Source organism: Microcoleus sp. B3-D7 (assembly GCF_036705305.1).
Lineage (GTDB): Bacteria > Cyanobacteriota > Cyanobacteriia > Cyanobacteriales > Microcoleaceae > Microcoleus.
Genome location: NZ_JAUBUE010000008.1, coordinates 57,672 through 115,342, shown reverse-complemented (window position 1 = coordinate 115,342; position 57,671 = coordinate 57,672). Strand labels below are relative to the sequence as shown.

At 44.4% G+C, this 57,671-nt stretch carries 44 protein-coding genes (2 of these 44 cut by a window edge); 20 read left to right on the top strand and 24 right to left on the bottom strand.

Features of this window, described 5'->3' with window-relative positions; all coding sequences use genetic code 11:
• Window positions 1-715: the 3' portion of an Npun_R2821/Npun_R2822 family protein gene (locus tag QUB25_RS08725; RefSeq protein ID WP_333182794.1), read on the top strand. 158 nt of this gene lie to the left of the window's left edge; only the last 715 of its 873 coding nucleotides appear in the window; its start codon lies beyond the left edge, outside the window; it ends in the stop codon at window positions 713-715.
• A 226-nt stretch (window positions 716-941) separates the two neighbouring features.
• Entirely contained in the window at window positions 942-1,964 is a 1,023-nt protein-coding gene (locus tag QUB25_RS08720) for an Npun_R2821/Npun_R2822 family protein (RefSeq protein ID WP_333182793.1), read from the top strand.
• Window positions 1,965-1,978: 14 nt separating this feature from the next.
• On the opposite strand, the gene QUB25_RS08715 is transcribed toward QUB25_RS08720, so the two are convergent.
• The 4 genes from QUB25_RS08715 to QUB25_RS08700 all read right to left on the bottom strand — a co-directional run bounded on the left by QUB25_RS08715 (window position 1,979) and on the right by QUB25_RS08700 (window position 6,890).
• Window positions 1,979-2,929, bottom strand: coding sequence for an NAD-dependent epimerase/dehydratase family protein (locus QUB25_RS08715; protein ID WP_333182792.1), 951 nt, complete (start codon window positions 2,927-2,929; stop codon window positions 1,979-1,981).
• Window positions 2,930-3,120: 191 nt separating this feature from the next.
• Window positions 3,121-3,576, bottom strand: a complete 456-nt coding sequence (locus QUB25_RS08710; protein ID WP_445251939.1) for a hypothetical protein — start codon at window positions 3,574-3,576, stop codon at window positions 3,121-3,123.
• A gap of 55 nt (window positions 3,577-3,631) precedes the next feature.
• On the bottom strand, window positions 3,632-5,308 hold the full coding sequence (locus tag QUB25_RS08705) for an AarF/ABC1/UbiB kinase family protein (protein ID WP_333182790.1): 1,677 nt from the start codon (window positions 5,306-5,308) through the stop codon (window positions 3,632-3,634).
• 424 nt (window positions 5,309-5,732) lie between these two features.
• On the bottom strand, window positions 5,733-6,890 hold the full coding sequence (locus QUB25_RS08700; RefSeq protein WP_333182788.1) for a DegT/DnrJ/EryC1/StrS family aminotransferase: 1,158 nt from the start codon (window positions 6,888-6,890) through the stop codon (window positions 5,733-5,735).
• Between the two features lie 127 nt (window positions 6,891-7,017).
• Between QUB25_RS08700 and QUB25_RS08695 the strand changes: the two genes are divergently transcribed.
• Together QUB25_RS08695 and QUB25_RS08690 are read left to right on the top strand one after the other, a co-directional pair.
• Window positions 7,018-7,797: an ABC transporter permease gene (locus tag QUB25_RS08695; protein ID WP_333182786.1), complete on the top strand. Its 780-nt coding sequence runs from the start codon at window positions 7,018-7,020 to the stop codon at window positions 7,795-7,797.
• Window positions 7,798-7,977: 180 nt separating this feature from the next.
• Window positions 7,978-8,616: a Uma2 family endonuclease gene (locus tag QUB25_RS08690; RefSeq protein ID WP_333182785.1), complete on the top strand. Its 639-nt coding sequence runs from the start codon at window positions 7,978-7,980 to the stop codon at window positions 8,614-8,616.
• A gap of 62 nt (window positions 8,617-8,678) precedes the next feature.
• On the opposite strand, the gene QUB25_RS08685 is transcribed toward QUB25_RS08690, so the two are convergent.
• The 5 genes from QUB25_RS08685 to QUB25_RS08665 all read right to left on the bottom strand — a co-directional run bounded on the left by QUB25_RS08685 (window position 8,679) and on the right by QUB25_RS08665 (window position 15,907).
• A complete protein-coding gene (locus QUB25_RS08685) occupies window positions 8,679-10,568 on the bottom strand; it encodes a hypothetical protein (protein WP_333182783.1) in 1,890 nt (629 codons plus the stop codon).
• Window positions 10,569-10,727: 159 nt separating this feature from the next.
• Entirely contained in the window at window positions 10,728-11,402 is a 675-nt protein-coding gene (locus QUB25_RS08680; protein ID WP_333063098.1) for a nitroreductase family protein, read from the bottom strand.
• A 176-nt stretch (window positions 11,403-11,578) separates the two neighbouring features.
• Entirely contained in the window at window positions 11,579-12,562 is a 984-nt protein-coding gene (locus tag QUB25_RS08675) for a GntR family transcriptional regulator (protein ID WP_333144854.1), read from the bottom strand.
• Between the two features lie 209 nt (window positions 12,563-12,771).
• Entirely contained in the window at window positions 12,772-14,334 is a 1,563-nt protein-coding gene (locus QUB25_RS08670) for an adenylate/guanylate cyclase domain-containing protein (protein ID WP_333119829.1), read from the bottom strand.
• Window positions 14,335-14,518: 184 nt separating this feature from the next.
• On the bottom strand, window positions 14,519-15,907 hold the full coding sequence (locus tag QUB25_RS08665) for an aminopeptidase P family protein (RefSeq protein ID WP_333182782.1): 1,389 nt from the start codon (window positions 15,905-15,907) through the stop codon (window positions 14,519-14,521).
• A gap of 394 nt (window positions 15,908-16,301) precedes the next feature.
• On the opposite strand from QUB25_RS08665, the gene QUB25_RS08660 reads away from it, so the two are divergent.
• A complete protein-coding gene (locus tag QUB25_RS08660) occupies window positions 16,302-16,745 on the top strand; it encodes a DUF4332 domain-containing protein (protein ID WP_333182780.1) in 444 nt (147 codons plus the stop codon).
• Window positions 16,746-16,816: 71 nt separating this feature from the next.
• A complete protein-coding gene (locus QUB25_RS08655) occupies window positions 16,817-17,176 on the top strand; it encodes a Spx/MgsR family RNA polymerase-binding regulatory protein (protein ID WP_333182778.1) in 360 nt (119 codons plus the stop codon).
• A 2-nt stretch (window positions 17,177-17,178) separates the two neighbouring features.
• Here the strand turns inward: QUB25_RS08655 and QUB25_RS08650 are convergent, their stop codons facing one another.
• From QUB25_RS08650 to QUB25_RS08635, 4 genes are all read right to left on the bottom strand, one after another.
• Entirely contained in the window at window positions 17,179-17,607 is a 429-nt protein-coding gene (locus QUB25_RS08650; protein WP_333182776.1) for a GNAT family N-acetyltransferase, read from the bottom strand.
• Window positions 17,588-19,207 carry a cyclic peptide export ABC transporter gene (locus tag QUB25_RS08645; RefSeq protein WP_333182775.1) on the bottom strand — a complete coding sequence of 540 codons (1,620 nt, stop codon included), beginning with the start codon at window positions 19,205-19,207 and terminating at the stop codon, window positions 17,588-17,590. Before QUB25_RS08645 ends, QUB25_RS08650 begins: the two co-directional genes overlap by 20 nt.
• Before the next feature lie 140 nt (window positions 19,208-19,347).
• Window positions 19,348-19,953 carry a Uma2 family endonuclease gene (locus tag QUB25_RS08640; protein ID WP_333182774.1) on the bottom strand — a complete coding sequence of 202 codons (606 nt, stop codon included), beginning with the start codon at window positions 19,951-19,953 and terminating at the stop codon, window positions 19,348-19,350.
• 153 nt (window positions 19,954-20,106) lie between these two features.
• Window positions 20,107-21,678 (bottom strand): NAD(P)H-quinone oxidoreductase subunit N, encoded by a 1,572-nt coding sequence (locus tag QUB25_RS08635; protein WP_333182772.1) that lies wholly within the window; start codon window positions 21,676-21,678, stop codon window positions 20,107-20,109.
• 265 nt (window positions 21,679-21,943) lie between these two features.
• Here QUB25_RS08635 and QUB25_RS08630 point away from each other — a divergent pair, with 265 nt between their 5' ends.
• The 5 genes from QUB25_RS08630 to QUB25_RS08610 all read left to right on the top strand — a co-directional run bounded on the left by QUB25_RS08630 (window position 21,944) and on the right by QUB25_RS08610 (window position 26,798).
• Window positions 21,944-22,159, top strand: coding sequence for a hypothetical protein (locus tag QUB25_RS08630; protein ID WP_333182771.1), 216 nt, complete (start codon window positions 21,944-21,946; stop codon window positions 22,157-22,159).
• A 35-nt stretch (window positions 22,160-22,194) separates the two neighbouring features.
• Complete coding sequence (locus tag QUB25_RS08625; RefSeq protein WP_333182769.1) at window positions 22,195-23,187, top strand: ABC transporter substrate-binding protein; 993 nt, start codon at window positions 22,195-22,197, stop codon at window positions 23,185-23,187.
• 65 nt (window positions 23,188-23,252) lie between these two features.
• A complete protein-coding gene (locus tag QUB25_RS08620) occupies window positions 23,253-24,164 on the top strand; it encodes an ABC transporter substrate-binding protein (RefSeq protein ID WP_333182767.1) in 912 nt (303 codons plus the stop codon).
• Between the two features lie 9 nt (window positions 24,165-24,173).
• On the top strand, window positions 24,174-26,270 hold the full coding sequence (locus QUB25_RS08615) for a SpoIIE family protein phosphatase (protein WP_333182765.1): 2,097 nt from the start codon (window positions 24,174-24,176) through the stop codon (window positions 26,268-26,270).
• A 24-nt stretch (window positions 26,271-26,294) separates the two neighbouring features.
• Window positions 26,295-26,798 carry a helix-turn-helix domain-containing protein gene (locus tag QUB25_RS08610; protein WP_333182764.1) on the top strand — a complete coding sequence of 168 codons (504 nt, stop codon included), beginning with the start codon at window positions 26,295-26,297 and terminating at the stop codon, window positions 26,796-26,798.
• Between the two features lie 236 nt (window positions 26,799-27,034).
• Here the strand turns inward: QUB25_RS08610 and QUB25_RS08605 are convergent, their stop codons facing one another.
• The 4 genes from QUB25_RS08605 to QUB25_RS08590 form a co-directional block, all read right to left on the bottom strand.
• A complete protein-coding gene (locus QUB25_RS08605; RefSeq protein ID WP_333182763.1) occupies window positions 27,035-28,033 on the bottom strand; it encodes a poly(ethylene terephthalate) hydrolase family protein in 999 nt (332 codons plus the stop codon).
• 223 nt (window positions 28,034-28,256) lie between these two features.
• Window positions 28,257-29,633 (bottom strand): response regulator, encoded by a 1,377-nt coding sequence (locus QUB25_RS08600; RefSeq protein WP_333182761.1) that lies wholly within the window; start codon window positions 29,631-29,633, stop codon window positions 28,257-28,259.
• Entirely contained in the window at window positions 29,630-36,439 is a 6,810-nt protein-coding gene (locus tag QUB25_RS08595; RefSeq protein WP_333182759.1) for a PAS domain S-box protein, read from the bottom strand. The genes QUB25_RS08600 and QUB25_RS08595 overlap by 4 nt, the downstream gene beginning before the upstream one ends.
• A 170-nt stretch (window positions 36,440-36,609) precedes the next feature.
• The gene (locus tag QUB25_RS08590) at window positions 36,610-37,293 is read right to left on the bottom strand and encodes a VOC family protein (RefSeq protein ID WP_333182757.1); all 684 of its coding nucleotides are present in this window, start codon (window positions 37,291-37,293) and stop codon (window positions 36,610-36,612) included.
• Between the two features lie 477 nt (window positions 37,294-37,770).
• Here QUB25_RS08590 and topA point away from each other — a divergent pair, with 477 nt between their 5' ends.
• The 4 genes from topA to QUB25_RS08570 all read left to right on the top strand — a co-directional run bounded on the left by topA (window position 37,771) and on the right by QUB25_RS08570 (window position 42,597).
• Window positions 37,771-40,497: a type I DNA topoisomerase gene (gene topA, locus QUB25_RS08585; protein ID WP_333182755.1), complete on the top strand. Its 2,727-nt coding sequence runs from the start codon at window positions 37,771-37,773 to the stop codon at window positions 40,495-40,497.
• A 200-nt stretch (window positions 40,498-40,697) separates the two neighbouring features.
• Entirely contained in the window at window positions 40,698-40,943 is a 246-nt protein-coding gene (locus tag QUB25_RS08580) for a hypothetical protein (RefSeq protein WP_333182754.1), read from the top strand.
• Entirely contained in the window at window positions 40,934-41,386 is a 453-nt protein-coding gene (locus tag QUB25_RS08575) for an HNH endonuclease signature motif containing protein (RefSeq protein ID WP_333182752.1), read from the top strand. Before QUB25_RS08580 ends, QUB25_RS08575 begins: the two co-directional genes overlap by 10 nt.
• Before the next feature lie 29 nt (window positions 41,387-41,415).
• The gene (locus QUB25_RS08570; RefSeq protein WP_333182750.1) at window positions 41,416-42,597 is read left to right on the top strand and encodes a restriction endonuclease; all 1,182 of its coding nucleotides are present in this window, start codon (window positions 41,416-41,418) and stop codon (window positions 42,595-42,597) included.
• A 174-nt stretch (window positions 42,598-42,771) separates the two neighbouring features.
• On the opposite strand, the gene QUB25_RS08565 is transcribed toward QUB25_RS08570, so the two are convergent.
• Window positions 42,772-43,176, bottom strand: a complete 405-nt coding sequence (locus tag QUB25_RS08565) for an HNH endonuclease (protein WP_333182748.1) — start codon at window positions 43,174-43,176, stop codon at window positions 42,772-42,774.
• Window positions 43,177-43,528: 352 nt separating this feature from the next.
• On the opposite strand from QUB25_RS08565, the gene QUB25_RS08560 reads away from it, so the two are divergent.
• The gene (locus QUB25_RS08560; RefSeq protein WP_333182747.1) at window positions 43,529-43,825 is read left to right on the top strand and encodes a hypothetical protein; all 297 of its coding nucleotides are present in this window, start codon (window positions 43,529-43,531) and stop codon (window positions 43,823-43,825) included.
• Between the two features lie 43 nt (window positions 43,826-43,868).
• Here the strand turns inward: QUB25_RS08560 and QUB25_RS08555 are convergent, their stop codons facing one another.
• From QUB25_RS08555 to QUB25_RS08545, 3 genes are all read right to left on the bottom strand, one after another.
• On the bottom strand, window positions 43,869-44,024 hold the full coding sequence (locus QUB25_RS08555; RefSeq protein ID WP_333182745.1) for a hypothetical protein: 156 nt from the start codon (window positions 44,022-44,024) through the stop codon (window positions 43,869-43,871).
• A 101-nt stretch (window positions 44,025-44,125) separates the two neighbouring features.
• Window positions 44,126-44,281 (bottom strand): DUF5615 family PIN-like protein, encoded by a 156-nt coding sequence (locus QUB25_RS08550; protein ID WP_333085203.1) that lies wholly within the window; start codon window positions 44,279-44,281, stop codon window positions 44,126-44,128.
• Window positions 44,282-44,285: 4 nt separating this feature from the next.
• On the bottom strand, window positions 44,286-44,507 hold the full coding sequence (locus QUB25_RS08545) for a DUF433 domain-containing protein (RefSeq protein WP_333085212.1): 222 nt from the start codon (window positions 44,505-44,507) through the stop codon (window positions 44,286-44,288).
• 764 nt (window positions 44,508-45,271) lie between these two features.
• On the opposite strand from QUB25_RS08545, the gene QUB25_RS08540 reads away from it, so the two are divergent.
• Window positions 45,272-47,746 (top strand): phosphoketolase family protein, encoded by a 2,475-nt coding sequence (locus QUB25_RS08540; RefSeq protein ID WP_333182743.1) that lies wholly within the window; start codon window positions 45,272-45,274, stop codon window positions 47,744-47,746.
• Here QUB25_RS08540 and QUB25_RS08535 read toward each other — a convergent pair.
• Window positions 47,743-47,880: a hypothetical protein gene (locus QUB25_RS08535; RefSeq protein WP_333182741.1), complete on the bottom strand. Its 138-nt coding sequence runs from the start codon at window positions 47,878-47,880 to the stop codon at window positions 47,743-47,745. The genes QUB25_RS08540 and QUB25_RS08535 overlap by 4 nt on opposite strands.
• Window positions 47,881-47,899: 19 nt before the next feature.
• Between QUB25_RS08535 and QUB25_RS08530 the strand changes: the two genes are divergently transcribed.
• The gene (locus tag QUB25_RS08530; protein WP_333182740.1) at window positions 47,900-48,538 is read left to right on the top strand and encodes a histidine phosphatase family protein; all 639 of its coding nucleotides are present in this window, start codon (window positions 47,900-47,902) and stop codon (window positions 48,536-48,538) included.
• A 41-nt stretch (window positions 48,539-48,579) separates the two neighbouring features.
• Here QUB25_RS08530 and psaK read toward each other — a convergent pair whose 3' ends face one another.
• On the bottom strand, window positions 48,580-48,840 hold the full coding sequence (gene psaK, locus QUB25_RS08525; protein WP_333050587.1) for a photosystem I reaction center subunit PsaK: 261 nt from the start codon (window positions 48,838-48,840) through the stop codon (window positions 48,580-48,582).
• Between the two features lie 230 nt (window positions 48,841-49,070).
• Between psaK and QUB25_RS08520 the strand changes: the two genes are divergently transcribed.
• Window positions 49,071-50,282: an acetate kinase gene (locus QUB25_RS08520; protein WP_333182738.1), complete on the top strand. Its 1,212-nt coding sequence runs from the start codon at window positions 49,071-49,073 to the stop codon at window positions 50,280-50,282.
• Between the two features lie 320 nt (window positions 50,283-50,602).
• On the opposite strand, the gene QUB25_RS08515 is transcribed toward QUB25_RS08520, so the two are convergent.
• Complete coding sequence (locus QUB25_RS08515) at window positions 50,603-56,116, bottom strand: AAA family ATPase (RefSeq protein ID WP_333182736.1); 5,514 nt, start codon at window positions 56,114-56,116, stop codon at window positions 50,603-50,605.
• 918 nt (window positions 56,117-57,034) lie between these two features.
• Between QUB25_RS08515 and bchB the strand changes: the two genes are divergently transcribed.
• Window positions 57,035-57,671, top strand: partial view of a ferredoxin:protochlorophyllide reductase (ATP-dependent) subunit B gene (gene bchB, locus QUB25_RS08510; protein WP_242723164.1) — the beginning only. 890 nt of this gene lie beyond the right edge of the window; 637 of the gene's 1,527 nt are visible here — the first part of the coding sequence; it begins with the start codon at window positions 57,035-57,037; its stop codon lies beyond the right edge, outside the window.

Sequence of the window (57,671 nt, the reverse complement as noted above, 5' to 3'; positions counted from 1 at the left end):
CGACGTGCGATTGTTCCCAAATCTGGAGTTTGTGGAACAGTTTACCAGAGAAATTGGCCAAATGTTCGATCGCAACTTTTTAGCCCTCCCCAACAAAATGCGAAAACTCGCCGCCTGGTTTGGCCCCCTAGACGAATTTCTGTACATCGATACCGATATCATCGTCTTTGAAGACATCGCAGACAACTTAAACAAACTATCAGAAGTAGACTTTTTTTGCTGCGATTACCACTACCTCAGCGAAAAACTGCGAAATGTATTTTCACCTACTGTAAAAGAACAAAATATCTTTACAGACTCACAGCTTCAAGATGTATTTAACAGCGGTTTTTGGGCTTCCAGAAAAGGAACTATTACAGAATCGCAAATGTATGAAATTTTGCGAGAATGTTCGCAGCATCGAGAATATTTTGACTTTACTCAAAATGTCACAGACCAACCTATACTAAATTATATCATTCTTAAACTGATTCCCAAGCGCTGCAATCTTGTTAAAAATTCAGCAACCGAACCGGGAAGCTGGGCGGGTTCCAAGCATTTTCAGGAAATAAATTATGTTCTTTATGACAAAGGCAAAAGGTTAAAATATATTCACTGGGCTGGAATCCCGATTAAATCGGGCAGCCCTTATTGGAAACTTTGGAAACATTATCGTTATCTCAATGAGGAACAACCAAATTTAGTGCAAAAGATATTTCGGGTTTTCAGTAGGTGAGGATAAAATTATATGTTGTATCATTATCAAAAAGCTTTGAAGAACAGGCAAGATGCCTGTTCCACAATTCATAAATTTTGTTGTATTTTTGACACCAAACAAGCTTTGAAGAACAGGCAAGATGCCTGTTCCACAATCAATAAATTTTATTTCTTGTGGTGTGGGCATCTTGCCCGCACCTAAAAAGCAATATATATGCGCTGGGTTACTTATTAACTAAAAAACTATGGCTGATGGCATTTATATTCTGGCAAATGATGTTGTTTTCGACCAATTCGTGGCTTTATTAAACAGTCTCAAAGTCAATGGGGCGAAAAATATTCCTGTTTGCATTATTCCCTACGATGATAACTTGAAAAAAGTGCGATCGCACATTTCCCGCCTACACAATGTCACCCTGTTTGAAAATACCGATTCTATCCAGTTCTGGGAAGATTTTGCGACTCAAGTTTGGAAAACTCATGCAAAAGCTCAAAAAGTTTGGCAATCTCAAGGTTTGAAACCTGTTCAATGTTTGGAAATGCACCGAAAGTTATGTTGTTTCGACGGTCCTTTTGATAAATTTATCTATTTTGACGCAGACACTCTGTTAATGGGTTCTCTAGATTATATTTATCAAAAGCTTGATGATTTTGATTGGGTAGCAAACGATTTTCAATACAAATCCGACCTCAATTATATATGTGATTTATCGTCTCCAAAATTACCTCAAATTTTAAATGTTGACGAACTGCAATCTCATACTTTTTGTGCGGGTTGGTATGCGTCAAAAGCTGGGGTTTTTAATCGAAACAATTGCTCTCAATTATTAGAAAAATTAACATCAGGAGAAGCGGAAATTATGTCTTTACGGGGCGCTGACCAATCTTTACTTAACTATTTAGTCGCCCGCAGCAATATCTCTTTTTACAACTTTGCATATGCTGAACCCGAACAGGTAACGGGAAATCATTGGTCTTCTCAATTTGAGGTGATAGATTATGTTCTATATGACAAAGGGCGACGGCTGACTTATTTGCACTACATGAGTATTTCGGCTGCAAAGTTTACTCGCTTGTGTGCTGGCGAAGATGTTGAGATTCCCTACCGAGACGTATTTCTCCACTATCGCTATTTGAATTCGCCGGAAACACAGCCAAAACTCGCGCCTCCAAATTTGTTGGTTCGCTTGGGGAGAAAGCTCAAAACTTGGGGAAGTCAAAAAGTTAACAACTTTCAATTTAAGCTGCGGAATTTCTGGGATAGATAGCATCTAACTGTACTCTAACTGTACAAAGACTGAATCCACTCCCATTCGCGCCTTAAACCTTCTTCTAAAGCAACCTGCGGCTGATAACCTAAGATTTTCTTGGCTTTAGACACATCAGCGCTAGTGTGTCGGGCGTCTCCCCTCGCAGCTTCAGTAAAATCTATCCGAATAGGTCGATCGACAATTCTCTCTATTGTATCAATAACTTCTCTCAAAACTACCCGACTTCCCCCACCAATATTAAAAACTTCTCCCGCAGCTTCTGGAACCTCAGCCGCTGCTAAGTTCGCCGCAACGCAATCGCTGATAAACGTAAAATCCCGCGTTTGCAATCCGTCGCCAAAAATAGAAATCGCCTCATCAAACAAAACCGACTTAAAAAACTTGTGAAAAGCCATATCGGGGCGCTGTCTCGGCCCGTAAACAGTAAAATAGCGCAGCGAAGTAGTCGGAAGACCAAAATTTTTGTAATAAAGCCCGCACAAACGTTCACCGGCTAATTTCGTAATTCCGTAGGGAGAAACCGGGTGCGGACAAGCATTTTCATTCGTGGGAAAAGATTCAGCATTGCCGTAAATAGAAGAAGAAGAAGCATAGACAAACTTTTGCAATTTTGGCGCATCTTTTGCAGCTTCTAACAATACTTGGGTGCTGTTAATATTGCGTTCGGTATAACTGCGAAAACCGTCGCCCCAGCTAGCACGAACTCCGGCTTGCGCCGCCTGATGAAATATTACCTTAACATCGGATAAAAGACCTCGCCAATTTAGAGACAAAATATCGCCTTCCACCAATTCAAAACCCGGATACTTTTCAAATCGTGCAATATTCTTGCGTTTGAGATCCGGATCGTAATAATCGTTGAACTCATCAACACCGATAACCGTTTCGCCTCGATTTAAAAGAGTTTCTACTAAGTTAGAGCCAATAAATCCCGCCGCACCCGTAACCATTACAATACTCATTCGATTTTAGATTTTAGATTTTAGATTTTAGATTTAAAAAATTTTACACAAATTATTGCCTAAGTTGTCCTATTCTTCTTTCTCTTTCTCTTCCTCTGCGTTCTCTGCGTTTCAAAAAACATCAAATAGGATAATCTTAGAGAACTATCAACCCCCTTCCTTCAGATAAAAAGAGGTTGATAGTTAACCTTTCATTGTTCAAAAGAATCTAAATCCAGCGCTTGGGAACCTCCGCGTTCTAACTCGATCAAAAGCTTACCCAACTGAGTCCAAACTAGCCAACCTGTGAGTACCGTCAGTGGCAAAGCTAGCGCATAAGAAAGTAGTTTTGGGAAGCCAAAAATCTCCATTCCAGAAGCTAAAAATACGCAAATACCGCCAGCCATTCCCAGAAAAGGTATGACCAATTGCAGCCTTGGCAGGTTAGCCAAGGTGCGAGTAGAACGATTTTTAGACCACTGTTGTACGGATTGTTTGAGAGTTGCTTCAAATGCTACACCGGAGGCCATCCCTGCTAGCAGTCCAGCCGACATTAAAAAATAGGGAGGTTCTGGAAAATAATACACGAATAATTCCTTAATTTGGGTAATTTGGGTAATTTGGAATTGGGAGTAGGTAATTGAGAATTGGGAATTGGGAATCGGCAAAAGTAGAATTATTTTTCTTCCTTCTTCCTTCTTCCCTCTACCTTCTTCCTTCTAATTAAAACCGAGTTAGCGCCGCTGCTCCTGCTGTGGAAAACTCCGTCAAAGCGCCTAGAGCAACGTTGAACAGGCGACCTGGCTGCAAGTCTTCCTTGACTAAGTTCCACAGGCTGCGAACTTCTTCGGTGTGGATTCGATCGTCCTCAATCAAAGCTAACATTAGCTGGCGTCTCAAAAACGACCCTTCCTCTGACAGCAAGAATTGCAAGCCTAGTTGTGCTGTTGGTAGCAAGTCGAAACTACGATCGGATCGGGCGATCGCGATCATGTCCTCCAACCTGTTCCACTGGAATTTGCCATCTTTGAATAATACCTCAATCAGTCGCCGCCGCAGTGCCGGAGATTCTCCGTTCAACAAACGCCGCGCTACATAAGGATACGCCACCTCGACTATCTTGAAATTGGGATTCAGCGTCAAGGCCAAACCTTCTTCTGTCACCAGAGAGCGAATAATTAAGGCAAATTTCGCCGGCACCCGGAAAGGATAATCGTACATCAACTCCGAAAACTGGTCTGTAATCGTCTTGAAGTTAAAATCTGACACCTTTTCGCCGACGATATCACCCAGTACAGATTCCAACGCCGGAACGATCGGCATAATATCTGTATCTGGTGTCAAAAAGCCCAGTTTGACAAAATCCTTAGCTAACTCTAAGTAATCTTTGTTGATCAAATGAACGACAGAATCAACCAAAGTTTCTTTAGTTGTTTCTTCCATCTGATCCATCATCCCAAAATCAATGTAAGCCATACGGCCGTCCGCTAAGGCAAACAGATTTCCCGGATGGGGGTCAGCGTGAAAAAATCCGTGTTCCAGCAACTGCCGCAAACCGCTGCGGACTCCGACTTCAATTAAACTATCGGTATCCAAACCTGCGGCTTTAACACTTGCCATATCTGTCAGCTTGATGCCGTCAATCCATTCGAGAGTGAGAACGCAATTTGAAGTATAGCGCCAGTAAATGCTCGGAACTTTTACTGTCGGGTCGTCGGCAAAATTTGTAGCAAATTTCTCGGCGTTGCGGCCTTCATTGATATAGTCAATTTCCTCGAACAATTTGATACCGAATTCATCGACTATTAAACAAAGGTCGTGACCGAGATTCAGCGGCAACAAGGGGCCCAACCATCCAGCGGCCCAGCGCATTAAATAAAGATCCAGGCTCAAGACTGGCAGCAAATTCGGTCGCTGAACCTTCACTGCTACTGCTTCCCCGGTGAGGAGGCGAGCTCGGTAGACTTGACCGAGACTTGCCGCGGCGACAGGTTCGGGAGAGATTTCGCTATAGGTTTCGCTAATTTTGCGATCGAGTTCTGCTTCAATAATCTCGAAAGCGCGCACTGAGTCAAACGGCGGCAATTGATCCTGAAGTTTGATCAATTCTTCGAGAAAGTCTTTGCGGATCAAATCCGGTCTGGTAGAAAGGGCTTGGCCGACTTTAATGAAAGTGGGGCCCAAGCGAGTGAGTATTTGTCGCAGGTGGGCGGCCCGTTCCGGCTGGTGTGCTGCGACTTCGTGCTGCCAACTGTCCCACAGCATCCCCAGAACGAAGCCCGCAAAAGACCAAATAACGGTAATTGCGCGCCAAATTGCTTTCCAAGGACGGTTGCGGTAATACTGAGCGATCGCTTGTGGATCGTAGCGTCTAGCCTGAGTGAATTGATACTGAGGCACTCGTTTATTTTCCTCTTATCTTATGAAAATTACAGGTTAAATTGAGAATTGGGCATCGGCCATCGGGCATCGGGCATTAGGGATCAGGCATCGGGCATCGGGGATTGGAAGTCGAAAGTTCAAATATTATTTATTCTTTCTTCTTCGTTCTTCCTTCTTCGTTCTTCCCTCTTTCCTCTTCCTTCTTCCTTCTTCATCATTGACCGATCGCATTGCAAGGTTTAGGCGAGCGGAAAATGCACCCGTGCGAGGCGGATTGCTAGCCTAAATTTGTTTCTTTTCATTAAATATAGTACATAAAAGTACAAGTGATCGGTCAAAATACTTAACGGCTCTCCCTGACCGCTGCACATTCTCACAACACTGCAACCCTGCAATTCTTTTCTCCTGCTGCGTTTCGCTCGCTTATGCCATCGCGCCAAAGCTACCGGATGCGATCGGCCTTTGCCAAGCAATCTTTCAGCCCATAAATCGTCCGCTCTTGTTGATCCCTCGACAGTTCCGGAAACATCGGCAAAGACAAGACTTCGCGACAAACTTGCTCAGCCTTTGGCAACTGACCTGCTTGATAACCCAAAGATTTGTAAACAGGTTGCAGGTGCAAAGGTAACGGATAGTAAACCATCGAACCGATGCCAGCTTCCTGCAACTGAGCCCGCATCCAATCTCGAAAATCGCCAGAGAGATTTTGCGCCTCTTCTGGACTTGTCAGCCGGATCGTGTATTGATTCCAAACTCCTTTTGCTTCCGGCAACTCTTTGGGGACGGCAACTCCGGGCACGCGGGAGAGAAATTCGCTGTAAAGTGCCGCTTTCTCCTGCCGCTGCGCGTTCCAACTGTCGAGATACCGCAATTTAATGCTGAGAATCACCGCTTGCAGGGCATCTAAACGGCTGTTGTACCCGATTTCTTCGTAGAAATATCTAGAAGACTGTCCGTGTTCTTTGAGCACTCGCATCGAAGCTGCGAGGGCTGGATCGTTTGTCGTCACCGCGCCACCGTCACCGCAAGCGCCTAAATTTTTGGTCGGATAAAAACTGAAGCAGCCGACATGGCCGATGCTGCCGACTTTTTGAGACTGCCACTGGGCCCCGACAGACTGGGCGCAATCTTCTATTACGGCTAAGTTGTGTCGAGTCGCAATTTCCATCAACCGAGTCATGTCTACGGGTTGGCCGAAGATGTGCACTGGCATAATAGCCTTGGTTTTGTCGGTAATTGCCGCCTCCAGGAGTTCGACATCCAGATTAAAAGTATCGCTGTCAATATCGACAAATACTGGAGTCGCGCCGACGGCGCTGATTGTCTCAGCCGAAGCAAAAAAGGTAAAAGGAGTGGTAATCACTTCATCGCCGGGGCCAATTTTGAGAGCACGCAAAGCCAAAATCAGCGCATCCGTGCCAGAGTTACAGCCAACGCACTCGGAAACGCCGATGTAGTCGGCGAACTCTCGTTCAAAACTCTTCACGGCCGGGCCGCCTACGTAGCCGCCAGAGGCAAGCACTTTTTGCACCGCCGCGGTTATCTCGTCGCCAATCTGCGCGTATTGGCGGGTTAAGTCGAGGGGGGGAACATTATTCACTCTTCACACCATAAATTTCAAGCATTATCAAAGCAAATTCTTGCAGCAAAACTGTTTCTCAGAAACCTTTATTGCAATATCTTATATTTGGACAGGCAAACAATCACATTATCGAAAGGGTGGGCCGGTGTTAATTCTGCTAGATTTTACAGATTTGGTTTGGGCTTTGGGGATGGTGGCGATCGCGATCGGGCTTTCGGCGTGGCAGGGATTGGGATTGGAGGGGGCGATCGCGATCGCGGCAGGGCGCACCCTGATCCAGCTAATCTTAGTCGGATACGTGCTGGCAGTCGTATTTGACCCCGAGGGGAAAAATCCTTGGCTGGTTTTAGCAGTTTTAGCAATCATGCTGACAACAGCTAGCATGGTTGCCAGCAACCGCATCAGCAAAAAAATCAAGAACTTACTGCCCTTAGTTTGGGGTTCAATTTTTATCAGTACGGCCTTGACTCTCGCCTATACAAACTTGCTAATTTTACAACCTGACCCTTGGTACGAACCGCAATACCTGATTCCTTTAGCGGGTATGATTTTGGGCAATGCCATGAACTCCGGGGCGATCGCCGGCGAAAGACTTGTCAGTACAGTTAATAGCAGCCAGTTAGAAATAGAAACGCATTTAAGTTTAGGTTCGACGCCGCAGCAAGCAGTAAAACAGTACCGCAAAGATGCCATCAAAGCTGGATTAATTCCGCTCTTAAATACAATGACAGTGGTAGGAATAGTAACTTTACCCGGAATGATGACAGGTCAAATGCTGAGCGGTGTCAGTCCTTTAGATGCAGCATCTTACCAGATTTTGATTATGTTTGTGTTAGCGCTGGCAACTGTAATCGCAACTCTGCTGTTGACTTCGGGATTGTCCCGGAAGTTTTTTAATCAAGATGCACAATTGATAAAATCGTAATTGGGCATTGGGCATTGGGCATTGGGCATAGACAATTGGTAATATGATGTAGGTAGGAACTTACGTTTGGCACTATTTTTATGAACAGGCAAGATGCCTGTTCCACAAAGACTGAATTTTATTGTGGGGAGTAGGGTTGGGCGTCTCGCCCGCCCCGGCCATAACTAAGAAGAAATAGCCATGATTGAAACTCCAACTCAACCAGTAACCTTTGAAGAATTTGCGGAATGGAAACCCGAAAACCGACGTTACGAACTGCACAACGGAGGGATTGTTGAAATAGCTCAGCCACCGGGAAAACATGAAGAAGTTATCGGTTTCTTAGTCTCGAAATTAACTCTTGAATTTGTCAGGCTAAACCTCCCGTACTTCATCCCAAAACAAGCATTAGTTAAGGCGCCGGAAAACGACTCTGCTTATTCTCCAGATATTTTGATATTAAACCGCCCAAATTTAGCATCAGAACCTCTGTGGCCAAAGTTCTCAACTGTGACTCAAGGCGCATCAATTCCGCTTGTTGTTGAAGTCGTTAGCACGAATTGGCAAAATGACTACATCAAAAAAGTAGGCGAATACGAACTAATCGGGATTCCTGAATACTGGATTGTGGATTATCTAGGTTTGGGGGGTCGCAGGTTTATTGGCAATCCCAAACAACCAACGATATCGGTTTATCAGTTGGTTGACGGCGAGTATGAGGTGAGTTTGGTTCGGGGAAATGATAGGATTGAGTCGCCAACTTTTCCAGAGTTGAATTTGACGGCGCAACAAGTTTTTCAAGCGGGATTGACTGCGGATGAAATCGCTGGCGATGCGTGAGTGTAAATATTGCGATCATCGTTGAGACAGATTTTTTGCCCTCACGCACCCTACAAATACAACTACTTCGGTTCGTGACTCCCAATCCGCTGGCCTTCGCCATCGTACACCTGCATAGGGATTTTGGCGTTTTCGGCGATCGCCTCCAAAGCTTTTTGCAACGTTTGAACGTGCTTTTCTACAGCTTGGCGAGACTTCACAGCATTGTTGTTGTTTGCTTGAATGAAAGTTTGTTGCAGTTTCTGCACGTAATTAGGAGTCATCTGTACCGCAATCAAATCTTTGCTAACAGTATAGTCGCAAATCTTGGGGTTGCCTTTACAAGTTCTATCTAAATCAGTGCGGGCTTTTTGTAGGTTTCTTTCTTCCTGTAACCTTACTTCTGCTTGCTGCAATGAAGTTTTGTAGGAAGCGATCAGCGGTTGGGCTTTCTGAGAATAGGCAGTTGCCGCCGGCACTTGCTCCGCGTAACTCAAAGCTCTTCGCCAGGATTCTGATGCTTTAAACCAGGCGTTTTTGCCCTCAAAAATTTGAGCTTCCGCTGCTAAAGTCACAGCTTGAGTATAGGCATTTTCCGAAATTCCTTCGACATTTTTGCGCTCGCGAGCTTCTGAAAGTTTGGTTTCGTATTTAGGAACTAACAGTTTAGCTTGTTGGTAAGATGTCGTGCTCGTGGGAATTTCTGATAGGATGTCGAGGGATTCTTCCCAACCTGATTGCACTTGATCCCACGTCTCGGCTGTCTGAGCTACTGCTTCGCGAGCTTCTGCTATTTGGGCTCTACTTTTGGCCGCGAGCAGCGTTTTTTCGGCTTTTTTCTCTGTGCTTAACTGGCGATTTCCAGTTGCTAAATTCTTCCCGTATTCTTTTGTCTTTCTCTGAGCAAACGGATAAACTGGGCTGTCTGTGGGGATTTCTCCGAGTTCGGCGATCGCACTTTGCCACAGAGCTTGCGCTTCCTGTCCGTTTTCGGCAGAATAAGGCGGATTTTGGGTTTTCTGGGCTGCTGACTGTGCGAGGCGCGCTGCATCGATCGCAGAGTTTAAATTCTGATTTTGCGAACGGTAGTTTTCCAGGGCGCTTTGAGCTTCACCGCGATGAATTGACCAAGAGGGAATCGGTTCCAAAAGGGCGATCGCCTGTTTTAACTGTCGCTGCGCTTCTTGGGGGCTGTTGGCAACTTTTGACGTTTTCAGCGTCTTCGTCGAATTATCGCTCAACTGTTTGGCATTAGCTAATGCTGTACATTCTCCGATAACACAGGGGCGGCTCAGCATATAATAACCGCCTGCCAAAATTAGCGCCGCCATGCTGACCATTCCTGCTGCAGCCAGCATCGCAAACGGTGAATGCTTGGGTTTTTGGGCAACTGCTACCGCTTCCATATCCAGCGGATTGAAGGGATTGTCTGCAATATCTGCCGGGATTGCAGCTACCTTAAAGGCGATCGGATCGGAATTGCTGGAACTCTCAGACAAATTGGGGAAATATTCTTCAGCCCACGCATCTTTCCCATCCGTTTCTAACGGTATCTCCTCCTCTACATCCGCCGTCTGAGCAACATTTTCTGTTAAGACTATCCCTGTTTCTTCTGCGGGGGTATTCTCGGTTTTTTTGAACAACTGCACTGTTTTAGGTCTTGACAAAACAGGGTTGTGCATGGTAAAAGAATGGAAAGCATAAGGCTGTTTTTGCCCGGTAATTTTTAGGCAAAGTCCAATCTGTTGAATAGATTCTGGTTCTATTTCGAGAATTGCTGCTTCTAGCACCGCAAAAGTCGGTTTGGCTTTGAGAACTAAACTGCGCGGGTGTTCTCCCACAACCGTTAAAGATTCATCTCGAAAATCACAACTAATATAAAGCGGTAAGTTTTTAAATCCGGCTGCTTGCAAGTGTTGCTGCAATTTTACTTCGAGAATTTGTGCGTTGCTTTGTCGCGTTGCTGCTGTCATATTTTTTCCTCTCTCTGATATCACCACTTTCGATTTTAGATTTGGGATTTTTGATTTTAGATTGCCTAACTGTCGGGATTTTTGATTTGTTTGAACTACGGCACCGATTCATTCCAAATCTTAACTCTTAAAATTCAAGTTGCAACAAAATCTTAACTCTCAAATCTCAGCTTGCAAAGCCTGTCCATAACTTTCGCTGTAATAAACTTGAGTCACGTCAAAACGTCCGCCATATTGTTTGAAAGGTTCTGCTGCATAACCAAGCGGCAGCAAACAGCAAACATCTACTTCTTCGGGAATTTGAAAAACTTCTTTCACCTTAGCGCTGACAAAACCTTCCATCGGACAACTGTCTACCCCAAAACTTTTAGCTGCAATCATTAAGTGGGCTACTGCGAGCATTGTATGTCTGTTTGTCCAAGCTTCTAGGGAGTCGAAGCAGGGACGGTTCTCGAACAATTGCGGGATTGCTTGTCGCATATAACCGGCTAAATTGTCATTCATTGCCCCTGTGGCTTTGCCCAATTCGATGACAGCTTCGGTGTTTTCGGGGCTGGCGGCGCGTCGATCGCCACAACAGATTAATACTACTGGGGCTTCTACCACTTGGCGCTGATCAAAGGCGCAAGCTTTTAATTTTTCTTTGCTGGCTGAGTCTTGAAGTACGATAAACCGCCAAGGCTGCAAGTTGTAACCAGAGGGCGATCGCACTCCCAACCGCAAAATCTCTGCCAATATTGCTGGGGGAATCGGATCGGGTTTGAAGCTGCGCGCGGCCCGGCGGCTTTCGATCGCCGTTTTAACATTAATTGAAGGTTGGATTTCAATTGTCATGGATAATTCTAATGGGTAATTGGTAATCGGTAATTGGGCATTGGGCATTGGGCATTGGGCATTGGGATTGGGGCATTGGGCATTGGGATTGGTAACTTAAAAAAGTTGAATTGTTTTTCTTCCTTCTTCCTTCTTCCTTCTTCCCTCTGCCTTCTGCCTTCTGCCTTCTTCCTTCGTCATCCCAAGCCCAACTCGCGCTTGAGCAAATTAATCGACTTAGAGCCGATGTAATTTTCGGAGCATATCAGTTGCGGGGGACGAATAATATCTTCTCTAGCCGCATTGATGGCAGCTTTAACTGTAGCAAAACTCGGTTGGTCGCAAAAAATTGTTCTGGCCGATCGCACGATCGAGTTAATCTTGTACTCGTCTGACACCAAGGCCGTCATCACCAGCAAATCCTCTCCCCGGATGCTGTGGATGATGACTTCGGTTGATCGCAGCATTCCCGGACTCAGGCTAACGAGACCCAAATAACTGTCTTTCGGCAAACCCCCGACTAGCTGGATTTCCTGGCTGTAGTCGTAAATGTCTACGGGAATAACTCGCACCGAACGCGGTGCCGAAATCGATTCTGCTTCTCCGATAAAATACCGGCTCGTGATCACAGTTCCCGAAGAGATTTGATCCAAAAAAGTACCTAGCTGTTCCATCGGCACTAACTGTATGGGAATGCGAAGAGCTTGTTCGAGTTCTTTCGCCATCAGTTCACCCACGCCGATGTCTTCTGTGGGGGCTGTGACGACCACTCGGGCGCTGCACCTGAGCCGCCAGTCAATTTCGGCCAAAAATAATTCCCTCGCTTGGTTGAGCGTACAGCCCTGTCCCAGCAGTTGATCGATACTGCCTTGCACTATTTTGTTGGCAAGGGGATATTCTTCGAGGATCGGAGATTTGAGTTTGTTGCCGCCTTCGTTGCCTAGGGCGCGGACGTAAATGCCCGATCCTGCTTGGGCTTCTACGAGTCCGGTATTTTCGAGCTGGCGGTATACTTTGCTGATGGTGTTGCGGTGCAAACCCGTCTGCATGGCTAGCTGTCTGGTGCTGGGCAAGCGGTGTCCGGGCGGAAATTGTCGCGAGGCGATCGCAAACCTGATTTGATTGAATAGTTGGGTGGATGCTGGAATATCGCTATCTGTTTGAATATGAAATTGAACCATTATTAAAGGCTCCGACGACTTCAACTTAGTATTTTTATAACGTCGAGTACCGCGCCTAGGATTGCTCCGATATCTCTGTCTATAGCATAATCTTATTTGGTTGATCTGCAGCAGCCGTTCTGCCACAGGGCGATCGCGCCTTCGAGGCGATTAATCGCAGCCTCCGGAGTTTCCCTCAACAATCAGGTACTTTCAAGTCTTAGTTTTATTTACTCTGAGATTTTGAGCTCGCTTGCTATTTTTCTACCCGTCAGCAAATAAGTCTGCATTTCCCCTTTACCTTTAATCTCGATCTCGCCACGATCTTCAAATTCATATTTATCGTGGAGCAACTCATAAGTATAGTGGCTGACTTGAATGCGACCTGTTATGCCGTGAGATTCCATGCGGCTGGCTGTATTCACGGCATTTCCCCACAAATCGTAAATGAATTTTTTAGTCCCGATTACCCCCGCTACCACCGGGCCGCTATTAATCCCGATGCGAAGGTCAAATTTCGCATCTAGCTTCACATTTAATTCCTTAATTGCTGCTAGCATATCCAGCGCCATTTCGGCGATCGCCTCTGCGTGGTCTGGACGTTCAATGGGAATACCGGCTGCTACCATGTAAGCATCCCCGATCGTCTTGATTTTTTCTAAGCCGTGCTTCTCACTCAGTTGGTCAAAAGCTGAGAAAATTTCATTCAGTAAGTATACTAATTTAGTGGCGGACATGGTAGTAGAAATTTGGGTAAAATTCACCAAGTCAGCAAAAAGAATTGTTGCTTTTTCAAACTTGTCAGCAATCACCCCCGGTTTATGCTTCAACCTGTGGGCGATAGGTTCTGGCAAAATATTTAGCAGTAAACTTTCAGTTTTTTTCTGTTCTTTCCTGAGTGCAGATTCCATCTGCCTGCGCTTGGTTATGTCGTGAAAAAACACAGAAATGCCGTCGTGAGAAGGAAAAACCCGGACTTCCAACCACACTTTTAAGGGGCGATAATATTTTTCAAAAGCCACTCCAATTTGTTTAGCTACAGCTTCATGATACTCTTTATAAAAATCCGAATTTGCGAACTCGGGAAACTCTTCCCAAAAATTTTTACCATAAAGTTCTTCCTGCGAGCGCTTCAAAAATTGTGATCCTTTGTAATTGACGTAAGTAAATCGCCACTGGGTGTCGAAAGCAAAAAAAGCATCGCTCATTCCTTCTAAAAAATTGACAATTTGTTCGTCTGTAGAACGGAGTTTTTCTTCTACTTGTTTGTTCCTGATCTGTGCGCGCTTTAATTTAGTCAGATTGATTCGCAACTCCATGTGGTTGATAATTTGCCGTCCTAAAGTCCGCAGCGCTTCTAGCTGTTGTGGGCTGAGATTACGAGGGATTGTATCTATCGCGCACAAAGTGCCGATCGGATAACCGTCAGGAGTTACTAGCGGTGCGCCAGCATAAAACCGAATATTTGGATTGGAAGTTACTAGCGGATTGGCGGCAAAGCGATCGTCATCTAAAGCATTGGGTACAACTAGCAATTGGTTGGGATTTAAAATAGCGTGGGCACAAAAAGCTGACTCTCTCGGAGTTTCGGGTGCTTCCAGACCGACTTTTGATTTAAACCACTGTCTGTTAGAATCTATTAAGCTTACTAAAGCAATAGGAGTGCCACAAATATAAGATGCTAAAGCTGTTAGATCATCAAAAGCTGCTTCTGCCTCTGTATCTAGAATGTCGTAGCGATGAAGTGCTTCTAGCCTCTGTTCTTCGTTGCTCGGCAAAGGTGCAGCTTGCATCGGCGGCCGCGAGGATATAGGTTTACGAACACTGCGTGGAAGTATTAGTGCTGGGAGTTTTCTGACTTGCGAGAACACTTTTTTAACTAATATCAAAAGACTTTTTTGCCAACCTTTTTTCATCTTTATTTATTTTTTTTCACCCCTGATGGAACTGCGTATGTGCGATCGAGCTAGGCTCTACTTACGTATTTACCGCAACTAACTCCTCAATCTCCGGAGCTTTTGTGGGCAATTTCCCTGTCAATACTTCTCTACCCTCATCAATGACAAGTATATCATCTTCTATGCGTATCCCCCGCACATCGGCAAATTTTTCCAACTCCTCCCACTTAACAAAATCTTCATATTTGGCGCGGTTTTCTGGGTTATTTAAGATGGCCGGCACTTGATAAAATCCCGGTTCGATCGATACCAGCATTCCGGGACGCAAAACTCGATTCAAGCGCAAAAATCCCAACCCAAACCGACTGCTTCTCGTTCTTCCTTCTTGATAGCCAGCTAAATCTCCTAAATCTTCCATATCGTGAACATCCAAACCGATTAAATGTCCGATTCCGTGGACAAAAAATAGCGCGTGAGCATCCATTTCTACCAAATCTTCAACATTGCCCCGCAAAATACCTAAATCAACCAATCCTTCCGCCATAATTCGAGCAGCTAATAGATGAATGTCTTGATATTCCACGCCCGGACTAATGTAATCAATACAAGCATCGTGCGCTGCTAAAACTACATCATAAATCGCTCTTTGAGTCGGAGAAAACTTGCCAGAAACTGGCCAAGTGCGCGTCACATCAGCCGCCCATCCCGTTGATGTTTCCGCACCGACATCTGCTAACAACAAATCTCCGGTTTGTAGGGAATTGTGATAATGTTCGCTGTGCAGCACTTCTCCATGCACCGTCACGATACTAGGATAGGCATAGGTCATATTTTTGGAGATGATGACACTTTCCATTGCAGCGCGCACCCCTGCTTCAATTTGAGCATTTCGAGTTGCCGCCATTCCCGCTTTGTGAGCTTCTACAGTAACAGTCGCAGCTTGACGCAATTCAGCCAAACTGGCTGCATCGTGGCTCAGGCGCAGAGATACGATCGCCTGAGTTAATTCTAGGTCGATTCCGGTTGGCGAGTTGGGCGGTGCCAGAGGGCGATCGAGAATTTGAGACTGTTGCAACTGAGTCCAAGAATCCTGAACGGCGATCGTTGCTGCATTGATCGATCGGGCTTTCAATTCGGCCATTGGGAAAGCACCATCAGCCCCAATTAGTTCGGCAATTTCTGCTCTTTTCGGCATTTCTCCGTGCCAAAGAGTGCTGCTAGCAGGTGCGTCATCTAAGAACAATTCTAATTTCCCCGATTCTAAGCGAATGGCAGCATTTTCTAAGGGCAAACCAGCAAAATATAGAAAGTGACTGCTGGCACGAAAGGAATAAGTAAGTGCCGGATAATTGCGAGGAACGCTGCGCCCCGACCATAAAATTACCGGAAAACTAATTAAACGAGCCAGTTTTTGCCGCCGTTGGTGTAGAGTAGTAGTTAACAAATCATCACCTTGTGTAATTTTCATGGGTAAAAACCTATAATTTTGAGTTGGGTTTGCAGTCAGCCACAAGTTTTTGCATTCTCAGCATTAAAGCACTAAAATTCTGACTGCCAATGGCAGCCATTTTGGCTAAAATTATCATCAGGAACTTCTTTTGTGCTAGCATTTATAGGCTGTATTTTTTATAGTCTTTGTCGTCATCGCGGGGATGATTGGGTTAAGCCGTAAGCCTGATCCACAGGCAAAAAAAACAGGCTGAAAGTGCTACTTTGCAGGCAATTAGCAGAAAGGTCACAACACCCGCAATCAGTCAAATTCCTTAGTCTGGTTTTTGTTGATTGGGTGACATGAGCGATCGCCTATATTGACGGTTTGATCTTTTAGACTTTAAAGTATAAGTAAAATTAACTGAAAAAACATGAAAGTTTCTCATAAAGCTCCTCAAACTTCTGTGGAAGTACGCGATTGGCCGATCGCACACTTACCGGGATTGAGCAAGGAAAACCAATCTCAACTAGAAGAGTGCAGCATCACCACAACCGGGCAACTAATTCGCATGACGAAAACGCCAGCGGCGAAAGTATTGCTAGCCAATCAATTACAGATTAACATTCAATATGTTAATAAATGGGTAGCGATGGCAAATTTGGCTCGAATTCCAAGTGTAGGGTGTCAGTATTGCGGGCTGTTACTTCACGCCGGCGTTGCTTCTCCGGCTCAATTGGCTCAAATGCCCGTGGAGAGATTGCACCAACAAGTTTTAAGGCTGCACGTAGCAACAATGCAGCGCAATGACTTGACTCCTTCAGTCGATCGCGTGCAAAAATGGGTTCAACAAGCTAGATTAGTCAGTAGTCATTAGTCAGTTGTCAGTTGTTAGTTGTTATTAGCAAACAGTAAACAGTAAACAGTCAACAGTCAACCATCATTATTATGTCAATTCAAGTTTACGGAATCCCGAACTGCGGAACCTGCAAAAAAGCTTTCCAGTGGCTCAAAGATAGCGATGTTAATTACGAGTTCATTAACACCAAAGAACAGCCGCCGACTCGCGAAAAAATTCAAAGCTGGGTAGCTGCTTTGGGTTTTCAACCCATGCGAAATACTTCCGGTCAATCTTACCGCGCTTTGGACGATGACAAGAAAAATTGGACTAGCGAAGAGTGGGTAGATGCTTTTGCTAAGGATGCGATGCTGCTCAAGCGTCCTCTTTTCGTTAAAGATGGAACCGCTGTTTTAGTAGGTTTCAAAGAAGACGTAATTCGAGAAAAATTGGGGCTTTTAAAGGGCTGAGTTTAGCCTGTTGTGCGCCGCAAAAACTTTAGTTCGCCCACATCATCCGAGAAACCCCAACGCTCGTAAAACGGCATCATGTTCGGCAAACAATTAAGATAAAAATGCTCGACAGCTTGCAGTTTGGGATGAGTTAAAACTGCATCCATCAACTTCGCACCCATTCCCATCTTTCTGTGGCTCGGCTTGATAATCACATCAAAAATCATGGCTCTGTATACGAAATCGGTAATGACGCGGGTAATGCCAATTAGTCGATCGCTCTCATCGACAAAACAAATGATAACATCAGTTGCCGCCAGCATTTTCACAACATCTTCCCGCGTCCGCTTGTCGCTCCAAAACTCGTTTTTGTACAAATCCATCAAGTCGGAAACCTGGCTTTCGGTCAAAGTTTCGACAATTCGGTACTTATCCATTTGATCTGTCATACTCTACTTTACCGTAATCTAGTTTAATTGCGCGATCTGCTAAATCAAAATAGCGGTCATCGTGACTAATCACAAACACCGTTTTCCCCCGCCGCTTCAACTCCGGTAGCAACTGCTTGTAAAAAATATCGCGGAAAAACGGGTCTTGATCCGAAGCCCATTCATCAAACAAATAAATCGGTCTATCTTCCAAATACGCAGTCAGCAAAGCCAGCCGCTTTCGCTGTCCCTGAGACAAAGCCGTAGTTGACAAAACTCCGTCTTTCACCTGAACTTTATTTTCCAAATGAAACTCTCGCAAATATTCAGCCGCCTGCTTGTCCAAATCGTGATTAGTCATCCCCAAAAGCCTTTCAAACAGATAGAAATCCGAGAAAATCGCAGAAAAATTCTGCCTGTACCACTCTCGATTTTCCTCAGTAATTGGCTGGCCATCTAAGATAATTTTTCCCGATTCAGGAATGTACAAACCAGTGATTAGCTTAGCGAGAGTTGACTTACCGCTGCCGTTACCGCCAATTATAAACACTAATTGACCCGGATGAAACTTCAAATTAAGCTCGCCCAAAATAAAATTGCTGTCTTCTTTTTCTCCCGGATAGCTGTGAATTACTCGATTTAACTCCAGCGTCTCCCACTCAGCAGTTGGAAACGGTTTAATCGTTGAATTTATCTCAGCTTGACTCGCCAAAGCCAATCCCATTCTCTCTATCTTCTCCACCGAAGTATTAGCACGAAAAATTGCCGGCAACCTTTGCAAAATATTCTGAAATGGAGACATCAAATAGGTACTTGTCAGAATATAAGCTGACAAAACAGGTGTAGAAACTGGCACAAATTTCGGCAAAGCAAACAGCAGCAAACCCATCAGCATAAAAAACAGCAACTGACCGACTCCAATCGCAACTGCGCCAGTATTCAAAGCAGTCACGTTATAATGGCGGGAAGCATCAGCACTCACCTGCAATTGTTCCGTAAAAAACTCTTGGCGGCGCAAGGAATGCAGTTTAAGTTCCTTAATTCCATCAGTAATACTGCGAAAATGCTTAAATAATATATCTTGTTCTTCTCTGGCTAAGTCGAAGAATTTCCTCATTTTGCTGAGCAACAACTGCACCGTGCCAATCATCAGCACCAAAAAACCAAATACAACAACAAAAACCGTCCCCGAAATCGTGCTTAAGTAAGTTAAGCAGCCGACAACAACGGCGATATCAACACAAAGAAAAGGAATCAAAAATATAGTATTAGAAAGCGTTCCCACATCATCAGTCAGAGTTGCAAGCAAGCGGTTAGCGCCCAACTCTTCCAAATTCCGCAAAGGAGTAGACAAAATCCCGCGACTCAAACTCAGACGTAAATTATAAACCGCTTCTTGAGAGAGATAAATTAACAAAAATTGGGATACAAAGCCACTCAAAAGAGCCAAGATTGCTAATCCCGCAAAATACCAGACTAAATTACCATTGGAATTGTCGCTGATTGCCCGATTAATTAGGGAAATTAACATAGCGCTGCAACCGCCGCTGATTAAGCCTGTGAGTATGGCGATGGAAACATTTAACCAAGAAGCCTTTAACAGTAACCAAATTACATTCATCTAATTTTACTCTTAATTGAAATTTTGAAACTCTGGTGCCAACCAACCAAATCTCCGACTTCTTGGTAACAATCTCGATTACTACTGAATAAATTTGATTCAGCAGTCGAGTCTCTTAATATCCGCATCCCCCAATAGCATTAATTTTCTTCTTGTACTTCCGTTTCCTGGGTTTCAAATACAACCAGCTCATAAATATCGAGCATCGACATTTGCACTTCCACTGAAGCGAAGGAAACTATTGCTGATTCCCCCTCATATTCCCGAAACAACCATTCATTTGATTCGGTTTTAATATATTGTGCTACTAAAAACTCAGATTGATTGACTAACACATATTCACGGAATTCAGGGATCGATCGATAAAACCGAAACTTATCCTCCCGATCGAAATCCTTGGTAGACTTAGAAAGCACTTCCACAATCAGCGAAGGATTGAGTATTTCATCTTTCCGTCCCTCTGTGCAAACTAATTCTCCTTCAACTACCATCACATCTGGATAAGTCCCGCGTCGATACCGAGGAATCCACAACCGCAAATCGCTCATAAATGGTCGGGCATTCTTTCCCCGCAAAGCAGATTTTAAGAACGCATAAATATTACCGATTATCTGGCTGTGATTGATACTACCACCCGTCATTTTTACAATTTCTCCATCCCGGTATTCATTTCTAAACTCAGCAGTTTCCTCTAACTCCCGGTACTCATCTGGAGTATAAAACTTTTCCTTACTTTGTACTAACATTATTGCCTCTGTACTAACTTTTATCTGCGTTTATCTGCGTTAATCTGCCTACATCTGCGGTTAAAAATCATAATTAAAAGTATATCACAACAAAAAAGAAACGCCCAACTTCAAAGAGTCAGGCGTTTTCCACTATTTCAAAGCCAGCCAAAATTAATCCCGGCGAGACACCAAATTCGATTCATTTTTCGCACCCGCAACAGGTTGCACATGACTCAAAGCCGACTGCAAGATGGGAGTTTTGGTAATAGCATCATTAGCCAAATTAAACAAAGGGTTCGACAAAATTCCCGCCAATGTTGTCGCAACCAAGGTGAGTACAACGCTGACTTGCAAAGGCCGCATTCCCTGAAGGTTCCAACGAACTTCGGGATAATTTTTTACCGCGTCTGACATTTCTTGAGGTTCTTTTACTACCATCATCTTGACAACGCGGATGTAGTAGTAAATCGAAACTACGCTGGTAATTAATCCCAGAATAACTAAGCCGTAAAGTCCTGCTTGCCAGCCGGCCCAGAACAGATAGATTTTGCCGAAAAATCCAGCCAGGGGCGGAATTCCACCAAGAGAAAGCAGGCAAATACTTAAGGCTAAAGTTAACAGCGGGTCTTTTTGGTACAAACCCGAGTATTCGCTAATTTGGTCGGTTCCAGTCCGCAGCGAGAACAGGATGATGCAGGCGAAAGCACCCAAGTTCATAAACAGGTAAACCAACAGATAAAATATCATGCTGGAGTAACCGGCTTCTGTTCCTGCAATTAAACCCAGCATTACAAAACCGGCTTGGGCGATCGACGAATAAGCCAAAAGCCGCTTCATGCTAGTCTGGGCGAGGGCAACCACATTTCCCAACACCATGCTGAGAATGGCTAAGGCCGTGAATACGAAGTGCCACTGTTCGGTAAGAGCGGGGAAAGCACTTGTTAACAAGCGGATTGCTAGGGCAAAACCGGCTGCTTTGGAACCGACAGAAAGGAAGGCAACAACCGGTGTAGGAGAACCTTCGTAAACGTCAGGAGTCCATTGGTGGAAGGGAACCGCAGAGATTTTGAAGGCGATTCCGGCGATCGCAAAAACCAAAGCAATTACCAAACCGAGAGATTGACCTTCATCCACAGTAGAAAGGTTAGCCGCGATCGTACTCAGCTTAGTTTCGCCGCCAGACAACCCGTACAACAGCGAAAGCCCGTAGAGAAACACCGCCGAAGAAGACGACCCAATTAACAAATATTTCAAAGCAGCTTCATTGGAACGCGGGTCGCGTTTTGTGTAACCCGTCAGCAAATAAGACGAGATACTCAGAGTTTCCAACGAAATAAAAATCATCACCAATTCATCAGCGCCGCTGAGGAACATTCCCCCCAAAGTAGCGGTCAGCAAAATGCCGATAAATTCCGCTAAAGCAGTACCCGTTTGCAGTACATAGCGGACGGATATCAAAATAGTGACAGCCGTACTCAAAGCGATAATTCCGCGAAACACTAAACTCAAGGCATCGCTGTTAAAACCGCCCAGAAACGAGATGGTATCCGTGTTATCCCACTGCAAACACAAGGCAGCGACGGCGGCCAACAAACCCGCAACGGCAACGTAGGGAGTCCAACCCGAGGAACTGCGGCCTACGATTAAATCGCCGACGAGAACCACCAAGAGGGTGATGATGACAATTCCCTCTGGCAAGATAGTTCCAGCATTTAGCTGGGCAGCAAGAGTAGCAAAATCCATATTTTCAGGCAGGTTGGGTAGTACAAGCCGCAAAGGCTGTAAAGGGCTGTGAACTTGTAAAAATTCTTTACCAAACACAGATTGTAGCGGATTACAGCTTCGCGATCCCAGTTGGGCGGGTGTTTGTTGCCGGAGAGTTGATACTCAGTAGCGGTTTTGCATACATTTGCGGGCATTGTAGAGATTGCCGACTGATGTCACCTGCGACGAGAGTCGCGATGGACCATAACTGCCACAATGTAGAAAGTTAAACCAGTAATTCGGCATGACTGACTCGCTAAGTGCCTACAAACAACAGATTCTCAATGACTTCAACAACCGCCCCGACTACGAGAAGGAATTTCACAAACAGGCTGCAACTCGGTTAGTAGAATTGGCAAAAGTGCGATCGGGCCAGCAAGTTCTACATATCGCCACCGGAACAGGTTTAGCGGCGATTGCGGACGATGCACTTAGGTCGATCGGACTCAAGAAAATATAAATCGCCTTTTCTACACCAGGAATGCTTTAGATAGTATGTCTAAACTACTCAATTTCATCTGTATCTTTATTATTACCGGCTGCCTACTGTTTGCTTGTCATTTTCCGGAACCTCTAAAAGTAAAACCTCCTCCCCTAAAAGTATCTTGTGTTCCTTTTGTTGGCTATACACCTCTAATCATTGCTCAAGACAAAGGATTCTTCAAAGCGCAAGGGGTAGACGTGGAACTCAGCTATGTAGACTACTCACAATTGCAAGACGCGGATTTCAGTGCAGGGAAGTATGATGGGATCGGATTGACCTTGGGCGATTTGGTGAGCTTGAGTGCCACAAATCCTGATATGCAAGCTGTGATGGTGTTGGATGAATCGACAGGTGCAGACGTGGTAGTCGCCCAATCCGACATTAAAACAATCCCTAATTTGAAAGGAAAAAAGCTCGGTGCAAATCTAGGCAGCTTTAGCGAGGTTTTCGTTACTGAGATGTTGAAAGCCTCTAAACTGACGAGCGATGATGTTAGCCTGGTTAAAGTCGAGCCTTTAGAAGTTCCCAATCGCTTACAAAACAATGCTATCCAAGCCGGGCACACTTGGGAACCGCATCTTTCTGAAGCATTAAAATTAGGGGCGCATATCCTGTTTACAAGCAAACAAACCCCAGGCTTAATTTTGGATTTGGTCGCGTTTCGGGGTGAGGCGATACGCGATCGCCCCGAAGATATTCGCGCCTTTGTGCGAGGCTGGCTTCAAGGCTTGTCCTATTGGGAAGCAAATATTCCCGAAGGAAACGCGATCGTCAGCAAAGCGTTGAATATGCCAATCAAGACAAGCTCTTTCGAGGGAATAGACCTCACTGACCTTGCAGAAAATCAAAAGTTCTTTCAATCAGACAGCCCTAATTATATCTACAAAACTGCCCAGAAATATGCGGACTTTTTTATTCGCGCTGGCAATGTGACGCGCCTTCCCAATCTAGAAACCTTGTTCAATTCTTCTTTTTTAACCCCCCCTCCTAGTCTGAAACCATGAAGCGCTCCTTTTTCAACAGCATCTTTATTATTATTACCTGCGGGCTGCTGTTTGCTTGTCATTCTGTGGAATCTCTAAAAGTAAAACGTCCTCCCCTGAAAGTAAGTTTGATCTCTTTTGTTGGCCATAGACCGGGCCTCATTGCTCAAGAGAAAGGATTCTTCAAAGCGCAAGGGGTAGACGTGGAACTCAGCTATGTAGACTACTTACAATTGCAACAAGCGGATTTCAGTGCAGGGAAGTATGATGGAATTGGATTGACCTTGGGCGATTTTATGATCTTGAGTGCCACATATCCTGATATGCAAGCTGTGATGGTTGTGGATGAATCCACAGGTGCAGATGTGGTAGTCGCCCAATCCGACATTAAAACAGTCCCTAACTTGAAAGGAAAAAAGCTTGGTGCAAATCTAGGTGGCTTTAGCGAAGTCTTCGTTAGTGAGATGTTGAAAATCTATAAGCTGACGAGCGATGATGTTAGCTTGGTTAAAGTTGATGGTTTAGAAGTTCCCAATCGCTTACAAAACAATGCTATCCAAGCAGGGCACACTTGGGAACCGCATCTTTCTGAATCATTAAAATTAGGGGCGCATATCCTGTTTACAAGCAAGCAAACCCCAGGCTTAATTTTGGATTTGGTCGCGTTTCGGGGTGAGGCGATACGCGATCGCCCCGAAGATATTCGCGCCTTTGTGCGAGGCTGGCTTCAAGGCTTGTCCTATTGGGAAGCAAATATTCCCGAAGGAAACGAGCTCGTTAGCAAAGCGTTGAATATTCCCATCAAGACAATTTCTTTCGAGGGAATAGACCTCAGTGACCTTGCAGAAAATCAAAAGTTCTTTCAATCAGACAGCCCTAATTATATCTACAAAACCGCCAATAAATATGCGGACTTTTTTATTCGCGCTGGCAATGTGACGCGCCTTCCTAATCTAGAAACCTTGTTCAATTCTTCTTTCTTAACCCCCCCCTCCTAGCCTGAAACCATGAAGCGCTCGTTTTTCAACAGCATTCGTACAAAGTTAATCGTGTCGTTTCTCCTCGTTGCTCTAATTCCGTTGCTGTTGTTAGCATTTATCAACAAGCAGACAACTCAAAAGGCATTGACCGACAACGCACGACAAGCCCTATCTGCGGCGGCTAACGAAACCGCTAACAGAATAGACGGGTTTATCGATGCAAATCTCAATGCCGTGCGCGTAGAAGCGATTTTACCAGGTTTGTCTGCCTATCTGGGCCTACCTCCAGAACGGCGAAATGGTAGTCCCCAAGAGATGTTAGCGACTGAAACCTTAACCCGGCTCAGTCGCAAAGATATGCTTAATATTATCTCCTATGCTTTGCTCAACTTAGAGGGACGGAATGTACTCGATACGAATACACCGGATGTTGGACGAGATGAATCCGGTCAAGATTACTTCCAAGAACCGCTCAAAACTCAACTATCTTTTGTTTCTAGTATTAGGCAATCGCCGACAATTCCCAACCTCGTGACGCTCTTCTTTAGCAGTCCTGTTCGCGATGCGAAGGGAAATATATTGGGTGTATTGCGGGTGACATACAATGCCACATCTGTCCAGCAGTTGGTGACTCGGGAAACTGAACACGCAGGGGCGAAATCGTTAGCAGTTCTTTTAGATGAACACTATATCCATCTGGCACATAGCACTACACCTGAACTCCTTTTCAAATCGATTGTGCCTTTGCCGCCCAATGTTGTAGCGAAACTGCAACGCGAAGGGCGTTTGCCTAAGACTCTAACGAAAGAACTTGCAATCAATTTGCCTGACCTCAAGCAAGCATTAGACACTAAACAGCCTTATCTAACCACACGATTGGCAGCTACGGGTAATAATGAGTTGAGCCTCTTAGCGATCGCCCGGCTGAAATATAAACCTTGGTCAGTTCTTTTCGCACAGCCCATTGCCGTTGCCCTAGCACCTGTAGAAAAACAAATACGTGATGCACTTCTTTTATTAGCAATCATCACCACAATTGTAACTATCATCGCTTTGGCGATCGCACAACTATTAACAAAGCCTGTGATTTACCTCACCCAAGCGGTTGCCCAGTTTACGGCGGGTAACTTAGATATGCGTGTGAAGATGCGATCGCGAGACGAAATCGGTCTGCTGGCACGATCCTTCAACAGCATGGCGAGGCAAATCCAAGAATCCTTTGAAACCCTCGAAGACAAAGTTAAAGAACGGACAGCAGAACTCGCTAATGCTAATCAGGAAATCATTAGCCTCAACGAAAAACTCAAAGTAGACAACCTCCGCTTAGGTGCAGAATTAAATGTGGCGCGTCAGATCCAGCAAATGATTTTGCCTAACCCTGATGAACTGGAAATTGACGGACTAGATATCGCCGGATACATGGAACCCGCTGATGAAGTAGGAGGTGACTACTACGACGTGCTACAGATCGATGGTGTTGTCACACTGGCGATCGGTGATGTCACCGGACACGGCCTCGAAAGCGGCATTCTGATGCTGATGGCGCAAACCTCAGTTCGCACCCTGCAAGAGATTCGTGAACTAGACCCCGTTCGATTCCTGGATGTACTCAACCGTACCCTCTACAAAAACGTACAGCGCATGAATTCTGAGAAAAGTCTGACGCTGGCGATTTTGAGCTACTCCGAAGGACTCATTAGCATCAGCGGTCAGCATGAAGAAACGCTAGTGGTGCGAAACAATGGAGAGGTTGAGCGCATCGACACGATGGATTTAGGTTTCCCGATCGCTTTAGATGATGATATCGCAGACTTCATCAGTCACGTCCTGATTGAGCTAAAACCTGGAGATGGCGTGGTGCTTTATACTGATGGCATTCCAGAAGCCTATAACATCGGCAAAAAGCAGTATGGACTGAAGCAATTGTGTCAAGTAATTAGTCAAAATTGGCACAAGTCTGCAGCAGGAGTTAAGGATGCGGTGATTCTAGATGTGCGGCAACATATCGGTAAGCAGAAAGTGTTTGATGATATTACGTTGCTCGTCTTTAAGCGGCAGGCTGACGTTACTGAAAAGGGAAATTTAGTTAATAAAATCATTTCCCCAGAAGAAATGCTACAATGAAGAACAAAGTTTGAGTAATACTTTATGAAAGTAAACTACCAAGAAAGAATTGATTTAACAGCAGACGAGTTAAAAATAATTCTGTCAGAGCAGCGAACTCTACCTAATAAACAAAAAATTCAGGCACTTTATTGGTTAAAAACTGGAGCTAGTCAAAGCCTTACAGATGTAGCTGAACGTTTAGGTGTACATAGAATTACTGTACATAGATGGTTAAAACAATATATTGCTGGCGGTCTGTCAGAAATGTTAGAAATACGGCAAGCAACTGGTAGACCAAGAGTAATTCCTTCAGCGGTAATAGCCGGAATCTCAGAAAAATTAAGTGAAGAGTCCTGTGATTTTAAGACTTATAAAGAAATTGGTCAATGGGTAGAAGAGAACTATCAAGTCTCAGTCAAATATCAAACATTACACAAGCAAGTACACTATCGCATGAAAGCCAACTTAAAGGAACCAAAGCCTGTGAGTAACGAAAAAGCTCAGGAGGCAGCCATTGAGTTTAAAAAAATCAAAAAACTTGATTAAACAGGATTGAAAGGAACAAGATAACAGCTTATGAACTAATTTTATAGGTCAAGTCAAAGGGGATTTCAAAGTTTATTATATAGCTATAGCAATCCTAAATCATTGGTAAATTTCTTACTCCCTCCCCTTGATAAGGGGAGAGTTGGGGTGGGGAAAAAAATTACGACTGATTTAGTATTGCTATATTAGCTTTAATCTATCTGACGTTTTTAGAGGTGGAACTACTTAGAAGATGGTTAGGGAACTGCGACGGTGGTAACACGGACATTTGGATCGAGGGCGTCACCTTGAGAGTAAATATAATCAAATGCCGATCGATCTTTAAGCATATTTGCCCGCAAAAATAGCGCGCTCCAACGGGCGATCGTTTCAATACCCACGGCTCGCTCTAAGGTAGCAGAATTGCGATCGGGATTCGCACCAGCGGGGTTATTAACATCGGTAATGGCGAAGTGATTTGCACCCATAACAGTAATCAAAGCTTTGGGTGGTGTTTGAATTTGGTCAAAGGTGCTTTGAGATCGATCGGGCAGGGCGACACCATCGATATCGCCTTGAATCAACGCCACTGCAATGCCATCATTAGCGATGGGTACAAATTCATTAGCAATGGGATTCCGCAAGTTAGCTCCAAAAAATGCACCCGCTAATAGTTCTTTCGGGCGCGTAAATGGCTCTTGACACAAATACAATTCTGGGAGGCATTTATTAGCAATCACCGATAACCCCACTGCACCCCCAAAAGAATGACCCAATAAACCAAGGCGCTGCGTATCGATAACAGACGCAATCGGAGATGTGGGCTTTGTTTTTTCGATCGCCATTTGCGACAAAACCGCCGCAATTTGCGAAGTTTCCGACGCCAAATTAGGGGGTAAAGTGGGGTTGAAGGGCGAAGGGCGCAAATGGTTCGGAACGACTACCACAAAGCCGTACCGCGCCACGTGGCTAGCGTAATCTGAATAAAATGATTTATCTACCAGCGCACCTTGCAATAAAAGTACAATGGGGAAAGAGTAATTACCCGAATTAAGATCCGATGGTTTAGGATAATAAATGTCAGCTAAATCGTTATTAGCAGATATCATCGTACTGTAAAAGCTGGTTTCTTTAAATCGCGGTGCATAATCGATTGTTGTGGCAAAGACTTTGCTAGCAAGGACAACAAACGCAGCAATTGTACAAACAATTGCTAGGGTTTTTGCTGAAAAAAAATGAGGGTGGAAATTCATCATTATTTTGGGTTTGAGAGTGCGTGCATAACCTAGTGAAAAAAAACCAAGTCGGCTATCGTTAGTAATTTAAGGAGCCTTGCCGAAAAAGGTTTCGGCCTCTGTGACTAAAAGTATCAACTTCTGATTAATAGAAAATTGTGTAAAAATTGCCAATAAACTGACTCATAAATAAACACGCTTCCTGATTTTACACCATTTTTGAATACTTGGATTTTAGTGTGGCTTATAACCCGACCCAATCTTCTTTATAAAAACCTTTTTTAGATTGGTGAATCGGAATTTCGATGGCTAATGTCGCCCCGTGATCCGGTATCGAAAAACAACGGAGCTGCCCGCCGTGGTCGTCCACTACAATAGTATAGCTAATCGATAACCCCAAACCCTTTCCTGTACCCACTTTCTTCGTTGTAAAAAATGGCTCAAATATGCGTTGTTGAATATCTTCGGTTATGCCCCGCCCATTATCAGTAATATAAATACCCACTTGAAAGTCGGAGAGTAACTTCGTGCAAATAGTAATAGTAGGAATTGGGCTGCTATCATCTACATCATTTGCCCAACCTATTGGGGATTGCAACGCTTCAATCGCATTAGTCAGAACATTCATAAAAACCTGATTCATTTGCCCCGCGTAGCATTCTATCTTTGGCAAAGCCTCATACTCTTTTACCACTTTAATTATCGTTTGAGCTGCTTCATCTTTCAGCCTATGCTGCAAAATCATCAGCGTACTCTCAAGTCCTTCATGGATATCCACCGCTTTTAACTCAGCTTCATCGAGTCGGGAAAAATTCCGCAGCGATTGCACTATTTCTTCGATTCGGTCAGCTCCTATGCTCATAGAAGCAATTAACTTGGGCAAGTCCTTCCTGAGAAAAGTGAGATCCATCGCCTCTAGTTGTTCCTGGATAGCTGCTGTGGGATTGGGGAAATCTTCTGCGTAGAGTTGCACCAGCCTCAGCAAATCTTCAGTGTACTCCCTTACGGGCGAGAGGTTCCCTTTAATGAAGCTAATCGGGTTGTTAATTTCGTGAGCTACCCCTGCTACGACATTCCCTAAACTTGACATTTTCTCGCTTTGGATTAGTTGAGCTTGTGCATTTTGTAACTGTTGTAGAGCCAGCTCTAGTTGTTGGGATTTCTGCCGCTCTTTAGCCTCGGAATCCTGCAATCGCGCATTTTGCTCGTGCATTTTTTTTTGCAACCGCTGAATAGTTAGTTGATTTTCGACACGAGCTAAAACTTCTTCTAAATCAAATGGCTTGGTGATGTAGTCTACTCCTCCAACAGCAAATGCTGTGACTTTATCCAATACTTGATTTAAGGCGCTCAAGAAAATCACTGGAATACCCGAAGTTCTGCCATCCGCTTTTAAATGTTGGCACACTTCGTAGCCGTTCATCTGGGGCATCGTGATGTCCAGCAAAATCAAATCTGGCGGGGTTGAACGCGCTGCTTTTAATGCCATTTCCCCGTTTATTACTCCCCGAACTTTATATCCTTTGTCGCTCAGCATAATGGATAAAAGACGCAGGTTGTCTGGGGTATCGTCAACCACTAAAATATTGTCAACATAAGATTCTAACTTCTGGGTGTTCATGGGATAAATTTTTCTGTTAAGTCAGTAATTTTATCATATCTAAAATTATGAATCCAATCGGTGATAATCTCCGCAGAAGAAGTATTGGATTCAGGGATTGTGGCGACTAAACTTAAAATCAGGTCAGCATCTGCATCGATAGCTCCATGATGTAACTGTATCACCCACTCCGTAGGCATTGTCGCCAAAGTTGTCCTTAAAATTTCAGTTTTTTCCCCTTCTTTTACACTCAAGTCTTGACCCTCAAGCTGAGATAATGTAAAGTTCGGTAAATCTTCATAAATATACTGTACCCCTAAATGTTCAGCCATTTTGGCAAAAATAACTTCTTCTTGGAAAGGCTTGCTCACAAAATCGTCACAGCCTGATGATAAAACAATGGCTCGTTCTTCCTCAAAAGCGCTAGCGGTCAACGCAACAATCGGGGTAGCCTCATCTTTAATCTTGGCTTTAATTTGTCTGGTGGCCTCATATCCGTCTATCACAGGCATTTGCATATCCATCCAAATTAGGTGAGGTTTCCAAGTTTCCCAAATTCTAATAGCTTCTTGACCATTTACTGCTTCGCGCACCTCCAAGCCAAGCGGTTGGAGAAGATGAACCAATAGCAAACGGCTCTCCCATTTATCATCAACCACCAAGATGCGATATGAGGCTTGGTTGGGTTCTAAACCAATTACCCGCTTTCTTGATTGTCGAGGTTGAACTTTAGCCATCTCAGGGGAGCTAATTTGGATATCAAAACTAAAAATTGTTCCTCGATTCAAGGTACTGCTGACGGTAATGTCTCCTCCCATCAGTTGTACGAATTGTCGGCTGATGGGTAAACCCAACCCAGTTCCTTCTTGAGATTTCCGACCAGCGTCCGTTTGTACAAAAGGCTCAAATAAAGAATCTACATCAGTAGGAGCAATACCGTGACCCGTGTCTTCCACTTCAAACGTAATAATCCGTGGTTCGTTGTCTTTTGGGGACTTTTGTTTCTCACTAATTGCTGCAACCCGAAGTGTGACACTTCCCTTCGTAGTAAACTTGATCGCATTTCCTAGCAGATTAATTAAGACTTGACGCAATTTGCTTTCGTCAGTTTTTACATACTGAGGAATATTAGAATTGATGTGCCAACTGAGCTGTAAATCTTTAGAATCAGCTTTGAGTTTGAGCATTTCTTCGAGAGAATGGAGCAAATGATACAGGTCAAAGCTAGTAGGATTTAATGTAATCCGACCTGCCTCGATTTTAGACATTTCCAGAACGTCATTAATCAGCGTCAGCAAATGCTCGCCAGAACGACTAATGATGGCGATCTGTTCCTGCTGTATGTGAGAAAGGGATGGGTCGCGTCCCAGCACTTGGGTAAAGCCGAGAATTGCATTGAGGGGAGTTCGCAATTCGTGACTCATTTTTGATAAAAATTCGCTTTTAGCCTTGTTAGCCGCATCTGCAACTTCTTTGGCTTGTTGTAAGGCTGCCTCTGCTTTTTTGTCCTCCGTAATATCGCTGGCTGTGCCAGTTATTCCTAGAATGTTTCCCTCGGAATCCCGCACTACAAGTGAATTAAACCGGAGATTGATAGGTCTGCTGTCTTTAGCTAATTGTATGGTTTCATACTGAAATACGGACTCTCCATTCAGCATACGTTGGAATATCTCGTTATCTTTGGGAAGTTGTTCAGGTATCTGAAACTCACTGAATTTTCGCCCTATCATTTCTTCAGGGCTGTAGCCAAAAATCTGTTGGACGGCAGCGTTGACGAAGGTATAACGCCCTTCAACATCAACTGACCAAATCATATCTTGCGATGTTTCAACTAAGTCACGGTATTTAGCCTCGCTTTCTTTTAGCGCTTCTTCTACCCTTTGACGATCGGTAATGTCGTTAATGACTAAGAGAATACACGCTTCTCCACCCAGCTCAATAATATCTGCTGATACCAGCATCTTCCTCACCTCGCCTGATGAAGTACAAAAATCAAATTCCTGATTCCGAAGCACTCCTGATTCTTGCAAGAGCTGCTTGTATCTGTCACATTCTTCTAAATTAACCCAAAAATTCAACTCAATTGCTGTCAAACCAATTACCTGTTCGCGAGAGTAACTAAAAGTGCTGAGGAAACTGTCGTTCACTTCGATGTAGCGTCCATCTGCAAATCTGGCGATCGCGATCGGGTTAGGACTGGAACGAAAGGCTTTAGAAAACTTTTCTTCAGACTTGCCCAAGGCTCTTTCTGTCTGCCTTCTGACAGCCATTTCCTGTTGCAATTCTTGCGTTCTTTCTATAACCTTACATTCCAGCGTTCGCGAGTATTCGCCTAATTGCTCGTAAAGTTGAGCATTCTCAATAGAAATAGCAATTTGGGCAGATAACAGTTTTAACAATTCTAGGCGATCGGTAGTAAAAGCCCCCTCAATCAGGTTATTTTCCAAATAAAGAAGGCCCGTCAGCTTACCTTGGTGCAGCAGAGGAGTACAAAGAATAGATTTCGGTTGAGTGGCTGCAATATAAGGATCGCGAGTAAATTGTCCTTCGAGAGCGGCATTATTTAACACCACATTTTCCTGAGTACGAATCACATAATTGGCGATCGCACTTGCCAGCAAAGGGGTTCCCCCAGAAGCTGTTGTTGGATTGAGAGGAAGCGATTGCAGCACGCTAACTTCATCCTCGTTCACCGAACCTTCCGCCTCTAGCGCCCAGTGTCCCGCTTTTTCTAAAATCAAAAAACCTTTTTGCGCCCCCGCATTCTCGATCGCAATTTTCATCAATCTTTCCAGCAACCTACTCAAAACTATTTCACCCGAAATCGCTTGAGAAGCTTTCATCACCGTAGCTAAATCTAGCGTCTCACCCAAATTGTTGCTAGTAGTCGCAGTCGTTGTGCGGTTAACTTTTGTTTGAGTAGTTGTCTTCCCTGAAGTTCTCGCGATTAATTGGGGATACTTTTCCTCTAACTTCTCAACTTTACGTTTAGCACCCCAATATTGGTAGCCATAGTGGGCTTTAGTCAAGTAGATTTGGGCAAATTCTTCTTTATTTTTCCCCAACCAGAACTTAGCAGCCAGTTCCGCCGCCAGCGCTTCATTCTGAATAAAATCACCCTCTCTAGCCTGAGAATAAGCGCGATCGTACAAATCCATCGCTTCTAAATCTCGACCTGAAATTCTCGCCATTTCTGCCGCCACCAGCCAGAATTTATGTGCGAAACTTTCCCAGCAGTTATCCGCCCAAATTTTGATTTGTTTCTGATTAGCTTCTAATTGCTCCCAATAATCTTTTCGCTCCGATTCAGAAACCTCTGAATACAGAGCCGTTAAAATCAGACAACGGTAAAAATGATGGTGAGCACTAGAAATATGACCCATCAAATAATCGAGCAGTTCAGCAGCGCGATCCGATGCTTCTAGCGCCTCACTATACAGTCCGTAAAGATATAAATTCTGCGCTTTTAAAACATAAAACTCGCACAGCGCTGCCATACTTTTACGGCTGTGGAAATTTTCTAAATGCTGTTCTTCGCTAACATCATCCTCTTCGCCCATCAAATTTAAAATTGCTGACTTATTAGCAAGAATTATATCAATCGCCCATAAATTTTTAGTTTGCTCGCAAAAATGGAGCGACTTGGCAATATCTTCCAAGAGATTATTCAAATTCATGCCCTGGAAGAAATAGGTAATAGTTTGAAACATCCGGTTATAACCCGTCCATTGCAAATTGCCCGATTGCAAGCCAACTTTATAACCTTCATTATTAATTTCCGCCGTAGTTTTGAGCGGTCTCACCCAGCAGTTTAAGTAATTGGCAAATATCACACTATCTTGGCAGTTTTGAGACAAGTTATTTGAATTTTCGCTCAGAGTAAGAGCGAGTCTGCCAAACTCATAAGCCGATTGGTAATCGCCTAAAATTGAATTCAGGATAATTCCATAACATGAATAGCAATAAGACCCTCCCGCAACAAAACCGTACTTGAGAGAAAGGTTAATCGCTTTGATCACAGTCAACTTCCACAGTTCTTGAGATGAAAAGAACGTTAGCGGCCCCATGTTGCCCAATAATTGCATGGCCATTAGTTGAGCCGGGTCTTTCATCTTTTCTGCATTAATTAAGGAAGCAATTTCTTGGTTTGCCAAGTTAGCTTGAGCTGCCGCCATTTCCGCATTAACCGCCTCGCTTAAATTATCTTCAGCCAAGTCTATGCCTAGCAAGTGAAGGGCTTTTAATCCAGATTGAACTGCTGCTTCATATTTACTCAGCAAAGTGTACTGCACGATCAAAATGTTGTAAATTTCTGCCTTTTCTATATCAGATTTTGCCCGGGCAAATGCCAGTTCTATTAATGTTTCTGATTCTTCAAAATTTCCGTTTAAATATTCGGCTTCTGCCAGCTCTTTATGAAAGGTAAAAGCTAGTTCGTAGGAGTCTTGCCAAATATCGCCCGGTAAAATTTCTCGACCCAATTTTAAGTAATCTCTGGCAGCAGCATAAGCCGTTGCATCTTTGGCTTTGCGAGCGGCTGTTAAATTTAAAATAGCTAGTTCAGTTTTCTCGCGATCGTTAATGATTAAATTGCGACCCAAATTTAAATGATCGGCAATTTCAAAAATTCTTTCTGCTCGTCGCTCCGGAGAAATATTGGCCAGTAACAGGCGACCAATTTGTAGGTGAATTGCTGTTTGCAGTTTTGAGTCAATCAAAGCGTAACCTGACTGCTGCACGCGGTCGTGCAAAAATTTATAAGTAGTAATTACCAAGTCTGAGTTAATTATTTCTGATTCGGTAGCACCTAACTCAGAAGTAGTTAAGATTAATCCCTCTTGGATGGCTGGCAATAGTTCTTGAAACGTGGCTAGCCACGATTTCTCATTAATAATTGAAAGAGTGTTTAAGTCAAAACTATTACCCACGCAAGCAGCCAAGCGCAAAACTTTCTGAGTTGATTCTGGCAACTTTTTCAATTTACCAAGCATCAATTCAATGACGTTATCAGTAATACCTACTGATTCAATTTCTGAAATATCCCAATCCCAGTTTCTTTCTTGAAAATTGAATCGCAGCAGATTTTCTTGATAGAGTGTTTTGAGAAACTGATTGACAAAAAAAGGATTACCTTGAGTTTTACTGAGGACTAACTCGGCTAGGGGGAGCGCTGATTTTTGGTCTTTACGCACGGTGTCAGTAATTAAGTTACTTATTTGGTGAAGGTGTAAGGGAGCTAAAGTAATTCGCTCGATTCTTGCACCTTGATTTTGCAGCTCATCCAAAGTCATCATTAAAGGATGTGATGGGTTAATTTCGTTGTCTCGATAAGCACCAATTAGAAACAGATAGTTCGTTTGTTCATCTGGTATCATTACTTGTAGCAATTTCAATGTAGCGGCATCAGCCCATTGTAAATCGTCGAGAAAGATGACTAAGGGATAGTCAACTGAACAAAACACGCGGATGAATTTTTGAAATACTAAATTAAAGCGGTTTTGTGCTTCTGTAGCGCCTAATTCTTGTACGGTATGCTGTTTACCAATGATTAATTCTACTTCAGGAATGACATCTACAATGATTTGACTATTAGCGCCAACTGCAGCTAATATTTTTTGTTTCCAGGTATTGAGTTGATTTTCGCTTTCTGTTAAGAGTTGCTTGACTAATGATTGAAAGGCTTTGACAACGGCCGCGTAAGGGATATTTCGTTGAAATTGGTCGAATTTTCCGGCAATAAAATAACCTCTGGCTTTAGTAATTGGTTTATAAACTTCTTGTACTAAGGCGGATTTTCCAATGCCAGAGTAACCGGATACTAGCATCATTTCGGTGCTGCCTCTGCTGACTCGCTCAAAGGCTGCTAATAAGGTTTCAACTTCTGTTTCTCTGCCGTAGAGTTTTTCGGGGATGAGGAAATGGTCTGTAATATCCCGCGTCCCCAATGCAAATGTCTCAATGTTACCCGTGTTTTGTAATTGAGCCAGACAAATTTCTAAATCGTGTTTCAGTCCTAATGCACTCTGATAGCGATTTTCCGCATTCTTTGCCATCAGTTTACTAACAATTTGGGATAAAACTATGGGAATTTCTGGCTTGATTTGATGTACCGGAATCGGCTGTTTGGCGAGATGACAATGCACTAACTCCATTGGGTCCTCTGACTCGAAGGGTAACTGTGTTGTCAACAATTCATAGAAGGTCACACCCAGGGAATAAAAGTCACTCCGATAGTCAATGCCTCGATTCATTCTTCCTGTCTGTTCTGGGGAGAGATAAGCTAAGGTTCCTTCGATAATGTTTGGATTCTGGATTTCTTGGGTTTGTTTCGGCAGCAGGGAAGAGATACTAAAGTCAATGAGCTTAATTTGTTTGCTATCGGGGTTGATTAGGATATTGGCCGGTGTGATATCTTTATGAATAACTTTATTTTCGTACAAAGAGTGAAGAATATCTGCTAGTTCCCTGGCTAGGTCGAGAAAGTTTTCTAAAGATCTAGATTGAGCTGGTTGGTTTTTATCAGTTGGGGTCGGGATATAAGTAGACAGAGAGACTCCTCCAAAGTCCTCCATTATCAAAGCATAGGCGCTTTTGTAAGGTACTAAATCGAGGGGTTTAACAATACTGGGGAGGTTGAGATTTTGGGCAATGGTGTACTGGTTGCGGAATTGCACCAGTTCGCTGAAGCTAGGGTATTCGTTTCGCAGCAGTTTGATGACGACTGGAGTACGATCGCTCTCCCGAACACCGCGATAGACTAAAGTGCGAGATCCTGCATAGACTTGTTCTGTTATGCGATACCCTGGCAGGTCAGTAATTGTCTCCATTTTCCAGTTCTCAATAAATTGCGGGTTACTATATCTCTAGTTTACTCAGCCAACTTGAAAAATTCTCAATGGTCTCTAATGTTCCTGCAATTGTCAGTGGGCGTTCTGTACGAACGATCGCAGTTCGTTGGATACTGAAGCCATATTATTAATTGTTTTACAGGTTTTGATTACCAACTGATAATAAGCGGCAATCCAGGTCGGAAATCTACCTGTTGTCCCTGCACTTCTCCATCAAAACCAAGCTCGACAAAATACTCGGTTCCTATTCGCAACTTTAATTGATTTGTCTCAAGCACTGCTTGAAGTTCAGGTGACGGATTATTAGCAGCAGGACTGACTAATTCTACGCGAGTAATTTCCCGGAAACCAACACCATGATCCAAAGGCTGTGACTTATCAGCAGAGTATTGATCTGGACGTTTACCAAAGGAAATTTGGAAAAGCATCGGCTCAGTCAACACATCACTATTTGTTCCTACTGCGATACTCATCGTTTCAGATAAATAAGGTGGACGATATGCCCAACTTGAAAATGCAACTGTGTCCTCAGAACCTTTGGCTGGACGCAAACAGATGCCAAATGGACACGCACCATTATTCCGATTTGTCGATCGCTCCCAAAGACGAGTCTGATGAATTGGCTCAGACTTCGCCTCTTCTGGATCGTGAACCCATAACAATTCCAACATTGCATTATGGAAAAAGAAACAGCGATTGGCTGTACCTTGTCCGTGATGAATGCGAGATCCACCCTCAACTAAACCGAAGGATGATAAACGATTAGCTTCCGAAGCACCAATATCAGTAAGGATGAAAAGATGGTCGAATTCAAATGTCATAGAATTATTCATCGAATTGCTCGATCGCTCAAGTAATTTTAATCCCCTGTGATTGCTTTTTTTGCGCTCGCCACGCTGATGCTGCACAGCGTACTGTACCAAAGCCCCAAACCTCTAGTCAGTAAATCTTTCCCAATCTAAAATCTAAAATCTAAAATCTAAAATCTAAAATCTATCGCCCCAACCTTCAAGTTACAACCAGATTGAGGAACCATCCGCCCGCATCCAGCAGTCTCAACATCCAGTTACCGACAATTCTGCTAAAGTCAGGTCATCATCCGGTGCATCTTGTAGAGACGTGATTCGCAGCCTCTGCCCCCAAAGCAGTAAAATCCCATCACATTGTCACCTGCCACCCGATCGGCAGTAAGTTAAAAATTAAGGTAGTTTGAAAATAATCGCCCAAAGTTGAAAGAAGCCTTGACATCTGACCTAAACTCTCTAACTTAGACCCTCTAGCTGCGCTGCCATCCATATTTAAAAGATGCCATGTCAACCTTAGTCATCGTCGAATCTCCGACCAAAGCCCGCACCATCCGCAACTTCCTGCCCTCCACCTACCGTGTAGAGGCATCGATGGGCCATGTCCGCGACCTACCATCCTCCGCCGAAGAAATACCAGAAGCCGTTAAAGGAGAAAAATGGGCGCAATTGGGCGTAAACGTGGAGGCAGACTTTGAACCCCTCTACGTCATCCCGAAAGATAAAAAGAAAATTGTTAAAGAACTCAAAGACGCCCTCAAAGACGCCACAGAACTGATTCTAGCCACTGACGAAGACCGAGAAGGCGAAAGCATTTCCTGGCATTTGCTGCAAATCCTCAAACCCAAAGTGCCCATCAAGCGGATGGTGTTTCACGAAATCACCCGCGAAGCAATCCGCGACGCCTTAACCCACTGCCGCGATATCGACAATCGAGTAGTACAAGCCCAAGAAACTCGCCGAATTCTCGATAGACTCGTCGGTTACACACTCTCTCCGCTACTGTGGAAAAAAATCGCTTGGGGTTTGTCCGCTGGTAGAGTGCAGTCAGTCGCAGTCAGGCTTTTGGTGCGCCGGGAACGCGAACGCCGCGCTTTCCGCCAAGGTAGTTACTGGGATTTAAAAGCCCTTTTGGAAAAGGGCAAGATTTCCTTTGATGCCAAACTCGTGACTGTCGGCAATGTGAAAGTTGCAAACGGTAGCGATTTTGATGAAAATACCGGGCAAATTATCGCAGGCCGGCGCGTACTTTTGCTCAACGAAGAACAGGCGCGGGCTTTACTTTCACGCATTCAAAACAAACCCTGGACGGTCGGCAATATCGAAGAACGGCCAGTCACCCGCAAACCGTCGCCACCGTTTACGACCTCGACTTTGCAGCAGGAAGCTAACCGTAAGCTGCGGCTGGGTGCGCGGGAAACCATGCGAATTGCCCAAGGTCTCTACGAACGCGGTTTTATCACCTATATGCGGACGGATTCGGTGCATTTGTCCGAACAGGCGATCGAAGCGGCGCGCAGTTGCGTGCAAGAACTTTACGGCAGCGAATACCTCAGCCCCCAACCGCGCAAATATACGACGAAAAGCAAAGGCGCCCAGGAAGCCCACGAAGCTATCCGTCCCGCTGGCAGCACTTTTCGGACTCCGCAGCAAACCGGATTGGATGGGATTGATTTCCGCCTGTACGATTTGATTTGGAAGCGGACTGTCGCTTCTCAAATGGCCGATTCCCGCCAAACTCACGTCACTGTATTAACTCAGGTAGAAGATGCCGGTTTCCGTTCCAGCGGCAAACGCATTGATTTTCCAGGCTTTTTGCGGGCTTACGTCGAAGGTTCCGACGATCCGAATGCGGCGTTGGAAGACCAAGAGGTGATTTTGCCGGCGCTGAAGGTGGGGGATAAACCTAATTGTAAGGATTTAGAGGCGATCGGGCACGAAACTCAACCTCCCGCCCGCTATACGGAAGCTTCTCTGGTCAAAATGCTCGAAAGCGAAGGCGTGGGCCGTCCGAGTACCTATGCGAGTATTATCGGTACAATTGTCGATCGCGGATATGCCAAATTAATAGCTAATGCCCTAATTCCGACATTCACCGCTTTCGCCGTCACGACTTTATTGGAAACACATTTTCCCGATTTAGTAGACACCGGTTTTACTTCCCGAATGGAACAAACCCTCGATGAAATTGCCACCGGCGAGGCGAAATGGCTGCCGTATTTGCAAAAGTTTTATACAGGGGAAACCGGGCTCGCAACCCAAGTTAAAGAACAGGAAAGTCAGATTGATGCGAAAGTTGCCCGAACTGTGGTGTTGGAGAATCTCACCGCCAAAGTTTGCATCGGGAAATTCGGCGCATACCTGGAATCTGAAAGCGAAGAAGGCTTGGTAAAAGCATCGATTCCCCAAGATTTGACGCCGGCAGATTTAGATCCGGAACAAGTGGAGTTTCTGTTAAAGCAAAAAACCGAAGGCCCGGAAAAATTGGGTCTTCACCCGGAAACTGGGGAACCGATTTATGTGCTGATTGGCAGTTATGGGCCATACGTTCAGTTAGGAGAAGTTTCGGAAACGAACAAGAAACCGAAGCGGGCTTCTTTACCGAAGGGGACGGATAAGGATAGCGTGACGCTGGATATGGCGGTGAGTTTGTTGACTTTACCTCGGTTGTTGGGCACTCACCCGGAGACGGGGGCGAAGGTGCAAGCTAATTTGGGGATGTACGGGCCTTATGTGGTGCATGACCAGGGTAAGGTGGGGAAAGATTATCGATCGATCAAACCGCCGGATGATGTTTTGACGATAACGCTCGATCGGGCTTTAGAGTTATTATCGCAGCCGAAAGCCGCCCGCGGCCGCAGCAAATCAGCTACACCTTTGAAGGAATTGGGCGCGCATCCAGAGTCGGGAGAACCCATCAATGTTTACGACGGCCGCTACGGCCCCTACGTGAAACACGGCGATATCAATGCTTCTTTGTCCAAGGATGAATCAGTGGAGAATTTCACCTTGCAAAGAGCACTGGAATTGTTAGCAACGAAGGAAGCAGCGGGAGGCGGTAAATCTAGCAGCAAGTCGAAGAAGTCAACCAAGACTGCGGCGGCGAAGTCTGAGACTGCAACTGAGAAGACTGCGGCGAAGAAAACCACTGCTAAGAAGACGACGACTGCGGCGAAGAAAACGACTACTAAGAAGGCGGCGACTGCGACAACAGCCAAGAAAACAACTAAGTAAAATTAGTTGAGTTTACGCACTGTACGGTCAGAAACCGGGTTTTTTGCGAAAATAATTTGTTTTTGCAGACAGATTCGGTAAAAAACTCGGTTTCTTCGATCGCGCGGTGCCTAAGTAGGTCGGCTCTTTCTAAACTAATCCTTTCGTTCTCATGATATAATCAAGACTATCCATGTAGTAATTGGAGTAATTGAATAACCATGATAGCTGAACTTATGGTACAACCTTCCTACTGGATCGATCGGGAAATTTCGATTCAGAAAGTCAGAGATCTTTACTTATTCAAATTTACGGAAAATCTGCAAGCCAGATTAGAAGAATTAGCCGAGAGAAAAAAGGCTAATCTTTTAACTTCAGAAGAGGTTGTAGAATTAGCAAGCTTACTAGAACTAGATCGGATTTTTACCTTAATTAATGCTAAAGTTATAGCAGCCTCATGTCCGTAAACCGCGCTACTAGAAATTCAGTAAGAAATAGAGCTAATTTTCTTTGTGAATATTGCCATTCAGCGGAAGAAAGTAGCTCTACTCTATTTACAATAGATCATATTTTACCTCGCTCAATAGGTGGTAGCGATGAACTTGAAAACTTAGCTTTAGCTTGTCATCGCTGTAATAATAATCGCTATAATTTTGTCACTGGTACTGACCCAGAAACAGAACAAGAAGTAACTTTGTTTAACCCCCGTCAACAGCGATGGTCTGAGCATTTTAACTGGTCTGCGGATGGTTTAGAAATAATGGGTATTACTCCCACAGGTAGGGGAACCTGCCATCGATTAGACCTTAACGATCTATATCATAATGAAGGAGCGATTATCAGAGCTCGTCGTTTATGGATTAGTGCAGGGTGGCACCCTCCTTCTGGCGATCCTCGCCAAAATTCATAATATGGATAAGAACAGTTGATTTTAATCATATGCAAGACGTTCGCCTTGAGAAAAATATTGAATATCTCAAATCAGTTATCCGTTCGTGGGCGCAACAAAAAGAATTATGGCACGATTGCACATTTAAGTCATGGAATGAACATTTTGATGATGAACCACCAGAAAATCCATGCGTTTTAGTTCTCTGTGCTTCTGGGCAACTTGGCGAAATTCTATATGACTATGGTAATGAACTATACGATGAATTTGACGAACTAACTCAGAATACTGGGTTCTACGTCAATAATTATGGAGGTGGAGTATTTACATTTGAGGTTATTGATGAAGAGTTAGAAGAAGCATATCGTAACTACTTTGAATGGCGATGGATTTGCGATTTAGTACAACCAGATTTTTCGGATCTGTATGAAGAGGTTTATGAACGGTTTCATAAATCTCCTGATGATTTATACCACCTCGATCCCAGAAAGTTTGAGGTTTTACTTGATGGAATATTTCGTAATAACGGGTATCACACTAAACTTGGTTCTGGTCGATCTGACGGTGGTGTAGATCTTCGCCTGTATTCTAACGATGTGATTGGTGAAGTTGTGACTCTAGTGCAAGCTAAGAGATACGCCACATCCAATCCAATCGACCTTCAAGCAGTACAAGCTTTAAGTGCTGTTGTTGAAGACGAACGAGCAAATCAAGGACTCTTTGTAACAACTTCACGATACTTGCCTTGTGCTCAACGCTTCGCCGCTAGACAAAAGACACGGATAAAATTAGCAACTTCAGACGAGGTGAGTCGCTGGTCTTTTTACGCCGCCGAGCGTATTATTCGTGATAAATCTAGTCTAGTAAAACCTGACCACTTGAAATATTTACTCAATTTAAATGGTTTAACAGATACGCTGGAAGGTAAGATTTTTCATGCTACTAAATACTATGGGATGATTTGGAACTGTTTTGCGATAGTTCTTCGAGATTCAAAAGGAGCTGCTTTACTCATGGAACTCCCAAGGACTACGGTCAGTATAGTTGGTGATTCTTTTCGAGGATACGAGATCCCAGATACAGGGATTGCTGCTCTTTCCTATTTAAATGCAGAAAAGGTGTTCAGAGCAAAAAAGAAGTACAAAGATGATGGTGAAGTTTATCTTTGGGGAAATCTAAATCGTTATTCTCTTTGGGATGGTATACCTCAGTATTACGATTGGTGTGATTAATAATCATCATTAGACATCTCCAATAATTATTGTGGAACAGGCATCTTGCCTGTTCAAAATAGGAAATTCTTGCTATGACTCTTACTCTTTTCTTTCTTAACTGGTAGCATTAAGGCCCCCTTCAGATTTAATTGCGAGCGGCCACAGCGTTTTTTATATTGACAATAATATCTGTTATGAAATACTTGAATCTGTGGGCGGATGCCATCCAGCACTAACCCACTGACGCCTGGCAGTAACAGCAATAGGATTGTTTAGTTGTAGTGCTGTTACTGTTGCGCGACCGCAGTCTGTAAGTCCAATAATTTCTGTAGCGTCTTCACTCCAAGCAAAATTTTGTGACCATTGTTGAGTGCGCGGATTAAACAAGTTAACGTGCTTTTGCTTTACCGGATCTAATGCGTCAGTTTGGGTTCCTTTGTAATTATTGCACAGACTACAAGCCAGCCAGAGACTTTCTTCCTCGTTAGTCCCCGCAATCGCTTTAGGAATAATATGGTCAATTTCCAGTATTCCCAAAACATACATTTGTAAACTGCGACCAAGTAGAAAACCAAGTGAAATTAGTTTAGTTTTCACTCATCCCAAAAACCCGGTTTCTTAAAGAAACCGGGTTTCTTTATTTGTAAAACACTAGACAAGAGGGCAAAAATAGGTTTGTACTTCCGTCCTTAAAATTCTCTTCTCTTCTCTTCCTTTGTCTCATCAGCGTCTGCGGGGTTCGATCGCCCATATTTTTTTTGAGACGTATCAACTCAAACTCTTGTCAAGCCTAGCTTTTGGGCTTGCTTGTCACCTGTGGGCCAAATCATCCTATTTACTTATTGACAATTGCTCTTCTCTGTTCAATTGTCAGGGAACGTATATATAAGGTTACAAATTGTATCATAAGCAACAGAAAGTACCCAATGTTTTATGTAGGGCTCTACAATTGAAAAAAGAAACAAGATTAAGAGGCGCGATTCCGATGGATATGAATATGGATATGAATGGAAACCTAGACTGGGAAGAAGCATTTGAGTACAGAGCGGGCTTAACAGTAGAATTGAAGTCCCAGCCTGGGGTTTTGCATACGATCGCTTACTATGAAGTGATGATGGTACCGCCCATCTGGTTAGAAAATGACCCCCGTCCTCGCTATCCTCACGAAGTGCGAGTCGTTGCCCACCAGCCAACTGTGTCCAATGTTTGCCGGATTTCAGAGAGTCCTGTTTTAGTCGCCTCCTAAGTTTTTTCAGCGGGAAATATTGGCGATGGCATCTAGCTAGCAATCAAACCGATGCAGTGATTTTCGGATTGAGATTGCTTGAGTTTACTTTGTGGCGATCGCTTAAGATATAGATGGTCGCGAGAGTGCGATCGACTCGAATCACTTGACCTGTTAATGTTGCAAGTGAGGAAATAGCCTGATTAAGATTAGCAGTCATTCTGTGAAATCATCCTCTCCCCTACAGACAATAATTGCAGCATGGTCAGACTGTAAGCTGTGCAGTCTGATAAAATAACGGCGATTTAGAGTTAAAACAGCTCAATTTTCACTGACTGTAAAAGCTAACACTTCTGCGTCCGGATTTTTTAGGTTATCCTTTCCGGCTGCTTGCACTGTCAGAATATTTTCCCCCATCCGGCGCAGCAATTCTACAATTTCTCTGGGAAATTGTTCGTCACCATAAAGACGCGCCATTATTTCAATCCTCGTCATTCTTGCGGATAGCTATGTCACTTTCATCTGGAAAAGCTGCCGCATAAGCCGACGCATTTGCTAAATCAGTAGCAGTTAGTGTGGAATAGTTATCTAAGAGTCGAGACTCGTTCATACCCAAACGATGAAAGCTCACCAGTTCCCAAATAGGAATGCAAGTATTTCTCATACAAGCATCACCCCCACAGACACCGAGAGTTGGGCTAATTCCTTGCCAGGTGTTAGCTAAATTTTGCGTTAATAATTAGATAATATGTATTTGCTATTATACGCAATTCCTTTATCTCTGCTCTCTTCCTCTGCGCCCTCTGCGCCTCTGCAGTTCATAAAAAAAAGCTTTTTTACAAATGAAATAGCATTGCTATATCTGTTTAAATTCAGGCTAAATCTCTCTCATTATAAAAATTAATCGCCCTTTTACCCTGAGCTTAAACTAACCTAAAAAAATTAACCCAAAACGAGTCATACCATTTTTAATTTTAGATTAAAGAATGGGGAATGACTGAGGACATAAAGTTTTGGATATTGCCTACAGTTGAATTTTTTATGATAACTGGTCTCAGCCATCAGCAGACCCAAAGTGAAATTATATTCACCTATAAATTATTATGACTTCTACCTTGAGAAGTATCTTTTTGGGGACTTGAACAACACATCCTACTACTCGCAACATATTCTACGGCTCAGTGCGGAGTGCACAGCCTACAAAAACTCTTGTGTAAATCCTATTATGTATTGCTTAATCCCTTGATCCCCGCAAGTAGCGGCTTTTTTTTCCTCAGAATCGTGCGATGTTTAGCCAGAAATTAACATTGATTTAAACTTTAATGGAGGCATAAACGAGCTAGAATTCAATAGTTTGCGTGGAAGACATGGAGTTTAAATACAAAATGTCACAAATAACAAATTAATACCGATCGCACTTCTCGATCGCACTTTACAAAACAAGCACAACTTAGGAGTCAATCGCTGATGATGCTAGGAACAACCGAGATCCCGCAATTAAAGCCGCTTTCCGACTCAGAACTACACAAAATGAACGCCTACTGGCGGGCGGCAAACTACCTATCCGTCGGACAAATCTATCTCCTCGACAACCCCCTACTCAAAGAACCCCTCAAAATCGAACACGTCAAACCGAGACTCCTCGGACATTGGGGCACCACTCCAGGCCTCAACTTCATCTACGTTCACCTCAACCGCATCATCAAAGCCCAAGACCTCAACACCATCTACATCGCAGGCCCCGGACACGGCGGGCCGGGCTTGGTCGCCAACACCTATCTTGAAGGCACTTACAGCGAATATTACTCGAACATTTCCGAAGATGAAGAGGGTATAAAACGGCTGTTCAAACAGTTCTCCTTTCCCGGCGGTATCCCCAGCCACGTCGCCCCGGAAACCCCCGGTTCGATTCATGAAGGCGGCGAACTCGGCTACGCCCTCGTCCACGCTTACGGGGCGGCCTTCGATAACCCCGATTTGATTGTGGCGGCCGTTGTCGGCGACGGGGAAGCCGAAAGCGGTCCGCTAGCTGCTAGCTGGCACTCTAACAAGTTTCTCAACCCGGTTCGGGACGGGGCCGTGTTGCCGATTTTGCACTTGAACGGCTACAAAATTGCCAATCCCACGCTGTTGGCCCGCATTCCGCAAGAGGAATTGGAAAGTTTGATGGTCGGTTACGGCTACAAACCTTATTGGGTGGAAGGTTCAGACCCGGAAACCATGCACCAGTTGATGGCTGCAACTCTCGATACCGCGATCGGCGAAATTAAGGCGATTCAGGAAAAAGCCCGGACGGAGGGCTATTCGGGCCGTCCCCAGTGGCCGATGATTGTGATGAAAACTCCCAAAGGCTGGACGGGGCCGAAGGAAGTAGACGGTAAGAAAACAGAGGATTATTGGCGATCGCACCAAGTCCCACTTTCGGAAATGGCTTCTAAGCCGGGACACGTCCAACTCCTGGAAGATTGGATGAAAAGCTATAAGCCGGAAGAACTCTTCGACGAAAATGGCAAGTTAATTACCGAATTGGCCGAACTCGCACCCAAGGGAGCTCGACGGATGGGGGCAAATCCCCACGCTAACGGCGGCCTGCTGCTGCGAGACTTGAAAATGCCGAAATTTGAAGACTACGCCGTTGAGGTGCAAAAACCGGGCACTGTAATGGCAGAAGCAACCCGCGTTTCCGGCCGCTTCCTGCGAGAGGTGATGACACTGAATCAGGAAAACGCCAATTTCCGCATTGTCGGGCCCGACGAGACGGCCTCAAATCGTCTCGATCCCGTGTTTGAAGTGACGAACCGGGTGTGGGCGGGGGAAATTTTGCCCGAAGACGACCACATCTCCCCCGACGGCCGGGTGATGGAAGTCCTCAGCGAACATATGTGTCAGGGATGGCTGGAAGGCTATTTGCTGACGGGACGCCACGGCTTTTTCTCTTGTTACGAGGCGTTTATTCACATCATCGATTCGATGTTCAACCAACACGCCAAGTGGTTGAAAACTACTCGTCACATTCCTTGGCGCAGGCCGATCGCCTCTCTCAACTACCTGCTAACTTCTCACGTTTGGCGGCAAGACCACAACGGTTTTTCTCACCAAGATCCGGGTTTTATCGACCACGTAATTAACAAGAAAGCCGAGGTTGTGCGGATTTATTTGCCGCCGGATGCGAATACTTTGCTGTCTGTAACGGATCACTGTCTCCGCAGCCGCCACTATGTCAACGTGATTATTGCAGGGAAGCAGCCGGCATTGCAGTATTTGGATATGGATTCTGCGATTAAACACTGTACCGCCGGCATCGGCATTTGGGAGTGGGCTAGCAATGATAAAGGCGGCGAACCAGATGTGGTGATGGCTTGCGCGGGTGATGTTCCGACGCTGGAAACTTTGGCTGCTGTTGACATTCTCCGCCGAGATTATCCCGATTTAAAAGTGCGGGTAGTGAATGTGGTGGATTTGATGACGTTGCAACCTGCTAGCGAACATCCCCACGGTTTGTCTGACAAGGATTTTGATACTTTGTTCACGAAAGATAAGCCGGTGATTTTTGCTTTTCACGGCTATCCTTGGCTGATTCACCGCTTGACTTATCGCCGGACAAATCACTCGAATATTCACGTTCGGGGTTACAAGGAAGAGGGAACGACTACGACGCCGTTTGATATGGTGGTGATTAATGACCTCGATCGATTCCATTTAGTTGGAGATGTACTCGATCGCGTTCCAAAACTGAGTTCTGTCGCAGCTTACGGCAAACAAGCTATCCGTGACAAGCTGATCGAACACAGGCAGTATATCAACGAACACGGCGATGATATGCCGGAAATCCGCGACTGGAAGTGGCCGCACGCGGGCCCGGTTTCGTCGGAAGCGCCGCAGGAAACGAAAGATCCGACAACGACAGGAGATCAAACCGTGCGATCGGGTGCACCGGGCTAGCGATATTCTGGGTAGGGACACGGCAATGCCGTGTCCGGCACAGGATCGGGGATTAGGACACGGCACTGCCGTGTCCGGCGCGGGCGATCGAGAATCTCTTCTGCGGTGCCTTCAATAAAAGTCTTTTTCAACAATCCAATAAAACTGCTATATATGAGCTTAAAAATCTACTTTGTCCGACACGGTGAAACGACTTACAGCAAGACTGGCGGTTTCTGCGGTCATATCGATCCAGAATTAACGCCCGTAGGTTCTCAAATGGCAGAACAGTTTGCCGCTACTTACGCAAAATTGCCCTGGGAGGCTGTTTATGTCAGTCCGATGAAACGCACAATTGCTACTGCAAAACCTTTGTGCGATGCTGTGGGAATTGAAATGCAGCTTCGCGACGGACTGAGGGAGATTAATTACGGTAAGTGGGAAGGCAAAACAGTAGAATTAGTCAAAAAAGAATACGAAGAAGATTATATTAACTGGCTGACAGAACCTGCTTGGAATGCACCGAATGGCGGCGAGACTTCCGTGGAAATTGCTAGCCGATCGTCCTTAGTTATCGCAGAAATTCAGGAAAAGTACAAGAGCGGTAATGTTTTGGTTGTCTCGCACAAGGCGACTATTAGAATTATTCTGTGCAGTCTCTTGGGGATTGATTTGGGACGTTATCGCTATCGCATTGCCGCTTTAGCAGCTTCTGTCAGTATTGTTAAGTTTGACGTGCGCGGGCCGCTGCTGGAGGTTTTGGGCGATCGATCGTACATGGATGAAAACCTCCGCAATTTACCCGGTACTTGAAATTGCGGGTAAGGTGCGGGGGCGCACCCTACAGTCTGAAACTAAATCGCGCCTATGTAAGACAATCCTAAAATCGTACCCGTTCCCAAAATATGACCGAAGCAGAGACTTCCGACAAGTGCACCCAAACTCAAACCGCCGACCAAACCCGATGAGGGCGCGGCTGGGCCTGTGTGAGGCTTTTGGATGGTTGATCTGCCGATCGCAATAGCTAAAATATTGCAAAGAATCATAATCAAACCGGTCGTGGGGCTCCACTCTACGGTTCTGGCGACAGTGGCAAGTAAAATTGGTGTAAACATCGATCTGCTCCTTAAACTTTAGTAAATGAAAATCTGCTGAGAAGATATATCAAAAAAATGCAACTGTTAGCTACAGATTGCATTAATAGTTAATTTTTCGACATTTTTCTTAATAATTTTCCCAGGCTCTCAATATTTTTTAGTCCCCCTCTGCTGGGACGAAAGTTTGACAAAACGCGATTTCAATCGCCTAGCGATCGAAAGAACGAATCAACAGGACATAATAAAGCATGAAAATACTGGTGTTAAATGCGGGTTCTAGCAGTCAAAAGAGCTGTCTTTACGAGTTAAACGATGTCCTGCCCGATCGCCCGCCGCAACCCCTCTGGGAAGCGCAAATTGACTGGAATCACCGCGAAGGTGTGGCTCAGTTGAAAGTCGAAACTGCCTCAGGAACTGAACAGGAGGAAGAATTTGCCTCAGACTCTCGCGAAGCCGCCATTTCTCGAATGCTGGAGACTCTGTGGCAGGGTAAAACTCAAGTTATTAATAGTTTAAACGAGATTGATATTGTCGGCCACCGCGTCGTACACGGCGGACAAGACTATCAGCAAAGTACGTTAATTTCGCCGGATGTTAAAGAGGCGATCGCCCGTTTATCTGTTTTCGCCCCCGTACACAATCCCGTCAACCTCGAAGGCATCGAAGCCCTGGAAAAAATCCTCCCAAATCGGCCGCAAGTAGCAGTATTTGATACAGCTTTTCACGCGCAATTGCCGCCTGCCGCCTTTGTTTATCCCGGCCCCTACGAATGGCTGGAAAACGGAATTCGCCGCTACGGTTTTCACGGCATTAGCCATCAATATTGCGCGCGCAGGGCGGCTCAACTTCTGAACCGTGATTTGACCCATTTGCGGCTGATTAGCTGTCACTTGGGCAACGGATGCTCTCTGGCGGCGATTCGCGGCGGCTGGAGTGTTGACACGACGATGGGTTTTACGCCTTTGGATGGTTTGATGATGGGAAGTCGATCGGGTGCGATCGATCCGGGGATTATAATTCATTTGTTAAGGCGAGAAGATTTAACTTCTGAAAAATTAGATAATATTCTCAATCGTAATTCTGGTTTAAAAGGGATTTCTGGGGTATCTAGCGATATGCGGCAGATTGGAGATACGATCGCCCAAGGTAATGAGAGATCTCAACTTGCTTTGGATATTTACATCCACCGTTTGCGCGCCGGAATTGGCGCCATGCTGGCGAGTTTGGGTGGGTTGGATGCTTTGATTTTTACGGCGGGAGTTGGAGAAAATTCTGCTGTTGTGCGATCGGCTGCTTGCCAAGCTTTTGGATTTATGGGTTTAAAATTGGATGGGGAGAAGAATCAACAGTCGCCAGTGGATGAAGATATTGCGGCAGTGGATTCAGCGGTGAGAATTTTGGTCATTCACACGCAGGAGGATTGGGAAATTGCGCGAGAATGCTGGAAACTTTATCACTAACTTAATTTTATGAATTCCTTCAACAGCGATTGTAGATTAGCTTCGTCGAAGCGTCAACAATCACAGACTGTGCAACCATAATTTCTCTAATTCATCTGCGTTAATCTGTGTTTCTCTGCCCTCATCTGCGGTAAAAAAATAGAAGTTATTAACCGCAGATGACAAGGGATTGACGCTGATTCACGCAAATGAAAAGAAGAGAGATAGGAATAATTCCGATGCTAACAGATTTGATATGACAACGCAAGGCGTGACCGGATTATTAAGAGTTGCTAACTGGAATTTATTTGGGGATGTTGGTTAATAGTGAGTGGTGCCGATTACAAAACTTGCCTGGGGGCGATCGGAATTTCAATAATAAACTCGCTCCCCTCTCCTGGTGCAGAAACGCAAGTCAATTTTCCGCCGTGAGAACTCACAACAATCGAGTGAGAAATAGACAATCCCAAACCTGTTCCCGAACCCACCGGCTTAGTTGTAAAAAATGGATCGAATATCTTGTGCAGCACCTCAGTGCTCATCCCCGGCCCGCTGTCGGCAATTTTAATTATGGCAGAATTCCTGTCTGTCACCTCTGTAGAAATTGTAATCGTAGGCTGTTGATGAGAGTTTTCCGGGGCATCTCTTGCGACGAGGAGAGCATCGATCGCATTTGTCAAAATATTCATAAACACCTGATTCAACTGAGACGCATAACAAGTAATTAGTGGTAGCGGGCTGTAATTTTTAATCACCTCAATTCCCAAACGCCCGCCCTCTTTTCTCAAGCGTGGTTGCAGCAACATCACCGTACTGTCGATGCCTTGATGGATATCTACCGACTTCATTTGCGCTTCGTCGAGGCGAGAGAAATTCCGCAAACTCAGCACAATATCCCGGATTCTTTCCGCTCCTACTTTCATGGAATCCAGCAGCTTTTGCAAATCCTCGCTCAAAAACTCCAGCTCAATTGTTTCTATTTCTTCTAGAATTTCATCAGCAGGTTCTGGATAGTGCTGCTGGTAAAGCTCAATCAATTTTAGCAAGTCTTTAACGTATTCGCTAGCCGGATTAAGATTGCCGTAGATAAAACTTACAGGATTATTAATTTCGTGAGCTACACCAGCGACCATTTGCCCCAAACTCGACATTTTTTCCGTTTGGATTAATTGAGCTTGAGTTAGTTTAAGTTCGCGCAAAGTTTGTTCTAAACGCTCGTTCTTTTCATTTAACTCCTGCGTCCGCTCTTGCACTTTCTGTTCCACAGAATTGTAAAGCAGAGCATTTTCCAAAGAAATAGCAACTTGGGAAGAAAGCAACCTTAAAACTTCCAATCTGTGGGGAGTAAATGCTCCGACAGTCAAATTGTTTTCTAAATAAAGAATGCCGATTAGTTTGCCTTGATTGATGATTGGAGTACACAAAATAGATTGGAGTTGGTGTTTAGCGATGTAAGGATCTGCTGTGAATAGTCCCTCAGCCGCCGCATTGCTCAACACCAAATCCGAGCGAGTTCTTTCCACATAATTAATCACCGTTACTGGCAAATCATGATAGTCTCCAACAGGCGTAAATTGCAGCACAGCTACATCTTCAGCAAATACTGACGCTTTAGCTGAAATCAACAGTTGACCATCTCTAACTAAAATCAGAAAACCTAATTGAGCACCTGCATTTTCTAAGGAAATTCTCATCAAAGAAGCCAGCAACTTATCGAGGACAATTTCGCTAGAAATCGCCAGAGATGCTTTCATTACCGTTGCCAAATCCAGCACTCTCGCATCGCTGCCAGTAGAAGTATGAATAGTTGTGGTAGTTTGATTGTTGTTAAAACTTCCGTTGAGCGGCGTCATTTCCCGCAACTGCGGATACTTCTGTTCTAAATCTTCTACTTTGCGAACTGCACCCCAGCGCAAGTAGCACGAGTGAGCTTCGCGCAAGTGAATTTTGGCATATTGATACTTGCCTTTACTCAACCAAAACTTAGCTGCTAGTTCATTAGCTAGCGCTTCATTTTGGACAAACTCATTGTCTTGGGCTAAATTTATAGAGAAATCGTACAATTCTACAGCTTCTGAATCTTTTTTGGAAATTCTGGCTATTTCTGCTTGTACTAAAAGATACTTGTGCAGAAAATTTTCGGCACAGTTATCTGACCAAATTTTCATCTGTTTTTGGTTTTCCTCTAATTTTTCCAAGTATTCCTTTTGCTTCTCTTCTGAAACATTTGGGAAAACGGCGGCTAAAGTTAGAGAAAAGAAAAAATTCCATTCGGTAGCCGGTATCGCTCCGGTAATAAAAGATAGCTGTTTTTCTACTTCAAAAGCTAGTTGTAGCGCTTCGTTGAAGTTGCCGTACCAGTACATTACCTGGCATTTGCGAATCTGATAAAGGCAGAGCGAGTACAAATTTTGATGAGCTTGACAGTTGTGTACGTATTCAGCTTCGCTGATATCTTCGCTTTCAAATACAAACTTTTCAGGAGTTAGTTTGCTCAAGTTACGCAGGATTAACTCTACCCCTAATAATATATCGGTTACGAGCTGATTTTTGGTTTTTTGGCTGAACTGCAAATACCTGCTCGTGTCTGCCAGAATTTGCGAGATTTCTTTACCTTGAAAAAATGAGTTAGCTATGCGGTTGGACAGAATATAACCCGCATACTCTAAATCTCCTGATTCTAAAGCTGCTTGATATCCTTCATTGCTGATTGCGTGGGAATCTTTGATGTGATTGAACCAGTAATAAAAAATACTGACCAGGGATGAACAAGCTCTGCACTTCAAGCCGATATTGCCAGATTTTTCGCTGAGATTCAGCGAGAGCAAGCCGAATTGATACGCAGCTTTGTAATCTCCCGAAACTGCGTTTAAGAACATACCGTAGCCAGCATAGCAAAGAGAGGCTTCGGGTACTAAACCGTATTGTAGAGAAAGATTGACTCCTTTTAAAACGCTGACTTTCCACAAGTCGGGATTTTTGAGGTACGCGGATGTCAGCAAGTTTGTAATTAATTTGACGGCAACTTTTTTGTCGGGTACAGTCATTTCGGGGGCGTCAATTAGGGAAGCTATTTCTCTACCTGCTAAAATATTTGTAGCTGTTGCAAATTCTTCGGATATGACTTTTTGTAGCCCGTCTAGCGGCAAGTCAATGCCTAGCAAGTCCAAAGCTTGGATTCCGGCTTTAACGGCTTCTTCGTACTTCGCCCGCAGGGTGTACTGCACGATCAGCAGGTTGTAAATTTCTACCTTTTCTAAGGGCGATCGCGCTTTTTCCAGAGTTATATTAATAAATTCTTCAGACTTCTCGAAATAACCGTTTAAATACTCAACATTTGCCCGCTCCATGTGCAAGGCAAAGGCTAAATCGTAGTGGGCATCCCAAATATCGGCGCTCAAACCGTCCATGCCTGCGGTCAAATACTGCAAGGCAGCAACATAAGCAGTGGCATCTTTGGCTCTGCGGGCGGCGTCTAAATTCAGCGTTGCCAGTTCAATTAATTCTCGATCGTCTTTAATTAGCGATCGAGCCACATTCAAGTGATCGACTAATTCAAAGATTCTGTCAGCGCGATATTCAGCCGGGGTATTTTCTAGGATTTGCCTGCCTATTTTCAGGTGAACTGCCTTTTTTTGCGAGTCGTCGATCAGAGCGTAAGCTGCTTGCTGTACCCGATCGTGCAAAAATTTATAATTCAGAATTAATAGCGGAAACAGCACGTAATCTAATGACTTGCTTTCCAATTCCGAAGTTGGCAGAATCAATCCCGACTTAATGGCGGGCAACAGGTGAGAAAAAGTTTCCGAGGCTTCTTTTTCATGAATTAAAGAAAGAGTATTCAAGTCAAATTCATTCCCCAAACAAGCCACTAAACGCAAAACTTGCTGCGTTGAACTTGGCAGTTTTCTCAATTTTTGTACCATCAAATCTACTACATTGTCAGTGATAGCGCACTGTTCAATTTGAGTCATATCCCAATGCCAGCCGCCTTTACTACCCGACTGTGGCGGGTGAAAAACTAGCAGATTTTCCTGATACAATGTTTGCAGGAATTGATTGACAAAAAAAGGATTTCCGTCGGTTTTGCTGATTACCAATTCAGCTAACGGTTTGACAGATTCTCGATCGCTGTGCAAAGTCTCCGCAATCAAATGAGTTATGTTTTCTACCCCCAGCGGCGACAAAGCAATCTGATTGATGATAGCTTCCTGATTTCGCAGTGTCTCCACTGTCATCATTAAAGGATGAGTAGGACTAACTTCATTATCCCGATAAGCACCAATTAAAAACAGATATTGCGTAGCTTCATCTGTCATCATCAATTCGATCAGCTTGAGAGTAGCCGAATCAGCCCACTGCAAATCGTCGAGAAAAATGACCAGCGGATGTTCTGGCTGGCAAAATACGCGAATGAAATTTTGAAATACTAAATTAAAGCGGTTCAGAGATTCCGTCGGTCCCAATTCAGCTACAGGAGACTGAGCTCCGACAATTAGTTCAACTTCGGGAATAACATCAATAATAATTTGTCCGTTTTGACCGAAGGAACTGCGGAGTTTTTCGCGCCAAACTGCTAATTGAGCCTCACTTTCAGTTAACAGTTGCCGCACCAATTCCGAAAAAGCGCTGACAACGGCAGAGTAAGGAATAGTCCGCTTGTACTGGTCAAACTTTCCCCAAATAAAGTATCCACGCCTGCGGGTAATAGGTTTGTCTAAAATCTTCACCATTGCAGATTTGCCAATGCCGGAATAACCGGCAATCAGCATCATCTCGCTGCGGGATTTATGCTGTCCTCTCGCCAGGACTGACAAGGGACTTTCTTTTTTCGATTTGCTCTCTTTTTTGATGACAGAAATTTGGGAATCTTCGGTGCGGTAGCCTCGATTATTTGTTGCTGCTACCCGTTCAAATGCCGCTAAAAGAGTTTCAACTTCTCGCTGTCTGCCGTAAAGTTTTTGAGGTATTTGAAATTTGTCGGAAATATCTTGGCGCCCGAGAGGAAACTCAGAAACAACCCCAGATGTTTGCCACTGAAACAGGCAGGATTCCAAATCAGCTTTTAGTCCCCAAGCACTTTGATAGCGCTCCTCAGGAGTTTTTGCTAACAATTTCATCACAATATCTGAAACAGTTTGAGGAATTTCTGGTGCAATTTCAGCGAGAGGTACTGGCTGTTTGGCAATGTGACAGTGAACTAACTCCATGGGATCTGTAGTGGAAAAAGGGAGTTGTCCTGCCAGGATTTCATAGAAGGTCACGCCGAGCGAATAAAAGTCGGTGCGGTAATCGACTACCCGGTTCATTCTGCCGGTTTGTTCGGGCGACATATAGGCTAAAGTGCCTTCTAGAAAATTGGGATTTTTAGTCGGGATCTTTTCCAGGTTGGATGCAGTTGAAATGCTAAAGTCTATTAGTTTTACTTGTCCTGTAGCAGGATTAAAAACTATATTAGAAGGGTTTATATCTTTATGAATTACATTTTTTCCGTGAATTTCGCCCAAAGTTTCCGCAACTTTGATAGCCGTAGTCAGAAATCCTAAAATGGTAAATTTTTGGGAACCCATAAATATCTTTAAAGATTCCCCGCCAAAATCTTCTAAGATCATTGCCAGACTATTTCTAACCTGTTGCAACTTATACACTTTAACAACTCCGTCCAACAGGCTTAAGTTGGCAGTGATCTCATATTCGCGCTTGTATCTATTCAGTTCTTCAGGAGTCGGATAGTCTTCTTTGATAAGTTTGATAATAACAGGTTGGTTGTTCTGCTCGTTGTGGCCGCGGTAAACCAGGGAAGTGCTGCTTTCATAAATGAGAGCGAGAACTGCAACGCCGGGAATTGCCATCATAGTTGGGTTCTCTCAAATTAGGTGTGCTTGGTCAATGTTACAGGACTGACGCGCGGCGGGCTAGAAACCCGGTTCCTTCGTTGCTAGTCGTTGACAAACCCAAGATTTTTTCGTGTAAATCGGGTTTCTTTTCGTAAATCCTATGTTATTCTTCATTATCGCTCAAGAGCTATCTTTTGGGATGTGTGGGTAGGCAGGCCTTGACAGCAAAGAGCTACTGCTGACAAAAGCACGCTGGGGCTTTCGTTACCTCAGCAGTTAGGTTAACAAGAGCGCAAATACAGGAGTTGTGCAAGGATTTACTCTAATACTCGATCGCCACGCTGACAACTAAATCATCTCAGTTTCCAAGCAATTGCTTGATTTTAACCCCTCGCCATCACATCTGGTGAAAATATGCAAGTGCTGAAAGATTTATTTTTTCCGATGATCGGGTATGAATTTGCGGTGCTTCAAAAAAACTGGCCGGTGCAAATCTTAACTATAATTCGCGACCGAGGTGCTGAGTGAAGTAAGTGTTGCTTCGGAATCGGAAATTTCCTTCAGTTCTATCTATTTTGACCGATCGATTAACAATACGAACTGACCGTTTGACCAGAGTAAATTTGACAAGAAATTCAGAATTATTGCACCTTGTCTGGTGCGCGGCAGCGAACCCTACATTAATCAAATTTGCCTAACTCTTAAGAAAATTTGAGGAAAGATTAAGAATTATTGCCATAAAACCCAGGTAAAGTTGTTTGAATTGCGAGTCAAATCCCAAGCAGGCAAAGGGTTTGAGCATTTCCTAACTCTGTAAATTCTCAGAAAATTAGTATTTCTCAAGGATTCATCCGGTGAGAAAATCAGAAACAACCTTAAAATTTAGCAGTAATCGCCCGATCGGGCAATTCTCAACCAGCACCAGGAAAAATACCTATGAAATTGGCTTATTGGATGTACGCAGGCCCAGCCCACATCGGCACTTTGCGCGTGGCCACTTCCTTCAAAAACGTCCATGCGATCATGCACGCACCCATAGGAGACGACTATTTTAACGTCATGCGTTCGATGCTGGAGAGGGAACGGGATTTCACCCCGGTAACTACCAGCGTCGTTGACAGACACGTACTGGCGCGGGGTTCGCAGGAACGGGTGGTGGACAACATCACCCGCAAAGACAGAGAAGAGCACCCAGATTTAATCGTGCTCACCCCGACTTGCACCTCCAGCATTCTGCAAGAAGACTTGGAAAACTTCGTCGAGAGAGCTCAATTGGATGCCAAAGGCGACGTATTGCTGGCGGATGTTAACCATTATCGCGTCAACGAACTGCAAGCTGCCGATCGCACTTTGGATCAAATCGTCCAATTTTACATTAATAAAGCCCGCAAAAAAGGCGATTTAGTAGAAGCCAAAAGCGAAAAACCATCTGTCAACATTATCGGTATGTCTACGCTGGGTTTCCACAACCAGCACGACTGCACCGAGTTGAAGCGTTTGATGGCAGATTTGGGCATTGAAGTCAACGAAGTTATTCCCGAAGGTGCTTCGGTTCACAACTTAAAAAGACTGC

Bases quoted from the DNA above. Each gene is read 5' to 3' on its own strand.
- QUB25_RS08720 (WP_333182793.1), top strand. From the start codon at position 942: ATGGCTGATGGCATTTATATTCTGGCAAATGATGTTGTTTTCGACCAA.
- QUB25_RS08715 (WP_333182792.1), bottom strand. From the start codon at position 2,929: ATGAGTATTGTAATGGTTACGGGTGCGGCGGGATTTATTGGCTCTAAC.
- QUB25_RS08690 (WP_333182785.1), top strand. From the start codon at position 7,978: ATGATTGAAACTCCAACTCAACCAGTAACCTTTGAAGAATTTGCGGAA.
- QUB25_RS08685 (WP_333182783.1), bottom strand. From the start codon at position 10,568: ATGACAGCAGCAACGCGACAAAGCAACGCACAAATTCTCGAAGTAAAA.
- QUB25_RS08680 (WP_333063098.1), bottom strand. From the start codon at position 11,402: ATGACAATTGAAATCCAACCTTCAATTAATGTTAAAACGGCGATCGAA.
- QUB25_RS08675 (WP_333144854.1), bottom strand. From the start codon at position 12,562: ATGGTTCAATTTCATATTCAAACAGATAGCGATATTCCAGCATCCACC.
- QUB25_RS08670 (WP_333119829.1), bottom strand. From the start codon at position 14,334: ATGCAAGCTGCACCTTTGCCGAGCAACGAAGAACAGAGGCTAGAAGCA.
- QUB25_RS08665 (WP_333182782.1), bottom strand. From the start codon at position 15,907: ATGAAAATTACACAAGGTGATGATTTGTTAACTACTACTCTACACCAA.
- QUB25_RS08660 (WP_333182780.1), top strand. From the start codon at position 16,302: ATGAAAGTTTCTCATAAAGCTCCTCAAACTTCTGTGGAAGTACGCGAT.
- QUB25_RS08655 (WP_333182778.1), top strand. From the start codon at position 16,817: ATGTCAATTCAAGTTTACGGAATCCCGAACTGCGGAACCTGCAAAAAA.
- QUB25_RS08650 (WP_333182776.1), bottom strand. From the start codon at position 17,607: ATGACAGATCAAATGGATAAGTACCGAATTGTCGAAACTTTGACCGAA.
- QUB25_RS08645 (WP_333182775.1), bottom strand. From the start codon at position 19,207: ATGAATGTAATTTGGTTACTGTTAAAGGCTTCTTGGTTAAATGTTTCC.
- QUB25_RS08640 (WP_333182774.1), bottom strand. From the start codon at position 19,953: ATGTTAGTACAAAGTAAGGAAAAGTTTTATACTCCAGATGAGTACCGG.
- QUB25_RS08635 (WP_333182772.1), bottom strand. From the start codon at position 21,678: ATGGATTTTGCTACTCTTGCTGCCCAGCTAAATGCTGGAACTATCTTG.
- QUB25_RS08630 (WP_333182771.1), top strand. From the start codon at position 21,944: ATGACTGACTCGCTAAGTGCCTACAAACAACAGATTCTCAATGACTTC.
- QUB25_RS08625 (WP_333182769.1), top strand. From the start codon at position 22,195: ATGTCTAAACTACTCAATTTCATCTGTATCTTTATTATTACCGGCTGC.
- QUB25_RS08615 (WP_333182765.1), top strand. From the start codon at position 24,174: ATGAAGCGCTCGTTTTTCAACAGCATTCGTACAAAGTTAATCGTGTCG.
- QUB25_RS08610 (WP_333182764.1), top strand. From the start codon at position 26,295: ATGAAAGTAAACTACCAAGAAAGAATTGATTTAACAGCAGACGAGTTA.
- QUB25_RS08605 (WP_333182763.1), bottom strand. From the start codon at position 28,033: ATGATGAATTTCCACCCTCATTTTTTTTCAGCAAAAACCCTAGCAATT.
- QUB25_RS08600 (WP_333182761.1), bottom strand. From the start codon at position 29,633: ATGAACACCCAGAAGTTAGAATCTTATGTTGACAATATTTTAGTGGTT.
- QUB25_RS08595 (WP_333182759.1), bottom strand. From the start codon at position 36,439: ATGGAGACAATTACTGACCTGCCAGGGTATCGCATAACAGAACAAGTC.
- QUB25_RS08590 (WP_333182757.1), bottom strand. From the start codon at position 37,293: ATGAATAATTCTATGACATTTGAATTCGACCATCTTTTCATCCTTACT.
- topA (WP_333182755.1), top strand. From the start codon at position 37,771: ATGTCAACCTTAGTCATCGTCGAATCTCCGACCAAAGCCCGCACCATC.
- QUB25_RS08580 (WP_333182754.1), top strand. From the start codon at position 40,698: ATGATAGCTGAACTTATGGTACAACCTTCCTACTGGATCGATCGGGAA.
- QUB25_RS08575 (WP_333182752.1), top strand. From the start codon at position 40,934: ATGTCCGTAAACCGCGCTACTAGAAATTCAGTAAGAAATAGAGCTAAT.
- QUB25_RS08570 (WP_333182750.1), top strand. From the start codon at position 41,416: ATGCAAGACGTTCGCCTTGAGAAAAATATTGAATATCTCAAATCAGTT.
- QUB25_RS08555 (WP_333182745.1), bottom strand. From the start codon at position 44,024: ATGACTGCTAATCTTAATCAGGCTATTTCCTCACTTGCAACATTAACA.
- QUB25_RS08550 (WP_333085203.1), bottom strand. From the start codon at position 44,281: ATGGCGCGTCTTTATGGTGACGAACAATTTCCCAGAGAAATTGTAGAA.
- QUB25_RS08540 (WP_333182743.1), top strand. From the start codon at position 45,272: ATGATGCTAGGAACAACCGAGATCCCGCAATTAAAGCCGCTTTCCGAC.
- QUB25_RS08530 (WP_333182740.1), top strand. From the start codon at position 47,900: ATGAGCTTAAAAATCTACTTTGTCCGACACGGTGAAACGACTTACAGC.
- psaK (WP_333050587.1), bottom strand. From the start codon at position 48,840: ATGTTTACACCAATTTTACTTGCCACTGTCGCCAGAACCGTAGAGTGG.
- QUB25_RS08520 (WP_333182738.1), top strand. From the start codon at position 49,071: ATGAAAATACTGGTGTTAAATGCGGGTTCTAGCAGTCAAAAGAGCTGT.
- QUB25_RS08515 (WP_333182736.1), bottom strand. From the start codon at position 56,116: ATGATGGCAATTCCCGGCGTTGCAGTTCTCGCTCTCATTTATGAAAGC.